This is a genomic window from Mariniflexile sp. (assembly GCF_052728615.1).
On record NZ_JBFVFE010000022.1, the window covers coordinates 1 to 57,671 of the forward strand.

At 35.0% G+C, this 57,671-nt stretch carries 50 protein-coding genes and 3 pseudogenes (1 of these 53 running past the window's edge); 32 read left to right on the forward strand and 21 right to left on the reverse strand.

What is annotated here, in order from left to right; genetic code table 11:
* Window positions 1–224: 224 nt before the first annotated feature.
* The 18 genes and pseudogenes from ACU1LP_RS09885 (at window position 225) to ACU1LP_RS09970 (ending at window position 16,429) form a co-directional block, all read left to right on the forward strand.
* Window positions 225–599 (forward strand): hypothetical protein, encoded by a 375-nt coding sequence (locus tag ACU1LP_RS09885; protein ID WP_445736182.1) that lies wholly within the window; start codon window positions 225–227, stop codon window positions 597–599.
* 1,074 nt (window positions 600–1,673) lie between these two features.
* Window positions 1,674–2,126 carry a T9SS type A sorting domain-containing protein gene (locus tag ACU1LP_RS09890; RefSeq protein WP_445736183.1) on the forward strand — a complete coding sequence of 151 codons (453 nt, stop codon included), beginning with the start codon at window positions 1,674–1,676 and terminating at the stop codon, window positions 2,124–2,126.
* Window positions 2,127–2,131: 5 nt separating this feature from the next.
* Window positions 2,132–5,305 (forward strand): FG-GAP-like repeat-containing protein, encoded by a 3,174-nt coding sequence (locus tag ACU1LP_RS09895; protein WP_445736184.1) that lies wholly within the window; start codon window positions 2,132–2,134, stop codon window positions 5,303–5,305.
* Between the two features lie 98 nt (window positions 5,306–5,403).
* Window positions 5,404–8,688 (forward strand): RHS repeat domain-containing protein, encoded by a 3,285-nt coding sequence (locus ACU1LP_RS09900; protein WP_445734283.1) that lies wholly within the window; start codon window positions 5,404–5,406, stop codon window positions 8,686–8,688.
* Between the two features lie 649 nt (window positions 8,689–9,337).
* A pseudogene (locus ACU1LP_RS09905) lies at window positions 9,338–9,545 on the forward strand (RHS repeat-associated core domain-containing protein); the annotation flags it as partial.
* Window positions 9,546–10,355: 810 nt separating this feature from the next.
* Entirely contained in the window at window positions 10,356–10,715 is a 360-nt protein-coding gene (locus tag ACU1LP_RS09910; RefSeq protein WP_445734284.1) for a hypothetical protein, read from the forward strand.
* A 37-nt stretch (window positions 10,716–10,752) separates the two neighbouring features.
* Window positions 10,753–11,196, forward strand: a complete 444-nt coding sequence (locus tag ACU1LP_RS09915; RefSeq protein ID WP_445734285.1) for a hypothetical protein — start codon at window positions 10,753–10,755, stop codon at window positions 11,194–11,196.
* 143 nt (window positions 11,197–11,339) lie between these two features.
* Window positions 11,340–11,576, forward strand: a pseudogene (locus ACU1LP_RS09920) (RHS repeat-associated core domain-containing protein); the annotation flags it as partial.
* A gap of 787 nt (window positions 11,577–12,363) precedes the next feature.
* Entirely contained in the window at window positions 12,364–12,870 is a 507-nt protein-coding gene (locus tag ACU1LP_RS09925) for a hypothetical protein (RefSeq protein ID WP_445734768.1), read from the forward strand.
* Window positions 12,871–12,930: 60 nt separating this feature from the next.
* Window positions 12,931–13,092, forward strand: a complete 162-nt coding sequence (locus tag ACU1LP_RS09930) for a hypothetical protein (RefSeq protein WP_445734767.1) — start codon at window positions 12,931–12,933, stop codon at window positions 13,090–13,092.
* Between the two features lie 102 nt (window positions 13,093–13,194).
* A complete protein-coding gene (locus tag ACU1LP_RS09935) occupies window positions 13,195–13,437 on the forward strand; it encodes a hypothetical protein (RefSeq protein WP_445734766.1) in 243 nt (80 codons plus the stop codon).
* 14 nt (window positions 13,438–13,451) lie between these two features.
* On the forward strand, window positions 13,452–13,652 hold the full coding sequence (locus ACU1LP_RS09940) for a hypothetical protein (RefSeq protein WP_445734765.1): 201 nt from the start codon (window positions 13,452–13,454) through the stop codon (window positions 13,650–13,652).
* Between the two features lie 99 nt (window positions 13,653–13,751).
* Window positions 13,752–14,258: a TNT domain-containing protein gene (locus ACU1LP_RS09945; RefSeq protein WP_445734764.1), complete on the forward strand. Its 507-nt coding sequence runs from the start codon at window positions 13,752–13,754 to the stop codon at window positions 14,256–14,258.
* A gap of 2 nt (window positions 14,259–14,260) precedes the next feature.
* Window positions 14,261–14,569: a hypothetical protein gene (locus ACU1LP_RS09950; protein ID WP_445734763.1), complete on the forward strand. Its 309-nt coding sequence runs from the start codon at window positions 14,261–14,263 to the stop codon at window positions 14,567–14,569.
* Between the two features lie 18 nt (window positions 14,570–14,587).
* A pseudogene (locus ACU1LP_RS09955) lies at window positions 14,588–14,785 on the forward strand (TNT domain-containing protein); the annotation flags it as partial.
* A 4-nt stretch (window positions 14,786–14,789) separates the two neighbouring features.
* Window positions 14,790–15,047 carry a hypothetical protein gene (locus ACU1LP_RS09960; RefSeq protein WP_445734762.1) on the forward strand — a complete coding sequence of 86 codons (258 nt, stop codon included), beginning with the start codon at window positions 14,790–14,792 and terminating at the stop codon, window positions 15,045–15,047.
* Between the two features lie 238 nt (window positions 15,048–15,285).
* Complete coding sequence (locus tag ACU1LP_RS09965; protein WP_445735078.1) at window positions 15,286–15,756, forward strand: hypothetical protein; 471 nt, start codon at window positions 15,286–15,288, stop codon at window positions 15,754–15,756.
* A gap of 196 nt (window positions 15,757–15,952) precedes the next feature.
* Window positions 15,953–16,429: a hypothetical protein gene (locus tag ACU1LP_RS09970; protein ID WP_445735079.1), complete on the forward strand. Its 477-nt coding sequence runs from the start codon at window positions 15,953–15,955 to the stop codon at window positions 16,427–16,429.
* Between the two features lie 400 nt (window positions 16,430–16,829).
* Here the strand turns inward: ACU1LP_RS09970 and dgt are convergent, their stop codons facing one another.
* A complete protein-coding gene (gene dgt / locus ACU1LP_RS09975; RefSeq protein WP_445736185.1) occupies window positions 16,830–18,170 on the reverse strand; it encodes a dGTP triphosphohydrolase in 1,341 nt (446 codons plus the stop codon).
* Window positions 18,171–18,795: 625 nt separating this feature from the next.
* Between dgt and ACU1LP_RS09980 the strand changes: the two genes are divergently transcribed.
* From ACU1LP_RS09980 to ACU1LP_RS09990, 3 genes are all read left to right on the forward strand, one after another.
* The gene (locus ACU1LP_RS09980; RefSeq protein WP_445736186.1) at window positions 18,796–19,182 is read left to right on the forward strand and encodes a carboxypeptidase-like regulatory domain-containing protein; all 387 of its coding nucleotides are present in this window, start codon (window positions 18,796–18,798) and stop codon (window positions 19,180–19,182) included.
* Window positions 19,183–19,679: 497 nt separating this feature from the next.
* On the forward strand, window positions 19,680–22,490 hold the full coding sequence (locus tag ACU1LP_RS09985; protein WP_445736187.1) for a TonB-dependent receptor domain-containing protein: 2,811 nt from the start codon (window positions 19,680–19,682) through the stop codon (window positions 22,488–22,490).
* 46 nt (window positions 22,491–22,536) lie between these two features.
* Window positions 22,537–23,760: a multidrug transporter gene (locus ACU1LP_RS09990; RefSeq protein WP_445736188.1), complete on the forward strand. Its 1,224-nt coding sequence runs from the start codon at window positions 22,537–22,539 to the stop codon at window positions 23,758–23,760.
* A gap of 69 nt (window positions 23,761–23,829) precedes the next feature.
* On the opposite strand, the gene ACU1LP_RS09995 is transcribed toward ACU1LP_RS09990, so the two are convergent.
* Window positions 23,830–24,180: a toxin-antitoxin system YwqK family antitoxin gene (locus ACU1LP_RS09995; RefSeq protein ID WP_445736189.1), complete on the reverse strand. Its 351-nt coding sequence runs from the start codon at window positions 24,178–24,180 to the stop codon at window positions 23,830–23,832.
* A gap of 572 nt (window positions 24,181–24,752) precedes the next feature.
* Between ACU1LP_RS09995 and ACU1LP_RS10000 the strand changes: the two genes are divergently transcribed.
* The 5 genes from ACU1LP_RS10000 to ppnP all read left to right on the forward strand — a co-directional run bounded on the left by ACU1LP_RS10000 (window position 24,753) and on the right by ppnP (window position 30,948).
* Window positions 24,753–25,955, forward strand: coding sequence for a porin (locus tag ACU1LP_RS10000; RefSeq protein WP_445735027.1), 1,203 nt, complete (start codon window positions 24,753–24,755; stop codon window positions 25,953–25,955).
* 69 nt (window positions 25,956–26,024) lie between these two features.
* Window positions 26,025–28,352, forward strand: a complete 2,328-nt coding sequence (locus ACU1LP_RS10005) for an inorganic phosphate transporter (protein WP_445736190.1) — start codon at window positions 26,025–26,027, stop codon at window positions 28,350–28,352.
* Window positions 28,353–28,526: 174 nt separating this feature from the next.
* On the forward strand, window positions 28,527–28,688 hold the full coding sequence (locus ACU1LP_RS10010; RefSeq protein ID WP_445736191.1) for a hypothetical protein: 162 nt from the start codon (window positions 28,527–28,529) through the stop codon (window positions 28,686–28,688).
* 4 nt (window positions 28,689–28,692) lie between these two features.
* Window positions 28,693–30,480, forward strand: coding sequence for an SWIM zinc finger family protein (locus tag ACU1LP_RS10015; protein ID WP_445733758.1), 1,788 nt, complete (start codon window positions 28,693–28,695; stop codon window positions 30,478–30,480).
* A gap of 186 nt (window positions 30,481–30,666) precedes the next feature.
* A complete protein-coding gene (gene ppnP, locus ACU1LP_RS10020) occupies window positions 30,667–30,948 on the forward strand; it encodes a pyrimidine/purine nucleoside phosphorylase (RefSeq protein ID WP_445733757.1) in 282 nt (93 codons plus the stop codon).
* Window positions 30,949–31,350: 402 nt separating this feature from the next.
* Here ppnP and ACU1LP_RS10025 read toward each other — a convergent pair whose 3' ends face one another.
* The 3 genes from ACU1LP_RS10025 to ACU1LP_RS10035 all read right to left on the reverse strand — a co-directional run bounded on the left by ACU1LP_RS10025 (window position 31,351) and on the right by ACU1LP_RS10035 (window position 35,963).
* Window positions 31,351–33,837 (reverse strand): ribonucleoside-diphosphate reductase subunit alpha, encoded by a 2,487-nt coding sequence (locus tag ACU1LP_RS10025; RefSeq protein WP_445736192.1) that lies wholly within the window; start codon window positions 33,835–33,837, stop codon window positions 31,351–31,353.
* Between the two features lie 293 nt (window positions 33,838–34,130).
* Window positions 34,131–35,111: a ribonucleotide-diphosphate reductase subunit beta gene (locus tag ACU1LP_RS10030; RefSeq protein WP_445733755.1), complete on the reverse strand. Its 981-nt coding sequence runs from the start codon at window positions 35,109–35,111 to the stop codon at window positions 34,131–34,133.
* A 288-nt stretch (window positions 35,112–35,399) separates the two neighbouring features.
* The gene (locus tag ACU1LP_RS10035) at window positions 35,400–35,963 is read right to left on the reverse strand and encodes a DUF3109 family protein (RefSeq protein ID WP_445733754.1); all 564 of its coding nucleotides are present in this window, start codon (window positions 35,961–35,963) and stop codon (window positions 35,400–35,402) included.
* A 109-nt stretch (window positions 35,964–36,072) separates the two neighbouring features.
* Between ACU1LP_RS10035 and ACU1LP_RS10040 the strand changes: the two genes are divergently transcribed.
* Genes ACU1LP_RS10040 through ACU1LP_RS10050 form a run of 3 tightly spaced genes read left to right on the forward strand, consistent with a single transcriptional unit; the run spans window position 36,073 to window position 37,482 of the window.
* Window positions 36,073–36,660 (forward strand): MarC family protein, encoded by a 588-nt coding sequence (locus tag ACU1LP_RS10040; protein WP_445733753.1) that lies wholly within the window; start codon window positions 36,073–36,075, stop codon window positions 36,658–36,660.
* Between the two features lie 13 nt (window positions 36,661–36,673).
* A complete protein-coding gene (locus ACU1LP_RS10045; protein WP_445733752.1) occupies window positions 36,674–36,877 on the forward strand; it encodes a hypothetical protein in 204 nt (67 codons plus the stop codon).
* Window positions 36,877–37,482 carry an FAD-dependent oxidoreductase gene (locus tag ACU1LP_RS10050; protein WP_445733751.1) on the forward strand — a complete coding sequence of 202 codons (606 nt, stop codon included), beginning with the start codon at window positions 36,877–36,879 and terminating at the stop codon, window positions 37,480–37,482. The genes ACU1LP_RS10045 and ACU1LP_RS10050 overlap by 1 nt, the downstream gene beginning before the upstream one ends.
* A 439-nt stretch (window positions 37,483–37,921) precedes the next feature.
* Here the strand turns inward: ACU1LP_RS10050 and ACU1LP_RS10055 are convergent, their stop codons facing one another.
* From ACU1LP_RS10055 to ACU1LP_RS10065, 3 genes are all read right to left on the reverse strand, one after another.
* Window positions 37,922–39,511 (reverse strand): S41 family peptidase, encoded by a 1,590-nt coding sequence (locus ACU1LP_RS10055; RefSeq protein ID WP_445733750.1) that lies wholly within the window; start codon window positions 39,509–39,511, stop codon window positions 37,922–37,924.
* A complete protein-coding gene (locus ACU1LP_RS10060; RefSeq protein ID WP_445733749.1) occupies window positions 39,511–39,945 on the reverse strand; it encodes a deoxycytidylate deaminase in 435 nt (144 codons plus the stop codon). Before ACU1LP_RS10060 ends, ACU1LP_RS10055 begins: the two co-directional genes overlap by 1 nt.
* Before the next feature lie 378 nt (window positions 39,946–40,323).
* Entirely contained in the window at window positions 40,324–40,797 is a 474-nt protein-coding gene (locus ACU1LP_RS10065) for a regulatory protein RecX (RefSeq protein ID WP_445736193.1), read from the reverse strand.
* Between the two features lie 100 nt (window positions 40,798–40,897).
* Here ACU1LP_RS10065 and ACU1LP_RS10070 point away from each other — a divergent pair, with 100 nt between their 5' ends.
* Window positions 40,898–43,366, forward strand: a complete 2,469-nt coding sequence (locus ACU1LP_RS10070; RefSeq protein ID WP_445736194.1) for a T9SS type A sorting domain-containing protein — start codon at window positions 40,898–40,900, stop codon at window positions 43,364–43,366.
* Window positions 43,367–44,499: 1,133 nt separating this feature from the next.
* Here the strand turns inward: ACU1LP_RS10070 and ACU1LP_RS10075 are convergent.
* The 8 genes from ACU1LP_RS10075 to ACU1LP_RS10110 form a co-directional block, all read right to left on the reverse strand.
* Complete coding sequence (locus ACU1LP_RS10075) at window positions 44,500–45,714, reverse strand: aminotransferase class V-fold PLP-dependent enzyme (protein WP_445733685.1); 1,215 nt, start codon at window positions 45,712–45,714, stop codon at window positions 44,500–44,502.
* A gap of 41 nt (window positions 45,715–45,755) precedes the next feature.
* Window positions 45,756–46,313, reverse strand: a complete 558-nt coding sequence (gene fic / locus ACU1LP_RS10080) for a protein adenylyltransferase Fic (RefSeq protein ID WP_445733684.1) — start codon at window positions 46,311–46,313, stop codon at window positions 45,756–45,758.
* A 469-nt stretch (window positions 46,314–46,782) separates the two neighbouring features.
* Window positions 46,783–47,022 (reverse strand): hypothetical protein, encoded by a 240-nt coding sequence (locus ACU1LP_RS10085; RefSeq protein ID WP_445733683.1) that lies wholly within the window; start codon window positions 47,020–47,022, stop codon window positions 46,783–46,785.
* A 186-nt stretch (window positions 47,023–47,208) separates the two neighbouring features.
* Window positions 47,209–48,522: a Fe-S cluster assembly protein SufD gene (sufD, locus tag ACU1LP_RS10090; RefSeq protein ID WP_445733682.1), complete on the reverse strand. Its 1,314-nt coding sequence runs from the start codon at window positions 48,520–48,522 to the stop codon at window positions 47,209–47,211.
* 138 nt (window positions 48,523–48,660) lie between these two features.
* Complete coding sequence (gene sufC, locus ACU1LP_RS10095) at window positions 48,661–49,413, reverse strand: Fe-S cluster assembly ATPase SufC (protein ID WP_445733681.1); 753 nt, start codon at window positions 49,411–49,413, stop codon at window positions 48,661–48,663.
* A gap of 65 nt (window positions 49,414–49,478) precedes the next feature.
* A complete protein-coding gene (sufB, locus tag ACU1LP_RS10100) occupies window positions 49,479–50,924 on the reverse strand; it encodes a Fe-S cluster assembly protein SufB (RefSeq protein ID WP_445733680.1) in 1,446 nt (481 codons plus the stop codon).
* Window positions 50,925–50,967: 43 nt separating this feature from the next.
* A complete protein-coding gene (locus ACU1LP_RS10105) occupies window positions 50,968–51,360 on the reverse strand; it encodes a four helix bundle protein (protein ID WP_445733679.1) in 393 nt (130 codons plus the stop codon).
* Window positions 51,361–51,395: 35 nt separating this feature from the next.
* Window positions 51,396–51,725, reverse strand: coding sequence for a HesB/IscA family protein (locus ACU1LP_RS10110; protein WP_445733678.1), 330 nt, complete (start codon window positions 51,723–51,725; stop codon window positions 51,396–51,398).
* An 841-nt stretch (window positions 51,726–52,566) separates the two neighbouring features.
* Between ACU1LP_RS10110 and thiL the strand changes: the two genes are divergently transcribed.
* Complete coding sequence (thiL, locus tag ACU1LP_RS10115) at window positions 52,567–53,607, forward strand: thiamine-phosphate kinase (RefSeq protein ID WP_445733677.1); 1,041 nt, start codon at window positions 52,567–52,569, stop codon at window positions 53,605–53,607.
* Here the strand turns inward: thiL and ACU1LP_RS10120 are convergent.
* From ACU1LP_RS10120 to ACU1LP_RS10135, 4 genes are all read right to left on the reverse strand, one after another.
* Window positions 53,597–53,845, reverse strand: coding sequence for a hypothetical protein (locus tag ACU1LP_RS10120; protein ID WP_445733676.1), 249 nt, complete (start codon window positions 53,843–53,845; stop codon window positions 53,597–53,599). The genes thiL and ACU1LP_RS10120 overlap by 11 nt on opposite strands.
* 78 nt (window positions 53,846–53,923) lie before the next feature.
* Window positions 53,924–54,190 (reverse strand): hypothetical protein, encoded by a 267-nt coding sequence (locus tag ACU1LP_RS10125; RefSeq protein WP_445733675.1) that lies wholly within the window; start codon window positions 54,188–54,190, stop codon window positions 53,924–53,926.
* Between the two features lie 59 nt (window positions 54,191–54,249).
* Window positions 54,250–55,029, reverse strand: coding sequence for an alpha/beta fold hydrolase (locus tag ACU1LP_RS10130; RefSeq protein WP_445733674.1), 780 nt, complete (start codon window positions 55,027–55,029; stop codon window positions 54,250–54,252).
* A gap of 159 nt (window positions 55,030–55,188) precedes the next feature.
* On the reverse strand, window positions 55,189–55,845 hold the full coding sequence (locus tag ACU1LP_RS10135) for a hypothetical protein (protein WP_445733673.1): 657 nt from the start codon (window positions 55,843–55,845) through the stop codon (window positions 55,189–55,191).
* Between the two features lie 282 nt (window positions 55,846–56,127).
* On the opposite strand from ACU1LP_RS10135, the gene ACU1LP_RS10140 reads away from it, so the two are divergent.
* The gene (locus ACU1LP_RS10140; protein WP_445733672.1) at window positions 56,128–57,450 is read left to right on the forward strand and encodes an aspartate kinase; all 1,323 of its coding nucleotides are present in this window, start codon (window positions 56,128–56,130) and stop codon (window positions 57,448–57,450) included.
* Window positions 57,451–57,509: 59 nt separating this feature from the next.
* On the opposite strand, the gene ACU1LP_RS10145 is transcribed toward ACU1LP_RS10140, so the two are convergent.
* A protein-coding gene (locus ACU1LP_RS10145; RefSeq protein WP_445733178.1) for an aminopeptidase P N-terminal domain-containing protein crosses the window boundary here: on the reverse strand, window positions 57,510–57,671 show its final stretch. It continues 1,131 nt past the right edge of the window; 162 of the gene's 1,293 nt are visible here — the last part of the coding sequence; the start codon falls outside the window, past its right edge — the gene reads right to left on this strand; its stop codon occupies window positions 57,510–57,512.

The following is a 57,671-nucleotide window of genomic DNA, read 5'->3' on the forward strand; positions in this document are numbered from 1 at the left end:
ATCCACTATATGCTCTGCAATGCGCACCATATCATGCGCTTCAAGACCAGAAACGAGTTCTCGGACAGGGAGGCGGACAGAGCCTTTGACCGATGCGAACGGTTCTTTGAAGAAGCCAAAACCTTGGGTGACGAACAACTGGAAAATCTCAAACAGGTCCATTGCCAACTTATTGGGCCAAAACAAACCTCAAAAGCAACAAGCCCATGAAAAACAAGAAAAACATGAAAAACAAGAAAGACAGACTAAAGGCATTGGAAGAAATCATCAATGAACTATCGAGCAGGAAAGGTTTGTTAAGACCAGAAGGGTACGCAAGTAACAATGTGCCCGTGCAAAAGTTTGAGTTCCCCATAGGCAACAATGAAGAGCTTCTGTTCAACGTTTCCTGTTTGATGAAGGTCTGCGCACTTGCCTTGGACGGAGAGGCCTCCCACAGCTCAGCCACTATCTCCAATTCAGGTACAAAAGAAAATATTGTTGTAGCGTTGGAGTTCATCATAAACCTACTGCCAAGACAGCAAATGGTCTGTTTGGATGAAATATCTGGAATCCTTTCTAACTTAGAGAGCAAGAATTCTAAACTTAAAATCCCATAGAAATGAAACTTAAAGAACTCAAAATCTTCACTGGGAAAATACTTTTGGGCTTTCATCCCCATAAATACCAAAATGACATGCAAACATGAAAAAAGGATTGCTGATGAAAAGAAAAACAAACGTTTTTAAAGGGATGGATTTTGGGCTGACTTTTTAAAAGCGGTTTTTTCTATCAGTTCCAAATTGAGCGCGGAGAATCCATCGCTTTAAAAATGCACCAAGCTCGCCCAAAGCGAGCGCGGTAGTTTAAGAACTTTTTTTGATTGAAATCTTCAACAAACAAATGGCAACAAACACTGCCAAGTTTTAGGATTTCCGTGATTTTTTACTAACAATCCCTAGGTTTTACGGGGGCTACGAAGCTTTTTTACTAAAAATCATGGAAAAACTAATTCCCATAAACAATTAAGTTTTTGAAATACACACAGTTGTAAATAAGTAACATCGCGCAGCGTGTTACCCTCTTGCTATTCAACCCTTTTGTTGTGATCGCAGATAAGCAGAAAGTTAAAATAATATTAAAAACTAATTTTACTCATCTTTGGGCAGCAATTTCTTCGCCATTTGTTTGTTGAAGAGTTTTATTAAAAGGCTTCACACTGACCAAGTTTTTTATACTGACCACACTTTTTCGCCAATAAAATTAATTTATTTCATACCGATAAAAGTAAGTGGTGAGTTCAATTAAAGTAAATTTTTGGTTAAACTTTATGTTTTTTTTTAAATTTTATGAAATTACGGTTTTTCCGTAATTTTATGTTGATTTTCTTTTATACATTTGTGATATAATAGCACAAATTAAGACTTCAAATCTAATAAATAAAAGTGCTGTTAAAATTCTCTTTTTGCGTTAAATTCAGTTTTTTTTAAGTCATAAGTTAGTACTTATATCACAAATCCAAAATATCGGTAAGTGTATAATAACTACCTACTAACGAGCCACATAAAGAACTTTGTTCCTAAAGGCTATGGGTAAATAGCATTAAGTTAAAAATTTCTTAAATTAATTTTAAACAAAATTAATTTTGTAAACTAAATATAATTATATTTGTTAAATTTTTTTACATAATAGATATGAAAAAGCTTATAATTTGGGTAATACTCGGGTCTTCCATTTTGGTTAAGGCCCAAGACAGGATTAAATTTGAATATGATTCGGCGGGCAATCAAATACAGCGCCAATTATGTATCAATTGTAGCAGTTCTAAATCTGCAAATAAAGATATTAAGGAAATTGTAGCATTGGAGGAAGCCGATATGGAAAAATTTGCTAGCGAAGACACATTTAGCTATTATCCAAATCCTGTAAAAGAGGAGCTCTATCTACAGTGGACCAACATCGAAGGCAATAAGATTACCGCCGTACATGTTTTTGATTTGAGTGGGCGTCTATTAAAGTCAATTTCCAATTTAAAAAACCAAAACAATCAAAATATTGCTTTTCAAAGTTATCCTAGCGGCGTTTACGAGGTCGTTCTGGTGTATGAGAATCAAAATAAAAAAACGATTAAAATTATTAAAAAATAGTTACCATGAAACAATTTTACTTCTGCCTTCTTCTTTTATGCTCTTCGTTTTTTTTAAATGCACAGGAAATGGGAGGCACTCCTGTTGAGGGTCTGATCCCTATTAAAAAAATAGGAAGCACCAATGGTACGCCCATCAAAAACACCTTGGAAACAAGTAGTCCCACCAACATGCGCTCTAATTTATCAACAACGCCAACAGGAAATTCTCCCGAGGTAGGCATAACCGAAGGTCAACTATCGGTCTCATTAACAGGAGCAGCTTCCTACACCATACCTATTATGGCGCCACCGGGAATAAATGGTGTTGTGCCACAAGTTGGTTTGACCTATAACAGTCAAGGAAGTAATGGAATGGCTGGATATGGCTGGAATATTACAGGTGTGTCCTCTATAAGTAGGATACCTTCCACCGCATTTCATGATAACAATATAGACGGTGTGGATTTTGATAATTTAGATCGATTTGCATTGGATGGACAACGGTTAATCATTAAAAATGGGTCAACCTATGGTTCCAATGGTGCTACTTATGAAACAGAAAATTATTCGACAGTAAAGATCACCTCTTATGGTGTTCATCCATCTGGATCTAATTATGGTCCTTCGTATTTTGTGGCAGAATATCCTGACGGATCAAAGGCCTTTTATGGTTATAATACAGATTCAAGAAGTATCCTTGAATATGCTATTTCCTATTGGGAAAACCCTCAAGGAGTAAGGATAAGTTATAACTATAATAATACGAACAATAGCTTAAGTATTTCCACAATATCTTATGGATCCACCTATGGTTTAAGTCCAATAAACAGAATACAGTTTAATTATGTTGTAAATCCCAGACCAGAGCAAATATATGTAGGTGGACAAAGTATTATACAAGATAAAATATTGGATAACATTGTTGTTTCAGCATATTATTTGGGATTAAGAAGTTATTGGTTAAGCTATAATACCAATTCCTTGGGATATAAACGTTTAAGTAGTATTACGGAAAAATCGGGCGATGGCACGAAAAGTTTCAACCCTACCGTGTTTAGTTATGATAGTACCTCAGAATCTATCTCTTATGCCGACTTCACTACTAGTTTAAGTATAGGGAACATCAATTCCTTAAATGCAGGGACTGTTTCGGGAGATTTTGAGGGTAACGAAAATATGGAGTTTATAATTTACCCTACTACCGGTACAAATAGCAAAAAAAAGTATTGGTTATTTACAGATACAGGTACAGGAAATAGCACCAATTTTGGTTATGTGCACAATGTAGGCCAATTTGAAACTATTTTTCCTGTATCTTGGTTAACATGGAACAATAAATTATGGGATAAGCAGGGATGGGCAGTTGCAAAAAAAACAAATACCAATTACACTTTTACAGTATATAGTGCTGGGACGGTTACTCCTATATATTATCAGTACGATCGAGTGGTTAATTTTCCTATACAACCATCTGGAAGTAGCTGTTACGCCAATCAAATTATTCCTAAAAAGATACTCTCAGGCGATTTTAATGGTGATGGGCTTACAGATGTGATTGCTATTGATAATGGATGTAGTTCAAAAAAAGTTTATTTTGTTGATTTAAAAAGAGATAACACCACCAATTTTTTAACATATTCTGGTGACCTGTTGGCCATTTTAACTTCAACCTCCAAAGTAGAAGTTGCCGATGTAAATGGCGATGGCAAGTCCGATTTTATGGTTTTTGAAAATGGAAAAGTGACTTCCTATACTTTAAGCAATACCAATCAATTGATTTTAGTGGGAAATTTTACAGATACATATATTTCTGTGGCTACTACTAAAACCATTTTACTTGGAGATTATAATGGTGATGGTAAAACGGATTTTATGATACCCAATGGATATGGATCTACGGAGTGGTATAAATACCTGTCTACAGGAACTAGTTTTTATAGGTCCACCATGAATACGGGTATTACTTTTTTACAAAATACGTCCACAATAACACATAATTATTTTGCTTCTGATTATGATAAAGATGGAAAATCAAATTTAATCAGAACAGAAACTACCCGAAATTCAGCCAATACTTTAGGTAGTATAATGGTTAAATGTTACCGAAATGTAAATGGATTGTTTTATCCTAACGAATCAGTATTCAATACGAGCCCTTATCTATCCGATATTTATCTTAATTCACTCCCTATTTACTTGCCTACGGGTAAAGGTATCCAAAGTAAAGATAAACCCTACAATCCAACCTTAGAAATCGCCTTTTTAAGCAATAATAAAATTTTCTACTTTAATTCCAATAAGGATAATTCCAAAGACCAATTATTACGTGCTATTACCACAGGCAATGGTGTAACAGAATCCATCACGTACAAACCCTTGAATTCCGACATTGATTATGATGATGATTTCAATGGTCCCATTTATAGTAGTTCTTATTCCGAGAGTTATCCCAATACAGATATCAAAACGGCATCGAGCTTGAATGTTGTTTCTAAGCTGGAAAAGCAAAGTGCTACAGATTATTCAAAACAAATGTATTCTTACTTTGGTGCGGTTTCCAATGTTGAAGGACTGGGTTTTTTAGGTTTTAAAGCTACTGCCCGTACCAATTGGTTCGATGATAATAAACCCATAATAACCACGGTATCTAAATATGATACTAACCTACGGGGAGCCAATACAGAAAGTTACACCGTATTGGGCGAATATTATGCCAGCGATTATGCAGCTCCAAATAATTTTATTAGTAAAACAGTAAATAATTATTCAAGCGTACTATTTCTTACTAAGGTTTTTAGGCTAAACTTAAATTCTACTCAAGAATTCAATGGTTTAAACAATACCAGTACGGAGACCTCAGGGATTTTATATGATGGTTATAATAATCCAACACAATCAACAACGGTTATAAAAGAAGGTGCGACCGTCCAGCAAACAACTGTAGGTAACATCACTTATGCACCCGCAACGAGTTCGCCTTATGTAGTAGGTCGGCCCATAAACAAACAGCAAAGTGTTGCCATTTCTGGGGATACTATGACCACTGAAGAGCAATACAGTTATAATACTGGGGGCTTATTAACTCAAATAAAGAAAAAAGGGCATAACACCAGCTTTCTTACCGAAGACAATCAATATGATATGTTTGGTAATATTACAAAAAAACAATTTCGGCGTTTAACGTACCACCAAGGGTAACCAATTATCAATATGATACTTCTGGTCGATTTTTAACTAAAAGTACCGATATTGAAGGTCTTGCAACCAATTTTTCATACAATACCAGTAACGGTTTATTGCTTTCCGAAACCAATCCGTATGGGTTAACAACCAATTATACTTATGATGCTTGGTTTAAAAAAACCAATACCACCGATTATTTAGGTAAAAGCACCCAAACTTCCTATACTCGCAATGGCGTCAATACAACCGTTACCTCCACAGGCGATGATGGGGGTGCTACGATAACAGAATTTGATGATTTGGGTCGAAGAATAAATATTGGTGTTAAAGACTTAAATGGAAACTATTCGTATGTATCTTACCTTTATGATATTTACAACAGAAATTACAAAGTAAGTGAACCATATAGCAGTACTCCCAGCCAATGGAACGAAACCCATTATGACAACTATGGTCGAACTGTTCAAAATAATGCCTTTACGGGCAAAACGACCAACATTACCTATGCTGGATTAACCACTACCGTAAATGATGGCACATTGACCAAAACTATTACAAATAATGCCATAGGCAATATGGTTAGTATGACCGATAGCCCTGGTGGCACTATTAATTATACGTATTTTGCCAATGGTAATCTTAAAACCTCCAATTATGATGGCATGGTTACAACAATTGAACAGGACGGTTGGGGTAGAAAAATTAAATTAACCGATCCATCAGCAGGAATTTATACCTATACTTACAATGAAATTGGTCAGCCTCAAACTGAAACAACCCCTAACGGCACTACCACTTATTCCCTTAGCTATTATGGTAAAATATACAGTAAAAAAATTGTTGGTACAAATACCAACAGCCAAACTAACTATGTATATGATGGCACTACTAAATTGCTAAACTCCAGCACTTTTATAGATGTTCTGGAAAATAATGCAGTTACTACCACAACCTACACGTATGATTCGAGTAAAAGATTAATGGGGAGTATTGAAACCACGCCCTATGCCACCTTTACCAAACAGTTTACTTATGATGGGTTTGGAAGACTGGACACCGAAACTTCCATAGCCAGTGCCGTTGGTAAAACAAGTTCGAAAACAATAAAGCATACGTACAAAAACGGTTATGCTTGGCAAATGATCGATACTGGCACCCAACAGGTGCTATGGCAAGCAAATACCATAAATGCCAGAGGGCAATTAACAAGTGCCAATTATGGAAATGGTTTGGCTTTAAACCAAAACTATGACCAATTTGGGTATATAGAACGTTCAAGGGTTTCTGTTTCTACTACTAATATAGATTTGCTTAATCTCTACACAACGTTTGAACCTTTAAAGGGTAATTTAACCTCCAGAACAAATACTTTGTTCAATTGGACAGAAAATTTCCAGTATGATACTTTGGACAGGTTGAGCCATTATACAAATGCACAGGGCAATCAAGTAGAACAACTTTACGAGAACGATGGGCGTATTAAGGAAAACGCGCTTGGGCAGTATAATTATAACAATAGTGCTAAAAAATATCAGAATACTTCCATAGACCCAAATCCAGCTTCAAAAACCTACTATGAAAATAGAGCCGGATTATTTAATGATAGTATGGAACAACAATCTGGCTGGATAGTTTATAATCCTACGTTGGTCAGTTATGATACAAATACAGCAAAGACAGGAACCACTTCCTTAAAAATGAACAATACGACAAGTGGTGAAATATATGTACATGCCGAAAATTGGATAAAAATAGATAATGCCGTTCCTACCGAATATACGTATTCTGCATGGGTAAAAAGCGATGGAAGCAATCCAGCTGCCGAGATTGTCTTGTTTATGAAAACCGAGAATGAAACAGGTTATTTTACAAATGTTGACAGTAAAATAGTCGCTACCTCCGCTAACTGGGTAAAAATTGAAAAAACCTTTTTAGTGCCTGCCAACATTAAAAAACTGAACATCCGTTTGGATAACAATGGTGCAGGTGTTATATGGTTTGATGATGTACGCATCCGTAAAACAAGCGATGCCATCCCACTAGAAAGAGCCTTGAACATTACCTATAAAACGTGGAAAAGTCCTTATGAAATTACGGAGACGGGCGTAGATAAAATAAGTTTTACTTACAACGACTCAGGTAATAGAAGCAGTATGTTTTATGGTGGCTTGCAAACCGATAAAACGCAAAGGCAATACCGTAAACACTATTCTGCTGATGGCACTATGGAAATTAAGCACAATACATTAACAGGTGAAGTAGAGTTTGTTACTTATATAGGGGGAGATGGTTACAGTGCGCCCGTTGTGTTAAAAAGTGATGGCACTACACAAGAATACCTATATTTGCACAGAGATTATTTAAGTAGTATTGTAGCCATAACCAACCAAGCAGGGCAAGTAGTAGAAAAACGCTTGTTTGATGCGTGGGGAGAGGTCATTAAGGTGGTAGATGGTCAAGGTACTATTTTATCAGGTTTTGCGGTTCTGGATAGAGGTTACACAGGGCACGAGCATTTACAGAGCGTAGCGATCATACACATGAACGGGCGTTTGTACGATGCCAAATTGCACCGCTTCCTGCAACCCGATAATTATGTGCAAGACCCTACCAATACGCAGAATTTTAATAGGTATGGATACGTTCTTAACAATCCGCTTAAGTATACGGATTTTAGTGGGGAATTAAAGATAAAGTTAACTTGGAGTGATGTCTTTGCAGCAGCATCAATTGTGGCAGGTACAGCTTTAGTAATTTTTGGTGGACCAGCTGGTGTAGCCTTAGGATCGAAATTAATTTATGCTGGAGCCTCACATTTCCTTTTTACTACGGTGTCAGTATTAACTCAAGGTAAGTCTTGGTTAGAGGCATCAAATTATATAGGTTTTCAATCACCAACAGTAACTTTCGACACAGATTGGGGTTATGGTAAGGACAAACAAAACGGAGTTTATAAAGACAGACCTGTAGTGGAGCCTAAGAGTGATGTTAATGGAGGAGGACAATCAAGTAGTTGTCATAATTGTAATGCAAAACCATATACTTGGCAACGTTTTAATTCTGACATGGATAATTTGTCTTATTATACTAATTTTTATGGAGCAGGAATAAGTATGGGTACAATTCTTGTAAAATCTCCTAATCCTTATTTAAAAACTTCTGGAGTTGTTTTAGGAGGCTCATCAGTTGCTACTGGATATTTATCAAATACTTCTTTGAGTTTGATGGCTGCAGACTCTTTCTTTTTTGGTATAGGATTTACAGGTTATGGGACAGCACCATCAATAGCTTGGGGTCTTTTAAGGTCTATTCCTGAGACAGAAAGACCTAGATATTCAATTAGAGCTAGAGTGAGACAAGAAGACTTAGAAAGAATTAGAAATCAAAGTAAGCAGTAGTAATCATGATGAGTTTAAAATCAATAATTTATAAATATTACATAATATTTTCCTTTTACTACAGAATTAATAGAAAATATTATAAGACAGGTCACCTAAATTGGACTACCGCAAATTGTATAATAATTTTTAGTGGTTTTTTTGTAACTCTAATTTTTACATTAATATACATATTTAATCTTTCGTTGTCCTCAGATTTACTTATGAGTATCGCCTTGTCAATTTTGGGATTAGTATCCGTATTTGTTTTTAATTTCAATTTTTTTAAAAAAGATTTAATTGAATCTTTAAAACAAGAAGAGGAATACATAATAACTTTAGCAATGAAAATAGTTCATTTTTTATCGATTGCTTTGTCATTTTTTCTTACCAAACTATTGTATTTGTTGTGTACAGGTCAAAATATTATTTGGTAATAGCCCCCCGCTAGCGCTCGTTCAATGTCATTTAGTTAAGGAAATTAGGCAATCTCTAATAAAATAAAATAAAATATCAAGTAAAAAGATGCTGAAACAAGTTCAGCATAACAATATACTGGAAAATTTGTCATCCCGAACTTGTTTCGGGATCTAAAAAAGAACCTTAACTTAATGACATTGAGCGCCCCCGTTAGCGCTCGTTTGTAACGAGTGCCGTTAAAGGTTTTGCGGTTCTGGATAGAGTTTACACAGGGCACGAGCATTTACAGAGCGTAGCGCTCATACACATGAACGGGCGTTTGTACGATGCCAAACTGCACCGCTTTTTGCAACCCGATAATTATGTGCAGGACCCAAGTAATACGCAGAATTTTAATAGGTATGGATACGTTCTTAACAATCCGTTGAAGTATACCGATTTTAGTGGGGAGAAATTCACTTGGAGTGATTTACTTGGAGGGCTTTCAATTGTAGCTGGTACAGCCTTGGTTATTTTTGGTGGTCCAGCAGGTGTTGCCCTTGGAACAAAATTAATTGCCGCAGGGGTTACACATTTTGGTGTTGCTACAGCTAGATATCTTAATAATGGTGGCTCTTGGGCTGATGCCTCAAACTATGCGGGTTTTAGCTCTCCTGAAATTAATTTTGATCCTGGATGGGGTGATAGTAAATATAAACAAAATGGTGTTGCTTATGATGAGCCTGTTGTGAAGCCTAAGAGTGATGATATTTGGGGTGATGTTTGGAATAGTGATACCCGTAGAGAGATAACAGGGGATATGATTCAATTCTCTGTAAGCTGGGATGCTTTGATATTTGTGGGAATAGGAAGTAATATTGAGTTTAATTGGCTTTTGACAGGTGATGATGCTTCTTTTTTTCCGTATATAGGTGCTTCTGCTCAAGTTTCGGGTTCTGATGGACTAAATGTGTCTCCATTAAATTTTGGTTTTGGCAAAGCATTTCATTCAGGACCTGTAAAAAGTGTACATGCAAGTTCATTACCTGGGTGGAGTTATGGAGGCTCTGTTGGAGGTAAAATAATAGTAGGAGCAGATTTTGGATACAATTATTCTCCTGATAAAACATATGGCAACTATGGATGGCATCAATTTGATGTTTCTATTGGTGCAGGTTTAGAGTTAAGCCCTATGACAGGAGCTAATGTAAAATTTTATGGGGAATACAATTTTTTCCAGTTGCATACGGGCACTGGTAGGCTTTATGACTAATTTTAAATTAAAAAAAATGTCTAGAAATCAAATATTATTGAGAATAATACCCTTAGTAGTTATACTTTTTTTATTTATTTATAATTCAAAAAGAAGTTTTTACAATAATGGTGTGCGTTTTTATGAAAATGAAATAAATTCTATTATTATTAAAATTGAAAGAACCCGAGGCACTAAAGTCTATTACGGAAAAGAAGATTACTTTTATTTAGAGGACTATAAAGGCGTTCCGTTAAGAAATAATGATTCAATTAAAAAGTTAGGTCAACAAATTAGGGTTTATAGAAAAAGTGCTGATGGTTCCGACTATAAATTCATTGGTACGGGATTACCAGTAAAACCCAAAAAAAATTATTTTACTTATTTTTTTTCATAACATAAAAGGTTATATTTTTAAAATTTAAATAACTAATATGAAAAATTTATCATATCTATTAATAGCAATATTATTTCTTCTTTTAGGTTGTCATTTTAGTACTAAATATGAAAATAGAGATTCAGACAGACAAGATGCCGAAAGAATAACATCTGAACTTTTTGGTCATTTGCAGCATTTAAATTTTGAAAAAGCTTCAAACTTATTTGGAGAAGAGTTTTTTAAAGTCACATCTAAGGAAGAATTGATAAAAATATTTAAAATAACAGACTTAAAACTCGGTAAATTTAAAAATGGAAATTTATATAAATGGGATACTTTAGTATCTGAGGGTTCTATTAATAATGGAAATTATAGTCTTTATTATAACGTAGAATTTGAAAACGGAACTGCTGATTTAAAAATCAGTCTTTTAAAAAATAAGAATAATAGTTTAAAAATAATAGGCTATACATTAAAGTCAAATGCATTTTTAGAATAATAGATGTTTAATTAAACCATTAGTGTAGGTTATATGAGAGCCCCGCTAGCGCTCGTTTGTAACGAGTGCCGTAACTGTTGAACACTTTAGGAAAGCACTCGTTACAAACGAGAGCCAACATGGGGAGAGAGGTCATTAAAGTGGTAGATGGTCAAGGTACTATTTTATCAGGTTTTGCGGTACTGGATAGAGGTTACACAGGACACGAGCATTTACAGAGCGTAGCGCTTATACACATGAACGGGCGTTTGTATGATGCCAAACTGCACCGCTTCTTACAACCGGACAATTATGTTCAGGACCCTACGAATACGCAGAATTTTAATAGGTATGGGTATGTGCTGAACAATCCTTTAAAGTATACGGATTTTAGTGGGGAGACCTATAATGGAGATGGCTTAACATCAGGTGAACAGACGGGTATAGGAGCTGCAATAGCTACTGTTTTGAGCAGTATTAATTGGAAAGGGATTAGGTTTAATGATATTGATGACTGGACAACAAAACACATATTTAGATCAATACAAAGTGTAGGAGATTGGATTGGAGGGTGGTTTAAAAAGCGAAGTTCGGGTGACAAACCAATTGGGACTAATTTTTATAATTTTTTTAATAATTCTATGCAGCAAGGTACTGTTTTTACTACTAACGTATTTGGTATAGCAATAACAAATAGTGCTACTTTTGGTATAGTACAACCTAACAGAGCCTTTGAAGGCACAGATTTTGAACTAGCAGAAAGACTTGGAAGGTTTACAGGCGATATGTTAAGTTTTGGGGGAGGCGTTAGCTTAGACGTTGGCGCAGCTGGTTTAGAATTAGTTACAGTTGGTGGTGGTACAGTACCAGCAGTTGCTGTTGCATCATACGGTACATCATTAGGTGTTGGTTCTGCTTATGCGGGAGCTAAAGAGTTTGGTGGGATTGTTGATTATTTTGCAAGATCTAGTAGTTATGCCGCTAAAAGTGTAAATCAGTTAAACAAGGCGGTCCAAACAGGCAGAGTACCGAAAGGAATTAAACGTTTTGATAAGGGCAGGGGTACAAAGAATTTGCCCCAAGATGAAGTACATTTTGATAATGGCTCTTCTTTGTATCGAGATGGTACATGGAGGCATGATAAAGGACATAAATTAACGATTGACCAAATTAAATTTTTAATAGAAAATGGCTGGAATATACCTTGATAATAATTTAATAAAGAAAAGTATTCAAAGTTGGTCGAATACTATTATTCCTCATATTGGAAATTGGGAAGGAAATAATTTGCATATTGATGAGATTGATAGCTTAGAAAAAATAGAAAGATCGGAATGGATAGATGTTTCGTTTATGATTCTTAATATTTTAGTGAATAAATTTATGCCAATTAACTCGCTAATTTTATTTCTACATATTGATCTAAAATATTCCTTGAAGAAAATGTCTTTAGATAAGATGGCACTCAACTGGTTGAATGAAAATGTGAGTGAATACACTCCTCCAAGTTTACATTTTACATCTTTAGATTATTATAAAGAATTTTATGAGAAAGAATTGGTTGTATTTAAACCTGATGATAAAATTTTAGAACTCTTTCATTCTAGACCGAATTTGGAATTTTTTTATAGAACATATTTTGATGAAGAGGAAGAAATGTATTCAAGGGAGATATATGTTTTTGTAAAGAAATAAAACATAATAAGCCGATGGTAATCAAATATGGCCATTCGGACCTAAAAATAAAAATAAACGATGAAAGAGGTAAAGCACCCATACCAAGAATACGAACAGTCCGATTTATGGAAGTTAATTGATACGGCTATTGATGATTTAATAAAAAATCAAGACATAGAGTTGACAACAAGGAAAGAATATGTGACTGGATATTTGTGCAAAATAATAAAAGGAGCTTAGAGGTTAGTGATTAACTACATTTTACCCCGCTAGCTCCCCCGATCGTACTAATATTGCTACTGCTATTATTTACTAGTGCCGGTAATAATATAACCTTATCCGATGCACAATGTTGGGAGACTTTGCGCAGCGGATATTTCATTTGGAAAAGAAAATGGATTTAAATATTATAAACCGAGATGCACTAATCCTGTAAATTGGATGAAAAATCAATCACAATGGATATATAGACAAATAAAAGACCCAACTGTAAGAATTATAGATATTGGCGCAAAATCAATTGAAGCTACGAGTAAGTATTATTTAAAGGAATTAGAAATGCTAAAAAAAAATATTGGATATTAAAAATACACAAAATTATGAGTAATAATGGTTTAGATAGTTGTATCCTAAAATTATTAAAAACAAATAGTAGAGGGGTTTCGATAGAAGTTATTATAGATTATTTAGATTACATAAATAAAGTTAGGTATTCAGAAGATGATATAATAAAGATTTTAAATGAACTGATTAAAAAGAATAAAGTTTTAAAAACGAAAAATTTATTTCTTTTAAAATAATTTTTCAGTAGTTATTTACCCCCCGCTAGCGCTCGTTTGTAACGAGTGCCGTAACTGTTGAGCACTTTAGGTAAGCACTCGTTGCAAACGAGCGCCAACATGGGAGCAGTAGGTGGTGGTTATTCTGGACTTCAAGCAGCTAAAGCCAGCGGTTCAGGTATTTGGTTTGGCACAGAAGCTAAGCCTTCTGCAACCGTTATTGCAGGAAACGTAAATAAAGCTATTGAAAAAGCTCAAGTTGATTATGATAAATCTACTCAGGTACAAGCTGAACCAACTACGCAGACTAATACAGTTGCAAAATATTATCCTGAAAATGATGGAGCTGTTAGTGGAACTTTAGAAACTAAATATCTTTATGAAGGAGATATGTTTGATAGAATTGGTACTTTAACGGAAAGGTCTAATTATGTTTCGCCTATAGATACTCCAAAATCTTTAAGGTTTTTACCTTCTAATAATGATGGAGTTTATAGTGCATATCAAGTATTGAAACCTTTTCCAGTTTTAAGTTCACAAATCGCACCATTTGGTGGCATCCAATATCAAACTCCATTGCCTTTAACAACGTTGATTAGTAAAGGAATAATCATAAGAACAAAATAATTATGAAAATAGCTGAATTAAATTTGAAACTGCAAAAACTAGGTATTCCAAAAAGTATCTATAATTTAAGAGGTGATATATCCAATCCAGGTACGGTATTATATAAAAACTATAACAAGTGGGAGGTTATACATGTAGGAGACAAAGGAGAGCAAAAAATTGTTAAAGAATTTAATAAAGAAGAAGATGCTTGTAAGTTTATATTGGATGGATTTGTGAAATATAGTAAAATTTCGAATCCTAATTTTAAACCTGAAAGCTCAAAAACAGATAGAAATGATGACGATTTACCAGATGTAATATTTTTGTGATTTTTAGTATCATCAGCAGGAACTCCTTTTGAAATGAGGTCTCTTCCAGCATCATCTGATTTAAGTATAAAAATTAACTTTGAAGTTATTAAACCTTTTCCGGTAATGAAATCTTATATTACACCTGCACATTATTTTCCTGGAGGAGGTATCCAATATAAACTTCCTGTCAGTCCGTTCTATTTAGAGTCACATGGATATATTAAATTTCGCTAATACTATGGATATTAAATCATTTAAAGAAAAAATTATTAAAAATAAAATACCTGACAGTTGGTATTCCATAAACAATGGAGTTAAGTTTAATGCTTGCATTTTAATAGAACATAGCTCTTATTGGGAATCTTTTTATTTTGATGAAAAAGGAGAAAGTCATAATCTTCGATTATTTAGTAATGAAGTAGAAGCTTTGGATTATTTATGGACAGAAATAGAGAATATGATTAAATTATACCATTGGGATCCTCATTCCCATTAGTTACCAGTACAATGTCGGTAAATTATCATGTAATTGTCATCTCAACTCATAGGATTCATCATTTATCGGAATGACAAAGCAAGAAACTAATCGCTTAGCTTAATTATATTAATCGCTCGTAACAAACTAGCACCAATTGGGTAAAATGGAAATTATTAGGACGATAGATTACCATTAGTAAAAATTATTGGGCCGCATCATAAATAATGCCTACACATTAATACAAAAAATATAAAATATGAAACATACATTTCAACTCCAAGATTTTCCAAACTCCAATTTTGAAATTGAAACATCAATTTTGACAGGAAAATCTAAATTACTAAAGGATAATGTACAAGTTGAACAATCCAAGGAAAAAGGGAAACCATTTCTTATACCTAATGAAACGGGTGAACTTATCAAAGCATTTCCTAAACAATCATTTCCGGATACGGTTCCAACATTAGAAATTAATGGTGTCAAAAATCATATAGTTTTAAAGCTCAAATGGTTTCAATATGTTTTAGGTGGACTTCCAATTTTATTATTATTTATAGGAGGAGCAATTGGTGGTGCAATTGGCGCCCTTGGTTCGGTTGCAAATTTTAACATTTTTAGACAAGAAGGTTCTGAACCTTTGAAATATCTGAAGGTTGCTGGAGTTATATTGGCAACTTATACACTTTACTTTGTATTGGCAACAATCATTTCGACATTAGTAAAGTAGAAATAATTGGATAATTAAAAACAAACAATAAGTTAACACCATATAACTGGAATTAAGGCGATTTGACTATGCCAGAATCCATGCTGAATTCTAAGGTTAGTATTAAAAAAGAAGAATAGGTGCATATTTAACCCGTACCTGACGATTATAGGAGAGACGTTATAAATAATTTTGACCCAAATAAACTTTTTAGAGAATGAAAAAAACAGCTTTGACCCTAACTTTAGCTTTTGCAACTATAACTTTATGTATAGCCCAACAAATCGAAATAAAAAAAGTGTTTGGTGGATATAAATATTCCCAGGATGGAGAAAATTTGAGAATGGGTAAATTGGTTAAAATAATGAAATCAAATCCACAAGCATTTGAACTAATTAAAAAAGCACAATCTAATAATACTATCGCTTATATTATTGGTCTTACAGGTGGAGGCCTAATTGGTTGGCAAACTGGAACTAACTCAGCAGGTGGCAATGCGAATTGGACTTTGGCGGGAGTAGGAGCTGGTCTTATTGCAGTAGGAATTCCAATTTCGTTGGGTGTTGATAAAAAAAAGAAACAAGCTGTAGAGTTATATAATTCGTCTCTGAATTCCACAACATATAATGAATTTAAGCCAGAATTTAAAATTATAACGAACGGAAAAGGAATTGGACTAACAATGACCTTTTAAAAAATAACTTATAAGAAAGTGCTAAGCTAAAAATATTGTTTTTACTTCAGTTTTGCTGATATAAAAAACATTAATTTGAATAATATTTTTTAAGTTTAATTGTATATTTATAAACTCAAAAGACAAATAAATTTTGCCTTTAAATAGTTCTTTTTGATTTTAGTGTACCATTAGGTGAGTCATACTAAATTAAAAGTGTTTAAAATAATGAATATCAGGTGTTTGTGAATTTTTAAAAAATCCTGCCACACGCAACGGCTCATACACATAAACGTTAAACGAAAAAACTCAATTTCGTGTTTCAAACTCCGCGTTAGCGATTGCAGTGGAAAGCCCGGAGTGAGGCACGAACGAGGACTTGCAACGGAAAGCGCGACCCATAGGGTAACGCCCAAACCATTTAAAAACCCATTCCTTTTATCTTTTTATACTCCAATATCGCTTTGCTATCGGAAAGCAATGACACGTAATAACATACATTTGATAAACGGTTGTACAAGCTGGAATCATCCACCTTAATGGTATTTGGCAAGGCTTTTAAAATGAGCTTGTCGTAATTTGAGGCGGTGTTGTTAAAACAGTTGTTTACCGCATTGGTGTAGGTGCTTAACAAAGTGTTGATAACGCCATAGCCTACAATTTCCTTATCGACAACTTCGGGAGATTGATAGATGTTTTCAACGCTTATTTTTATGATGTCGTTTATTTGGGCTTCGTATTTGCTTTTATCCAACAGGGCGCAGTCAAAATGGCCATTTAAAATAGCATCTTCGTTTTTCATGAAAATCTCTACCGCTTCGTCTATAAGCGTACCAAAGGCAAGGGCCCTTAAATAACTTACGCGGTCTTCTTTTGTTGAAAGTGCGTAATAATTTTTGGTCTTTATTTTATCCCGCACCAAATTGATTAAATATTCGAGGGCAAACTCCTCTTGGATAAGCCCAAGGTTGATACCATCCTCAAAATCGATGATGGTATAGCAAATATCGTCGGCAGCTTCCACTAAAAACGCCAAGGGATGTCGTGAAAAACTGATATCTTTTTCACTTCGTTTCAATAATCCCAACTCGTTAGCCACATCTGCAAATGCTTCTTTTTCGGATTGAAAGAAACCATATTTTTTATCGGCAATATGAGTAGTTGGCTTTTTTGGGAGTGATTCTTTGGGGTATTTTGTAAAAGCGCCAAGGGTGGCGTAGCTTAATCGCAATCCGCCATCGCGCCCAGCCCTACTTTCGGTTAAAATTTTAAAGCCGTTGGCGTTTCCTTCAAAATCGCATAAATCTTGATATTCTTTTTCTGTGAGTTGATTTTTATAGGGACTGCCTTTTCCGGTTTTAAAAAATTCGCCAATGGCTTTTTCACCCGAATGTCCGAATGGTGGGTTTCCAATATCGTGCGCCAAAGCCGCAGCGGCAACAATAGCACCAAAATCGTTGGGCAGATATCCATGCACGCTTTGTAAATGCGGATATTTTTCCAATAATTTTTTCCCAACCAAGCGTCCTAAAGAACGCCCCACCACGCTCACTTCCAAGCTGTGTGTTAAGCGGGTGTGTACAAAATCGGTTTCCGATAAGGGTATTACCTGGGTTTTATCTTGCAGACTTCTAAATTCTGACGAGAAAATAACACGATCGTAATCGACTTCAAAGCCCAAACGGGTTTCGTCTTGTTCTTTTCGTATGCGTTTGTTGGTATCGCCTAAGCGTTTTAAGGATAGTAGTTGTTCCCAGTTCATATTGTTTTTTTAAGCACAGGCAAGATAATAAAGAATTTCTTTAAACTTAACATATTCTTTTAAACCTGAGCTGCACATAAAAAACAATGATATACGTCTTTGCGAGGCAACAGATAAAAAAAATTATCAAACGGTATTGATGACAATTAAATTGAATTTGAAACAGAAAATTTGAAGACATGGATTGTCCCCTAGAGGGGACTTTAGGGGTATTTTTAAAATTTGAGTGATATTTAAATATTTGAAAGTCAAATATATAAAATACTTGTCAATGGTAGGCGGTACGTCCCGATAACTATCGGGAGAAGCAATCTGTTTATTGATAAGCAGATTGCCACATTTTACTTAAAAAAAAAGTAAAATTCGCAATGACAGTGTTTTTATGTGGAACTGAGGTTTTAGATTGAATATAAAATCTTTATTTAAATTCCCGCTTTGCGAAAATGACAATTTTAATGGAAACCTCGTTAAAAAGCGAGAAGTGTTTTTCAACTTAATTCAATCAAAATAAAATTGAAAATCCGGTAACATTCCCGTAACATTTTAATGACTGTTGTTTAATATTTAGGTAACATTACAGTAGTGCGAAAGTTATTTATTTGCAATAGAAAATGACATCATACAAATGAAATACGCATTTACTTTATTCATACTTGCTTTTACCTCTTTAGGTTTTTCACAAAACACCGGAATGGTTGTTGGAAAAATAATGGACAACGAACTACAAAACAGGCCGTTGGTGTTTTCAGATGTAGCCATTAAAGGAACTTCTATAAAAAGCAATACGGATGTAACGGGTTTGTTTGTTATTGAAAATTTAAAGGATGGCGATTATACGTTGGTTTACAGTTTTGTTGGTTATGAAACGCAGGAATTGAACGTGAAAGTTGTTTCTGGACAACCCACCGAAGTTAAATTAGGCTTGAGCGCCACTACTGTTTCGTTGCTTGAACTTGCCTCTATTACCAGTGTTGCCCAAAAAGATGATAAAACGGCTTCTGTATTAAACTAATATGCACGAGGAAATTATCCATTTCCTTTAAAGAGCATCCAACCATTTTCAGATTTAAACGCTTTCATTTTTCAAATTTCATTTGATAAAAAAATAGTTTCATGTTTTTGTAATATGAATCGCTTTAAAATTGATACCTATCAGGTTTTGAAAACATAAGTGTTAGGAAGTTGAAAATTTATGATAAACCGTTCCCCTCCTTGGAGGGGCTAGGGGTGGGTTTTATATTTTTTCATTTTTTTATCTCATTTACAAAATGGTTATATTAATTTACCCACCCCTAACCCCTCCCAAGAGGGGAGTTAAATGATGTTTGGTTTTTTTAAACTGAAATTTCTTCTATAAAACCCAATGTTAAATTAATGTTTACAAATCCAAAATATCATGGTTTTTAGATAACATTTAGGTAACCCTTTAATTACTGTTCCTTAATCTCTTCATAACATCCTATTTACACAATGTGACTTTCTTTGCAACAAGAAAATTGAATTGAATAAATGAAAAATATTATACTATTATTTATGCTTTTTACCGCTTCATTCTCTCTGGCACAGAATACAGGTTCAATTATAGGAAAGCTAACAGATAAAGAATATAATAATGAACCTTTAGCATTTGCTAACGTTTTAGTAAAAGGAACCACTAAAGGCACCACCTCTGATATTGATGGTTTATACAGTCTTGAAAACATTCAAGCAGGAAATTACATACTTCAATTTAGTTTTGTTGGTTATGAAACTCAAGAAATTCCAGTAAAAGTAGTTGCTGGAAAAGTTACTGAAGTCAATGTGCCAATGGGTGCCAGTGCTGCTTCTTTAGATGAGATTGTAATTACAACAACTACAAGAAGAGAAAGTGAAACGGCTCTATTATTGGAGCAAAAGAGAGCGGTTGAGATGAAACAAAGTATTGGTGCAGAAGAATTATCTAGAAAAGGTGTTGGTGATGCTGCAGGTGCGGTTGCTAAAATTTCAGGCGTATCAAAACAAGAAGGTTCTAATAACGTTTATGTACGTGGTTTGGGTGATAGATACTTAAATACTACCATGAATGGACTGTCTTTACCATCAAACAATATCAATAATAAGAATATCGATTTGAATCTGTTTTCATCTGATGTTATTGAAAATATATCTGTAAGCAAAGCGTATTCTGCTAGGTTTTATGGTGATTTTTCTGCTGGAAATATAGATATAACATCAAAAGATTATACAGGCAATGGTTTTTTGGATATCGCTTTAAGTTCTGGAGCCAATACAAGAGCCGTTGGTAAAGATTTTTTAAGAAATGAAGGAACGGGTTACTTAGGTGATTACGCTAGGTATAATCATCATCCATTTGCTGTGATACTTTCCCATAGTCCAGATCCTGTTGAAGGGGAAACACCTATAAATATAGGCGTAAGTCTTTCAGGCGGAAAATCTTTTACATTTAAGGATGATTCGCGTTTAAGTTTGTTTTTAACAGCTTCTTTTGATAACAGTTTTGAGTATAGAGATGGTATTGTTACAGATTATACTGCAAATTTAAATAAGTTATTCCCAGATTCTGAGGTTTATAACTATGCCACAACATCAACAGCCATGGCCAGTGCCATATATAAAATAAATAATGAAAATAAATTAAAGTATTCTTCTTTATTCATAAATAGTTCTAATGACCAAGTTGGATTTTATGGTGTAGATGGTAAAGGTATCTTATTTAATTTCTCAGACCAACCTAGTGGTTATTTTCAAAGTAACTACCAATTTAACCAAGACATTGTATTAGTTAACCAATTAACCGGAGAGCATAGTTCTGGTAAACTTAAATTAGATTGGGGAATAGGCCATAACAGAGTATTTGCGCACGAGCCAGATAGAAAACGTTTTTCTTATTTAAATTATGATAATTTATTGGATAATGACCCATCTACGAATCCAACATTTGCCCAAAACAATGTTTTTAATAATCAGCGTTATTTTCAAAATATTGAAGATGAAGAATTAAATAGCAGATTGTCTTTGGCTTATAAAGCTTCAGAAAGTTTTAAAGTTATAGTAGGCCATGATGGTAAAAGCAGACAAAGATTGTTTGATAACTCCAGATATGGTTATAAAAACATAGATACTAATCTATATACTATTACAGATGTTCGTAATTTAAATGATTTATTCAATTTGGAAGGTTTTGAAAATGGGCTATATGAAACACATGTTTTTAATGCTATTAGTCCTGAAAACGGTATAACGCAAACCAATTTTCCTGGCAAACTAGAAAACACTTATAAAGGTATGCTTGATATCTATGCAGGTTATGTGTCCCTAGAAATAAATGCAGGCAAAAAATGGTTGTTTATTCCTGGTGTTAGGTTAGAAAACTATAACCAACGTATTGAATATAATGCCATCAACTTACGTCCAGACGATCCAGGGTTTGCAGCCACAAAAGAAACATTTGTACTACCTAGTTTTAATGTAAAATACAGTTTAAACGAAAATCAAAATTTACGTTTCGCTGTTAGTAAAACTATATCATTCCCCGAATTTAAAGAAATTGCACCTTTTGTGTACGAAGGAATAAGCTATAGAATTGGTGGAAATCAAGATTTATTGGGAACAAATACTGGTGTAAATTTAACAAATAAATCATATTCTGACATCTATAATTTAGATTTGAAATACGAGTGGTTTCTATCTAAAGGAGAAATACTTTCCATGGGTGCTTTTGCAAAACAAATAAACGACCCTATCAATTTAGTATTAGCCGCTGATGCTACTGGAACGCAACGTTATTTTAGAACAGGCGAAAAAGCTGAAATATTAGGTGTTGAATTAGAGGTTAGAAAAGACTTATTGGTAGATGAAAATAAAGACACCTTACTTGCTGCTGGTTTAAATTTCACTTACATGCACACAGAGCAAGATCTTTACAGTACTATTGAAGGGTCTTATGGCACCTCTTTTAACAGAGCGACTGACCAATTAGAAGGGGCATCACCTTTTATAATTAATGCAGATTTAAGTTTTAAACCAATAATTAGCGAAAAATTTAGTCCTGCTGCCAACTTAGTTTTTAATTATTCCTCAGATAGAATTTTCTCTTTAGGATCTGGCGATGTAGGCAATATTGTTGAAAAAGCAGTCCCAAAACTAGATTTTGTATTAAAAAATAAAATAGGAAAAAACTCAGAAGTAAACCTAAGTGCTAAAAACTTACTAAACCCTAGTATTGAAACTATTAGAGAAGATACCCCAATTGGTAATGTTACCTTATCTAGTTACAAAAGAGGGATCACTTTAGGGCTACAATTCAAACACACATTTTAATTCAAATTACATAAACAAAAGAAACTTAAATTTAAAAACCATGAGAATGAAAAATAATTTTTTAACAAGTTTGCTAGCAGTTGCGATATTAATGGCATCGTGTGCAACAGATGATACAGCAGATATCATTATTAATGTAACCAATAATAATGGGACTTCAACATCAACGGGAGCTACTGTAAGGTTATCAGGAACTTATACTACAAGTTTAACTTTAGATATCAATAATACTTATATTTTGGCTGGTTCTTTAGTTATGGCTTCTGGTACAACATTGACCATACCAGCAGGTATGACAATAAAAGCAGATGCCTCTGGATCGGATGTTTATATAGCCATCGCTCAAGGAGCTAAAATAGTTGCTATTGGTACAGCTACAAGCCCAATAATATTTACATCAGGCGCGTCATCTCCAAAAGCAGGAGATTGGGGTGGTTTAATTCTTTTAGGAAAAGCACCAACAAATGCTGTTACTGGTACTGCAACCGCTACGTCTGAAATAGGTGGTTTGCCTTACGGCGGAAACATTTCTAACGACGATTCAGGTTCTCTAAAATATGTGAGAATTGAGTATTCTGGAGCTTCAGCAGATGCGGCATCTGAAAACAATGGATTGTCACTTTACGGTGTTGGTAGTGGTACATCCATAGAATATATACAAGTAGTTGGTGGTAAAGATGATGGTGTTGAGTTTTTTGGCGGTACTGTAAACGCTAGTTATTTATCTGTAATAAATGCAGAAGATGATTCTATTGATTGGACCGAGGGGTATTCAGGTACATTAACAAATGTTTATATAAAGCACATCCAAAACCCAACAGTCACTTTTTGTTCTGATAAAGCTTTTGAATGTGATGGTTTTAATCCCTCATTTGGAAACAATTCTTCACCAATTTATTATTCCAATCCTAAAGTTAATAATGTCACTATAATCGGTGCAAGTACAGGTTCTGGTACTTTATTTCAAGATGGTGCCGTAATTACTGCTGGTACTTATGAGGCTGTTCGATTAAGGGTAGGCACACAAGGTACATTTACCAACATTAAAATGACAGGATTTGGTGAAGGTTTTGATTTAGATAATGACATCACTGGAGATGGCGTTATTGCTGATAAATTACAAGTAAATGGTATTCTATTTACCGATGTAACAACAAAAATGAAAAATGATACCGGTAAAATGTTTACCATTGCAGATTTTATTACAGCTGATGGCACTGCAACCGGTACTGATTATGCCACTTGGGGAGCAGGATGGACAGTACAATAAAAACAAAATATTTCACAAACAAAAAAGCATCCCAATTGGGATGCTTTTTTAGTTTAAGGCTATTTTAGTTTAAAAATCTTGCTCACTTTTAGTGTCCGTTTCTTTTAAACCAGCTATAGCATTGTTGCTATAATCTACTTCTTTTATGGTTTCATTGGTATAATAAAACCATTTGCCGACTTTCTTACCATTATCATAATTTCCAGAAACTGTTTTTTTGCCTGCTGTATCAAAACTTAACCATTCACCTTGCAATTTACCATCTGTAGTGTAAGTTCCTGTTTGACTTACAGCCCCATTGTCATGATAATAAACTACTTCAATTAAATTAGTATCGGTATTAAGTTTTAAATCTCTCTTTTGTTGTGCAAAAGAAACCACAGTAATTAAAAAGGCAAAAAACAAAATAAATTTCTTCATAATTATGGGGGTTTTAACATTATATATCAAAGATAGTAATTTGATAACCTTAAAACAACACTAAGGTAACATTAAATTAACATTGAAGCATCAAGTATTTGTAATACAGCAACATACCAATGTTAAATTTAACATTGAAATTTAAGTGCATGACAAAAATGAAAATGAAAAGTTCAAAACATTAAAAATAAGCCACTTAATAATTCCTCCCCTTTTTCCAAGGGGATAGCTTGTACCGTGTTTTCGGTATGCCGAATGGCGGAAGGGGTCAATGATATTGCTTTTTAAATTATAGGAGATATTTTTGTCATGTACTGAACATTGAAATATTAATGATTCCTTAATCTTTAGGTTACAATTTAATTAATTTAAACCTTGATATTTGTGTTTGTCTTAAGGCATAAAATTAGTATTTCATATAATCTATTAGTTTTTGTCGACTACATTATTGTGATTTCTAATGAGACTGCCGTGGCCACGGCAGTCTTTTTTGCTATAATATTTAACAATTAGGAAACATTGGCTTAACATTGGTTTTGGTTCTTTGCAGTGACAAAAACTAATACTGCATAATGAAATTTAAAATGATGGTGGCAATGCTCCTATTTGCCTTAACAACTGTAAAAGCACAAGAATACAACGCGCCAAAATTCGGCAAAGGCTTATTTAATCTTGTTGGAAAAGACAGTTCCTGGACCATGAAAATAGGCTTAAGAGCCCAATTTCTGGCAACATCTACTTGGGAAGACGGTGCTTCTAATGAAACTAGCTTTTTAATTAGACGTTCGCGTTTAAAGTTTGATGGGTATGCTTACAGTCCAAAATTAAAATACAAAATTGAGTTGGGCTTATCCAATAGCGACCTATCGGGAGCTTCCCAATTTACAAGCAATGCCCCTAGATATATTTTAGATGCGGTGTTAATGTGGAATTTTGCGCCAAACTTGGAATTTTGGTTCGGACAAACAAAACTTCCAGGTAATAGAGAGCGGGTGGTGTCTTCATCAAATCTACAAATGGTAGATCGATCTTTATTGAACAGCGTATTTACCATCGATAGAGACATGGGCATGCAATTAAGGCATCATTTTGATCTTACCAATAAATTTGTTGTTAAAGAAATAGTTTCTTTGGCGCAAGGCGAAGGCAGAAATGTAACCACGGGCAATCTAGGCGGCTACCAATATACCACACGATTGGAATTATTCCCTTTTGGAGATTTTGAAGATCATGGCGATTATTCAGGTGGTGATTTAAGTAGAGAAGAAACCCCCAAACTGTCATTGGCAGCTGCTTACGATTTCAATAACAATGCCGTTAAAAATAGAAGCAACCAAGGCTCTTATATGGCCAATGATAGCGGTTTTTATGAAACTAACACCAGTACCCTTTTTGTAGATGCCATGTTTAAATATAACGGATTCTCATTTATGGCTGAATATGCTGATAGAAGTGCAGAAGATCCTTATGCAAAAAACGCTGATGGTTCTCCTTTGTTAAAAGACGGCAACCAGGTGGTTGTTGAAGTAGGCGAGGGCTTTAATTTACAAACCGGATATCTATTTAAATCCAATTGGGAAGTTTCCGGTCGTTATACCAGCATCATGTTAGATAAAAACATAACCGGTAAAAATCCTGAAAACCAATATACCCTTGGTGTTTCAAAATATATTGTTGGCCATCATTTAAAAATCCAATCAGATATAAGTCATTTACAAATTAAAAACGACAACGATGAGTTGATGTTTAGATTGCAGTGTGAATTGAGCTTCTAAAATATAACAATTACGTAACTTAGCTTTATAGAATACATAAGATATTTGCAAACTTATTTTATTTAAATTATGGAAAACATATACCTCTATATGATTATCGCTCTAGCCATATTAGCAATCGCCGATTTGGTAGTGGGAGTAAGTAATGACGCAGTAAACTTCTTAAATTCTGCCATTGGCTCTAGAGCCATTTCATTTAAAACCATCATGATTGTTGCCAGTTTTGGAATCGCTATCGGCGCTTTATTTTCCAGTGGCATGATGGAAGTTGCCCGTAATGGCATTTTCAACCCTGGTGAATTTATGTTCAGTGAAATCATGATCATTTTCATGGCGGTCATGATAACTGATATCCTGTTATTGGATTTTTTCAACACTTTTGGTATGCCTACTTCTACAACGGTTTCCATAGTATTTGAATTGCTTGGTGCATCTGTTGCCATTGCTTTAATCAAAATAGGCCATAACAACGGAAGTTTTAGCGATGTGGTCAATTATATAAACACCTCAAAAGCCACCGAAATTGTTTCCAGTATATTGCTCTCTGTACTGCTGTCTTTTACACTTGGTGCTTTTGTTCAATGGGTTTCAAGACTGTTGCTTTCTTATAATTTTGAAAAGAAAGCAAAATGGGTAGGGGCTTTGTTTGGAGGCATTGCCATTACATCCATTGTCTATTTCATATTTATGAAAGGGATAGGGGGCACTAACTTTGCAAAACAATCCTATGAAATTACAGGCGGCGAAACCATCAAGGATTTTTTACAGCACCAAGCGCTCGCCATTTTGGCCATTAGCTTAGTAATTTGGTTTTTAATATCCTATGCCCTAATGCATTTTTTAAAAACCAATATTTATAAATTAGTAATCCTTATTGGTACGTTTTCGTTGGCATTGGCATTTGCCGGAAATGATTTGGTAAACTTTATTGGGCCATCTATAGGCGCCTACCAATCTTATTTGGATTTTATGAATCCTGAAATTAACACTTTAGGATTAGCGGCCAACGAATTTTCCATGCATAGTTTGGGAGCTAAAGCATCAACCCCTACGCTGTTATTGCTTGTTGCTGGATTGGTAATGGTTTTAACGCTTTGGTTTTCTGCAAAAGCCAAAAACGTGGTAAAAACATCCATAGATTTATCTAGTCAGGAAGATACAAAAGAACGCTTTCAGCCTAACTTTCTTTCCCGTGGATTTGTACGGTTCGCCATGTTATCATCTCAAATGACCGCTTATGTATTGCCAAATTCTTGGCAAGCTAAAATTGACAAACAATTTGAAAAACCGGTAATCATATTAAAAAAAGATAAAACGTACCAACTCCCTGCTTTTGATTTGGTTAGAGCTGCTGTAAACTTAATGGTTGCTGCCGTATTGATTTCTGTTGCTACTTCCATGAAATTGCCATTATCTACAACCTACGTAACCTTTATGGTTGCCATGGGAACCTCATTGGCAGATAGAGCATGGGGCGCAGAAAGTGCAGTGTATCGAGTTGCAGGGGTGTTAAATGTTATTGGCGGTTGGTTTTTTACCGCCTTCAGCGCCTTTTTTACGGCCGCTTTGGTAGCTTACTTATTAAACTTGAACGTAAATATCATGTTCCCTTTATTATTGGTAACAGCTTTTGCCTTAATCATAAAAAGCTCTATTTCCTATAACAAAAAATCAAAAGAAGTTAAGGCGGAAGATAGTTTAACGAAAGCCGAAAGCAGCTCCATCCAAGGTGTTATTCACGAAAGTGCAACAAACATCACAAATGTTGTGAAGCGTGGCAATAAAATTTATACCAATGCTATAAATGGGTTAGCAAAACAAGATTTAACACTATTGAAGAAGAATAAAAAACAAATTGTTAAGCTATCGGATGAAGTTGATGAATTACGGGATAATATTTTCTATTTCATTAAAAATTTAGATGAATCCAGTTTGGGAGCCAGTAACTTTTATATCCATATTTTAGGATATCTCCAAGATATGACCCAATCTTTGGAATATATTACCAAAGTGAGCTATAAACACGTTCATAACAACCATAAGAAATTAAAATTCAATCAAATTAAAGAATTAAAAGAGGTTGATGAACGCTTTGAAACCTTTTTTACCAATACACAAAATGCTTTTAATTCCAGGTCTTTTGAACAAATTGGGATTATTTTAGGAAGGAAACAAGAAATTTTAGGGTTGGTAACTTCTAAGATCCAAAAGCAAGTGGAGCGTACCCGTAACGAAGAATCGAGCCCTAAAAACACCACCTTATATTTTAGTTTGTTGCTAGAGACCAAGGATTTATTAAATGCTACCATGAATCTTTTAGAGGAGTATTATAATGCGCATGATGGTTCCGTTAAACCAGCAACTGTTATTCAGCCAAATATCGATTCTGAAGAATAGAAGAATAACGGAAACGTTTATAATCATTACAAAAGCCATCTCGATTAGAGGTGGCTTTTGTGTTTTTATAAATACGTTTTATATGAATCATCTCAACCTTACTTATTGAACTCATTTAAAAAAATAGTGTAAATTTGAATTGAAAAATGAAACTTGAAATGGGTTCAATAAAACATGCACCAAAGCCCTTTGTACATAGTATTACCGTTAGCAATAGCACAGCATTTAGCAGCCTATTGTTTGGATAGCAAATGGATGGATGCCACTACATTGTTCCTATCGTTTTTTTATACGCCAAGCCTTATGGTTTTAGCGGGCAAAAACTTAAAAAAGTAAATTTATGAGTATTTCAACTAGTGAAAACAACAACAATTCCTTTCCGCCATTTACAAGAAACGACATTGAAAATATGGCCACCGATAGCAGCTTTGAAAAAGGCGAAGATATATTTGTTGCCCAAGGTGTTCAAGAGCTTGTAAAAACAAAAAACCGTTTCGATGCAGTGGTTTACGGCTCGCAAAAATATGCTGTTTATTTAATTAACGAGGCCGGAGAATTGCATTTTAACTGTAATTGCCCTTATGGCCATGAAGGGATTTGCAAACATCTTATTGCGTTTGCACTTACAATAATAGATGGAAATTACAAAGAGGCTGGGCAGGACATAACGCCTACACTTTCTGAAAACGAGTTTAAAAGCAGATATTCAAAAATTCCGTCTAAAAAGAAACTCCTGTTTTTAAAACAATTATTGGATAGAGACCATGATCTACGACAACAGTTCATGGCATTTTCTGATGATAAAACGGAAAAACCGGACACTATTATTGGCGAAAAAATAGAAGATGTAAAATTTGGAATTAACGCCAAATTATCGAATATAGATCTTGACAATTTGTGTTACGATTATGATAATTACAATCACGATTATGGGTATAGGGATTATTGGGAAGTTGAATACGATGCCGCTATTGATGAAATTAAACGGGAAATGGATCCTTATATCAGTTCTATCACTGATTATATCAAAAAAGGAAATTTATTGGATGCGATTCGCATACTTTTAGGATTATACGAAGGTGTGCAAAACCTGCCGGATTTAGATAACGATAATTGTATTTTTGATGGTGAATACAACAATGAAGTACAAGCAATTCTCAATGTGTATATGTGTGATATTTCTAAAGCAATCAGTAATATTGTAGCATCGGATAAAGCAGTGTTGGAAATTATAACACTCATTTTTGAACGAATCTCATTTTATAACAATCAGAATCTATCCGAAGGAAAAGAGGAAATAAATTACAGTATCAAAGAATTTGAATTGCTGTTCCAAACGTTGGTCATTAACAATGGAATCGCCCATTTTTTGTACCAAAAAATACAAGAAAATAAGTTAGAATCATTGGCAGCAGCCTATATTTTGTTAAACATTGCAAAAGTAGCTGACAATGAAAAATTATGGAAAGAAACTGCTGAAACCTATGCGGGTTTAGATGCTAAAATAGCAAAGCAATTGTTAGAAAAATATGATTCAAAAAATGCGGTTTCAGATTTTAATCGAATCGCTAAAATGGCTTTTAACAATTGGGCAGATGAATTTGATAAATACTTAGTTGATCATTTAGACAAAGAAAAGCAAGAAGATTTATTTGTAAAAGCATTAAAAAATTATGTTTCAAAAAAACAGAATATCACACATTATCGTATTTTAAAATCCTATTTAACAAAAGAGGAAACGCTTGCTTATGTTGATAAATTTAAAGAAAGTTACCATGCGGTTTTTTATGTGCAACTTTTGGAAATAGAAAAGCGATTTGAAGAAATACGAACTTGTGTTATCAAAAACATAGACTCCTATGATATAGAAAACTTAATAAAGCCTATTTTAAATATTTATCCGGAAGATTGTTTTAATATCATTGTTAAAATCAATAATAAAGCGATGAACGGTTACGGCAAAAATAGAGGGACCTATCAAACCATGGTCAAAACTTTAACATTATTAAAAAACATCACTTCCAAAAAGAATGAAGCAGATGTGTTTTTTAGTAGCTTGTATAACCATAAACCCAATTTACCAGCATTAAAAGATGAAATGAGAAAGGCAAAATTAATGGACTTTTAATGAGTAAAAATGGGCTATATTTACATCTTTCAATATAGCCTCGGCACTCGTTGCAAACGAGCGCTAGCCTAATGGGCATTATTTTTCAGTCAATTTTTGGTATTACAGATATATTAAAAAATATATGGAAACCTGTTTATTAAAATTTTAGTTTTTTACTTTTGCCTAAAATAAAAACAACAGACAATGATTTCAGTAAACGAGTATTTTAATAGTAATGTAAAATCTTTAGGCTACACAACAGCAACAGGAAATTCTACTTTGGGCGTTATGAATCCTGGCACCTATGAATTTGGAACTTCTAAGCACGAAACCATGCGTGTTATAGAAGGCGAAATGACTGTTTTGCTACCAGAAAGCACCGAGTGGGTAACTTATAAAGCTGGAGAAGCTTATGAGATAGACGCCAATAAAAAATTTCAAGTGAAAGTATCTGTACAAACTTCTTATTTGTGCCAGTATAAATAAGTTGCAAAACATTTGGGGAAAAATGGAAAATATATTTAAAAAATTAAAACTAATTGATTCCTTGGTGTTTGAATGTGATATTGAACCAAAAGAATTTCTGAAAACGTTCGAACTTTGTATTCTTTACAAAGTTTTTTTATAAGACCGATATTTTTGTCGTTAATTTTCATATTTCAAAAATAATGAAATTTTCTTTCAAACTATCCCATTAAAACTCCTTTTTCCCAAATTTACTATCAATAAATTGCGATTTACAACGGTCTTTTTAATAGAAAAAATGCAAAAAAAAGACTGTCTTTTCAGACAACCTCTTTTTGTAATACTTAATGGGATAAATTATTTTAGACCTACAAGGTTTTCGAAACCTTGCAGGTCAATCAACATGGATAAATTAAGTAGAATCTAAGACCCACACATCAAGCAATCATCGCCTTGTCCTGCTTTAGATTGTGCAATAAGCACTTTCATTTCTTCGGCGCTCATAGGCTCAGTTTCTGGAGCGGGAGCTTGTTGTAACTTAGCAAACTTAACAGCGTTTTTTTCTGCGATGTGCATTTTCTGATCTGGGGCCACATCTTGGTTTACCACTAATACTTCCTCTGCAATAGTATCTTCTTTTTTTGTAGTTGCCAAAGTAAATTTAATAGCATCCACCGCACTTTTGGTTCTTAAATAATACATCCCAGTTTTTAAACCACTTTTCCAAGCGTAAAAGTGCATCGAGGTTAATTTTGCCATGGTAGCACCTTCTAAAAACAGATTTAATGATTGCGATTGATCAATAAAATACCCACGTTGGCGCGACATATCAATAATATCTTTCATACTTAGCTCCCAAACGGTTTTGTACAAGTCCTTGATATCTTGAGGGATAATATCTACTCCTTGCACCGAACCGTTTGCTCGCATAATTTCTTGCTTCAAGCCTTCATTCCATAAGCCTAACTCCACTAAATCTTCCAATAAGTGTTTGTTTACCACAATAAATTCCCCAGATAACACACGACGTGTGTAAATGTTGGACGTATAGGGTTCAAAACACTCATTGTTTCCTAAAATCTGGGAGGTTGAAGCTGTTGGCATTGGGGCTACCAAAAGCGAATTACGAACGCCGTGTTTTAAAACTTGTTTACGTAGTTTGTCCCATTCCCACATACCACTTAACTCTTCATCTTTCAAGCCCCAAAGGTTGTGTTGGAACTCCCCTTTACTTATTGGAGACCTTTTGTAGGATTGATATGGCCCATCTGCTTTTGCTTCTTCCATACTAGCGGTAACAGCGGCAAAATAAAGGGTCTCAAAAATATCTTGGTTTAATTGTTTTGCTTCGTCACTCGTAAAAGGCATCCGCAATTGGATAAACGTATCTGCCAATCCTTGAACGCCCAATCCAATAGGACGGTGGCGCATGTTGGAGTTTTTAGCTTCTGGTACTGGATAGTAATTTCTATCTATAACACGGTTTAAGTTTTTGGTAACGCGTTTAGTAATACGGAACAATTCTTTATGGTCGAATTCACCATTTTTAACAAACATGGGTAATGCAATAGATGCTAAATTACATACAGCAACTTCATCTGGAGAAGTGTACTCCATAATTTCCGTACATAAGTTAGACGAACGTATGGTTCCTAAATTTTGTTGGTTCGATTTACGGTTAGCCGCATCTTTATACAACATGTAAGGCGTTCCCGTTTCAATTTGGGACTCTAATATTTTCTCCCAAAGTTCACGCGCTTTAATCGTTTTACGTCCTTTTCCTGCTGCTTCGTACTTTAAATACAAGGCTTGAAAAGCGTCGCTATGCACTTCATCCAATCCTGGGCATTCGTTAGGACACATCAAGGTCCACGCCCCATCTTCTTCCACACGTTTCATAAATAAATCTGAAATCCACATCGCATAAAATAAATCACGAGCACGCATTTCTTCCTTACCATGGTTTTTCTTTAAATCCAGAAAATCGAAAATATCCGCATGCCACGTTTCAATATAAATAGCAAAACTACCTTTACGTTTTCCGCCACCTTGATCTACATAACGCGCCGTATCGTTAAACACTTGGAGCATGGGTACAATACCATTACTGGTGCCGTTTGTACCTGCAATATAGCTTCCTGTAGCACGGATATTATGTATAGCCAAACCTATACCACCAGCAGATTGCGATATTTTGGCAGTTTGTTTTAAGGTGTCGTAAATACCATCAATACTATCGTCTTTCATCGTTAATAAAAAACAAGACGACATTTGTGGTTTTGGAGTACCTGCGTTAAATAATGTTGGTGTAGCGTGTGTAAAATATTTTTTAGACATGAGCTCGTAAGTCTCAATAACCGATTCCAAATCGTCTAAATGAATCCCTACTGCCACACGCATGAGCATGTGTTGTGGGCGTTCCGCTATCTCGCCATTAAGTTTCAATAAGTACGAACGCTCCAATGTTTTAAATCCGAAATAATCATAACCAAAATCGCGATTGTAAATAATCGTAGAATCTAAAACATCTTTGTTTTTCATGATAACCTCGTAAACCTCATCGGCCAATAGCGGTGCATCCTTTCCTGTTCTTGGGTTTACGTAGGTGTACAAATCGTGCATAACCTCGCTAAAGGTTTTCTTTGTGTTTTTATGTAAGTTAGAAACCGAGATACGCGCCGCCAAACGTGCATAATCAGGGTGTGCCGTTGTCATGGTTGCAGCAATTTCTGCAGCAAGATTATCAAGTTCACTCGTGGTAACACCATCATATAACCCTTCGATAACACGCATGGTTACTTTTAATGGATCTACCAATTCGTTTAAACCATAACAAAGTTTACGCACTCTTGCTGTGATTTTGTCGAACATGATCTGTTCTTTTCTGCCGTCTCTTTTTACTACATACATAATTTTTACACGTTTTTAAATTTTCCTGATACACCTTCAGAAAAATGGTTAGTTATTTATTCCAGATATTGATTCTAATAACTAATTAGACTAATACCTAGTGATATATTTTATTTTTAGTATTGACCCCTCCGCCTATCGGCATACCGAAACAAATTCGGCACAGGCTCTCCCCTTGAAAAAAGGGGAGGAATTTCTTCCGCTTCGTCATTTCGGATTTATTTCTGCATAAGTTTTCCGCTTAAAAAAGGGAAGGACTTAATTCAAGGATTTTTTATAATGATTGCCCTTAATCAGAAATCAGCATCAAAAGTAAATTTGTCTTTTTCTTCTTCTTTATTAAGAACGCCAGCTTTTTGGTATTCAGACACCCGTTTCTCGAAGAAATTGGTTTTTCCTTGTAAAGAAATCATGTCCATAAAATCGAATGGATTTGCTGTGTTGTATTCTTTGTCGCAACCTAACTCGAACAATAATCTATCGGTTACAAACTCCAAATACTGCGACATCAATTTAGCATTCATACCAATTAAACTCGCTGGTAATGATTCTGTTATAAACTCACGTTCAATATCCAAGGCATCTATCAGTATGTCTCTAATTCTATCTTTAGGCACTTTATTTACCAAATGCTCATTGTGCAAGTGAACCGCAAAATCGCAATGCACACCTTCATCACGAGAAATTAACTCGTTTGAAAAGGTTAAACCTGGCATCAACCCTCTTTTCTTTAACCAGAAAATAGAACAAAACGCGCCTGAAAAGAAAATACCTTCAACGGCTGCAAAAGCAATTAAACGCTCTGCAAAACTTGGTGACTCAATCCATTTTAAAGCCCAATCCGCTTTTTTCTTAATAGCTGGAAAATTTTCTAAAGCATTAAATAACAAGTCTTTTTCTTTCTCGTCCTTAACATACGTATCAATTAAAAGCGAATAGGTTTCACTATGGATGTTTTCCATCATAATTTGAAATCCGTAAAAGAATTTCGCCTCACTATATTGTACTTCGCTTACAAAGTTTTCGGCTAAATTTTCATTGACAATGCCATCACTGGCAGCAAAAAACGCTAAAATGTGTTTAATGAAATAACGTTCGTCATCATTTAATTTATTTTTCCAGTCGGCAAGATCTTGATGCAAATCAATTTCTTCCGCGGTCCAAAAACTTGCCTCCGATTTTTTATACCATTCCCAAATATCATGATGTTCGATGGGGAAAATAACAAAACGATTTTTGTTTTCTTGTAAAATGGGTTCAATAGCTTGAGACATGGATGTTTTTGGTTTTAAAAAAGTTTGACGAAAAATTTTGTCGATTTGGGAACAACAAAGATTGGAAAATGATGTTAAAAATGAAAGGTATAGTTATAAACATTGTCAAGAAGTTTTTAACAATTAGAAAAAACACTTGACATTGGAAGTTTACAAATTAAAAATGTTAAATAATTGATAATCATTAATTTAACATTTTTAAAAATTTAAAAAGTTTACAGAAAAAATATAGATTTTGAGTTTTAAATCCCTTGTTTTAAAGGTGTTTTAGCGGGTTTCCTTAAGTTATTACAACTTGTTGGCAATGGTTTCCAATTCGCTGTACCAGTCTTCCCCAAATTTCCTGATCAAGGCTTCTTTCACAAATTTGTACACAGGAATTTGTAATGCTGCACCCAAAGTACAGGCATCATCGCAAATGTCCCATTTATGGTAATTCACTGCCGAAAACTCACTGTATTCCTGAACCCGCACGGGGTACAAATGACAAGATACCGGTTTTTTCCAAGTAATGGCACCTTGGTTATAGGCCTCTTCAATGGCGCACAAGGCTACTTTCTTTTTATCAAAAATAACATAGGCACAATCGGCATCATTGATTAAAGGGGTTTCAAGATCGCCATCTTCAGATGTTACATAAACACCTTGGGCCTCAATAGCAGCAATCCCTTCTTTGCGCAAAAACGGTTTCACTTTAGGGTAAATGGTTTTCAATATTTCAGCTTCTTCAGGGTCTAAAGGCGCACCGGCATCGCCATCAATACAGCAAGCCCCTTTACATGCCGATAGATTGCACATAAAATCCTTTTCTATAATAGCTTCTGAAACGATGGTTTTCCCTAATTGAAACATATATCTTGATTATTTCGTAGTGGGCAAAAATAGCTAAACTTTAGGGTTATATGATATAGATTTTCGCTTTAATCCGTTACTTTTGCAACAAAAAACAAAAAGCCTCATAATGCACCTTAATTTTAAAGAAATATTTACCGCTTTTATGGTATTGTTTGCCGTAGTTGATATTATTGGTAATATTCCCATCATCATAGATTTACGAAAAAAAGTAGGCCATATCAACAGTAGGAAAGCCTCTATTATTTCAGGTATCATTATGATTTCGTTTTTGTTTTTAGGAAATAGCATTTTAAATCTTATTGGTATTGACGTAAACTCGTTTGCGGTTGCGGGTTCGTTTATTTTGTTTTTTATTGCCTTGGAAATGATCTTGGGCATTACACTTTACAAGCATGAAGAACATACGGCAGACACCGCTTCGGTATTTCCATTGGCATTTCCACTTATTGCGGGTCCTGGCAGTTTAACAACACTACTATCTTTAAGAGCGGAATTTGAAACCAAAAGCATTATAATAGCCATTATATTAAATGTAATTGTTATTTTTATTGTATTGAAAACATCAAAAACCATAGAACGCTTTTTAGGGCCAAACGGCATCAGTATTGTTAGAAAGGTATTTGGTGTGGTATTGTTAGCTATTGCTGTTAAACTGTTTGCCCATAATATTAAAGCGTTGTTTGAACTCACTTAAATCTTTTACTGAAATGAAAATTTTAACCATAATAATCAGTGTCATTGCCTTAGGTCTTGCCATTTTTAATTTTACAAAAGTAAATTTTGATGCGCCTTTTGAAGGCGAAAGCATGATAGCTTTAATTACTATTCTAGCATCACTTTGTGTTATACTTATGATGTTTATTTTAAGGGTTTCCAAACGTATTGAACAAAAAGTAAAAGAACGCCGGTAATGTTTGATGCCTTAATTATTGGTGGAGGTGCCGCTGGTTTACAATGTGCTTTGGTATTGGGTTCAGCCCACGAAAAACCTTTTGCCAATAATAAACATATCGGTATTATAGTCCACCAAAAAACATCACATTTACAAACCGCCTTATTTAATAATGTACTGGGTTTAACTCCGGGAACTACTGGGGAATCTATTTTAAATAACGGTAAAATTCAATTAAAAACCTTATACCCACATGTTGAACAGATTGAGAATGAAAAGGTTTTAGCACTTTCTAAATCTGATGGTATTTTCAATATCAAAACCAACAAAAACACGCATCAAGCACGAATTTTGGTGGTAGCGGTGGGTTATACCAATTTAATGACCATAAAAGGTTTGGAAAAACATATAGAACCGCACCCAAGGGCAGCCATTGAAAAAGACCGCATTTGGTTAAAAAACACCAATCATCTCATTGAAGAAAACCTTTATGTTGCTGGTACTTTAGCGGGTTGGCGCAGTCAGTTTTCCATAGCTTCGGGAAGTGGCGCACAAGTTGCTACCGATATTTTAACGCTTTGGAATGATGGGAAACATGTGAAGGTGCATGATAAGGTTGAATAGGGGTTGGAAGAATTGGGATGCAAAATTTTGTTTCGCAAAGGCGCGAAGGCGTAAAGTTGTGCGATGATAAATACTTGTTCTAATTATTGGTAATGTACCCACTAATAAAACTCTCCTCCTTTTTTCAAGGAGGAGTGGATTTGGTTTCCCAGAAAGAAACCAAAGACGAGGTGGTTATATTTGAGTTTTACTTTTGTTGCTTATTCTGGACTTAATATGGATTCGTTGAGGTTTTAATGAGATTCATAAAAAAATTTCGCAAAGGCGAGGAAGCGCAAAGTTAAAAAATGTCAGTTCAAGTTATTTTTGTGTAGAAAAAAAGATTTATCAAGAATCGCTTTTTATAAGAACTACAACCAAAGTTGCCGTTGAATTTTAAAACTTAAAATTAAAATGAGTTCCAATTCATGGGATTCCCTCCTTCGAGGGAATGAAAAAATTACTTCCCCTTACTCAACGCAATAACCTCCTCAACCATAATATCGTGCTGGTTTAAAACCTCTTCCAAAGCGCCGTTTCCGTAAAGTTGGTCGGCTAAAGTGGCTTTTATATATTGCTTCACTTCATCGTGGTATGCCACAAATGTTATTTTAGATTCCGATCTTCTGTTCAAATAATCCTGAAATGCGTAAACCATGGCTTCACTTACTTCAAAAGCATCTACAAACTCCTGTCTTGAAATACCATCATAAAGCTTGCGGTCTTCATCCAACATTTCGAAAACAAAATATCCAATAAATCCACGACGCAGTAAATAGGTTAATGTTTCATTTTGCATGCCTTTATCAATGGGCACAAATACATCGGGGATAATGCCACCACCACCATATACAATTTTGCCTTTGGGCGTTCGGTATTTTAAGGAATCGGCAACCTTCATTTTATCAGGATCAATAAGTTCGCCGCTATCCATTCTTTCGGAATACTCGTCAAAATAATCTTTATGTCCTTTTTTGTAGGGGCGTTGAATGGATCGCCCTGTTGGGGTGTAGTACCTTGAAACCGTTAAGCGCACCGCACTTCCATCGCCCAAATCCATTTCGCGTTGCACCAAGCCTTTTCCGTAGGAGCGTCGCCCCACAATAGTTCCTTTATCGTTATCCTGTAAAGCACCTGCAACAATTTCGCTGGCCGAAGCCGAATTTTCGTTTATAAGAACAAACAGTTTGCCGTTTTCAAAATCGCCTTTACTGGTCGCATAGCTTTTTTCCACATTACCGCGCTTATTTTTAATAATCAAAATCAATTTGTCATCCTCTAAAAACTCATCTACAATTTGTTCCGCAATACCTAAAAAACCGCCTGGGTTGTCGCGCAAATCGAGCGCAATTTCGGTAGCACCCAAATCTAAAAGTTTGTCTAAACCTGTTTTGAATTCCCTATACGTACTTTCCGCAAACCGATTTATTTTAATATATCCCAATTTATCGGTCAACATATAAGCGGCATCCACACTTTTTAAGGGAATAGTGGAACGTTTTACAGTAAAATTGAGAAGCTTTGGCTCGCCTTTTCTAAATACTTTTAAATGGACTTTACTGCTTAAAGGGCCTTTTAGTTTTTTTAACAAATCGGTATCGTTAAGCCTATTACCAAAAAGCGTATCACCATCTGCCATAATAATGCGGTCGCCACCTTTAATACCAGCTTTGGCGCTGGGGCCACCTTCTAAAGCCCTAATGACCGCAATGGAATCCCGGTACGGATAAAAACTGACCCCAATGCCCACAAAATCGCCCTTCATGTTTTCGGCAACACTTTGCATTTCTTCTTTCGGGATGTAAACCGAATGGGGATCCAGATTTTCTAAAATACCGTTTACCGTAACATCTACAATGCTATCGGTATTTATATCGTCCACATAATCGTAATCAATGTAATCAATAAGCCTGTTAAGCTTATCTTTTTTGCTGTTTTTAGTAAATAATCTATCAGGCGAATCGCTAAAATTCAACTTCCCGCCAATAAAAATGCCCGCTGCAATGGCAACGCCTAAAATCAGGGGCAAATATTTCTTTTTATAGGGCATTATGCTTTTAAATCTTCAATTAATTTTAACTTGATTCCTGCTTTTTCCAAGAATTTCAATCCCGAATCGTCTTTGTAAGCCTCATGGTACACCACCTTTACAATACCTGCTTGATGGATTAACTTACTGCATTCCTTACAAGGCGACATGGTAATATAAAGGGTTGCACCTTTGCACGATTGGGTAGATGCCGCCACTTTTAAAATGGCATTCGCTTCGGCATGCAACACGTACCATTTGGTGTAGCCTTCATCATCTTCACAAAAATTTTCAAACCCCGATGGCGTGCCGTTGTATCCGTCCGAAATAATCATTCTATCCTTCACGATGAGCGCACCTACTTGCCTGCGCTTGCAATATGACAATTTCCCCCACTCTTGGGCAATCCGTAAATAGGCTTTATCGTATTTAAGCTGTTTTTTTTTATCTGGCATTAATTTTTTTTATAATTAGGGCGTTCCCCCTCATTTCATGTTTAAGTTTCAACCAACAAACTTATAGCAATTCGGGGTCGGGCTTTCCGCTATATCTTTTTAAAACGTCCTTGCAAGGACGAAGTACGAAGCAATCTGTTTAATTTTTCTTTAGCCAAACTAGTTACCCTTCCCGTTTTAAAAAGGATGTCGCTGCAATCCCTAACGCAAAACAATATAACGAATATACTTGGTTCGTATTTTAATTACAACGCAAGTTCGTTAAAGTTTTATGAAAGTTTGTAAAATAACACTACGTTTTGTTTGAAAACACCTTTGGCGTTTGCAACCACAAATCTACAGCAACCCAAATAACAGCGCACTTCCATAAACCATTGTTTATTTTATAAGTTCGTTCGCCTTATCGTACACCAAATGCGGTTCCCAACCACGGTATAAAAAGTAGTCCACAAACTTCTTTTTCTTTTTGTACTTATTGGGCTCTTTAAGTAAATTCGCTCTTTTTTCGGCTAAATCATTAAAATAGTCGATATACTCCACATCCGAAATCGTTGCAAGTGCCTGATTTATATTAACTTTGCCTATGTCCTTTTGCTTCATTTCAAAAGTCAATCGGCGTCGGCCCCAAGCCTTTATTCTGAACTTACCACTTACAAATGTTTTGGCAAAACGTTCTTCGTTTAGAAAATTATGCTGTAACAGATGTACCACAATTACATCTATCGCTTCGGGTATCATTCGCATATCCCTAAGCTTCTGCACAACTTCTTTATGGCAACGTTCTTGGTACGCACAATAATGCTCCAGTTTTTTGGTAGCTTCTTGTAGTGTATATGTTTTTTTGGTTTGCATGGCATGCCAAAAATAGCAATAGAAACAGTAACTAGATGTAAAAAAATATAAAAAACCAAATCTGCTTTAAAACGTAGGTATGGCATTAAAACCTAAAGGCATGGAAAAAAAATACTCTTATAAAATTACGCTCCTTTTTATTACGCTTTTTTGTGCTTTTAATTTTGGGTTTGGGCAAAGTATATTTAGTAATCCTATAACAGGAACAAATCCTAACACGAATAATCCTTATATAACTGGTCAAACTTTTAATCCTAATATTACAGTGTCTGGAATAGGTAGAGGCTCTGGAATTACTGGAACCAATGCAAATGATAGATATAATGCACAAAATTGGAACATACCCTCCTTTGACAATACCGATTACTTCGATTTTACTTTAACCCCAAATGCTGGTTATAAAATTGATTTTCTGAACTTTCAATATACATATAGAAGATCAGCCGGTGGCCCAACAAACATTGCAATAAGAAGTAGTATTGATACATTTAGTAATAATATAGTTTCATTTACGTCTGGAGCTCCTACGACAGATATTCCAGCATCCCTTGATTTATCTGCCCTCGCATATCAAAATATTACGTCTACTATAACTTTTAGAATTTATGGTTGGGGAGCAAGTGCTGGTACCGGAACTTTTAGTATTAATGATTTTACTTTTAATGGTTTTGTTTCCCCACTACCTCCATGTTTAACTTCAGTAACTTGGAATGGAACAACTTGGAGTGGCACACCTAGTTTAACAACTGCTGCTACTTTGCTTGTTGATTATGACACTGCTAATTTCGGCAGTTTTAGTGTTTGTCGTTTAACAGTTAATTATGGTGCTTCTTTAAATATTGCAGATTACACATTTGTTGAGGTTGAAAATGAATTAACTGTTGATTCTGGAAGCACTATAAATGTACAACCCTACGGTTCTTTTGTACAAAACAACGATGGTTCCATAAACAGTATTTCTGGTGATATTTTTGTGGACAAAATAACAGCTCCTATGGATGCGTGGTATGAATACACCTATTGGAGTTCGCCAGTTGTGGGAGCTACTATAGAGGTTGCTTTAGATCGTTCTCCAACGGATAGACGTTTTAAATATAATGGACAAAACTTTTTAGATAGATGCGCAGAAACATCCAACAACAATATTTTAGTATGTGATGATGGTTTTGGAAACACCCTTCAAGACGACATTGATGATGATAACAACGATTGGCAATGGATTGCTGGTAACACCATAATGCAACCAGGCATTGGTTATGCAACAACGCTTACAGATTTTGCATATAATACCGCTCCAGCAGAACCTAATGGTAAAACATTTAGATTTACTTTTGAAGGCCCTTTTAATAATGGGAAATATGAAGTTCCTATTTACAGAAATGATTTTGAAACAAATGATTATAATTGGAATTTTATAGGAAACCCATATCCTTCAGCAATTAGTGCCGATTTGTTTTTAGCGGCAAATAGTGGCATTGGTAGGGATGTAGAAGGTACTGCGTATGATGGAACTGATTATATAGATGGTGCCATCTTTTTATGGTCTCAAAAATCACCACCATTAAGTACAGCCAATGGTAATCAAGCCTTAAATTTTACTAATGACGATTATGCTATTATTAATGCGGTAGACCAAATTGCTGGAGGCGATGGGTTAAAACCCACTAGATATATTCCTTCCGGTCAAGGTTTTTTTGTGTCCATGTCTAATGGAGCTATATCCGTTTCAACGACTATCAATGCTGACAATCAAAGTATTGCACAAGGAACTGTTCTGTTCAATAACTCAATGCGAGTTTTAAACAATGGAACAGATAACAATAATGGACAGTTCTTTAAAAATGTCAATTCAAAAAAGAAAACAGCACCTGTAGCCAATAAACTATGGCTCAATTTAACCTCTGATAACGGGGTGTTCAATCAAATTCTGGTAGGCTATGTAAATGGTGCCACCAATGGAGATGATGGCATTGGTTATGATACTAACAAATATCCATCAAAAGGAGCAGCCCTATATTCAACCATAGAAGGTTCCAGCAAAAAATTTGCTATTCAAGGTAAAGCAGCAAACAGCATCCATCCAGATGAAATCATTAAACTTGGTTTTAAAACAACTATAAATGTGGCAACCTTGTACACCTTATCCATTGATCAATTACAAGGCGACTTTTTAACAGGCAACACCGTCTATTTAATAGACCACTTACTTAATAAAGTGCATGATTTGTCGGCTACCAATTACACGTTTACATCTGCTGTGGGCGAGTTTAACGACCGTTTTGAAATCGGGTTTAATGCACAAGCGTTATCTACCAATGATACGCTTTTAATCACTAACAGTCTTAAAATTGTAGAGCTTCAAGACGATTATGTGCAATTTAGTACCACGAATCAATTAAGCATTAAAGCGGTTTATATTTACGATTTATTGGGCAGACAACTGTACAGTTTTAAAGGCGAAAGCAAAACGGAAGTTTATAGGCTTTCCCATTTAAAAAACAGTATTTATCTAGCTAAAGTAGAATTATCCAACGGTACCATAGTAACTAAAAAAACGGTAAAAAAGTAACGTCTTTACGAGCTTTTTCATTAGAAAAAAAGCGAAGCAATCTTTTAAATTGAAACCAAATTAAAAAAAGCTCAATGTTTTACAGATTGCTTCTCCCGATAGTTATCGGGACGTTCCTCCTTCGCAATAACGGAAAACGATAAACAGATTGCTTTCTTTAAAAATATAGAGAGACTGTTTATTTAATCTTTAACTTTCCATATTATTATTTATAGTGTAATCCCTTGTTTTTTAAACATATAACAACAGGTTTCTATAAAATTTACTCTCTTTTACCAAATAGGACATGCCTCAAATTCAAAATCAAGCGTCTAGAGTCCTACAAACACCACTTTTCCCTTAATCGGTCATTCAACAAAAATATATACCATTAGGCAAGTTTTTTAGAATTAAACCCAAACATCCATGTATATTTGTTAAGTATTTGATAATCAGTTTTTTGAAATACATAAAATATAGATAAACTGTAAAGCATTGCAAAAAACATGGGTAAATAGAGACGCCATGTAAAAAACGTCGATAAAAGAGTATTAATTAAAATAATAACAATATGAAAGATTTTACACGAAAGTTCAAATTATTTATGAAAGAGTTAAAAGAGCAAGCAGTTGCTGCATCTTACGCAATACATAGATAATAAATTGAAAAAGGTTTCACCGCACCTAAAGCAGTGAAAAAGTAACATGCTTACTTGAAAATATTAAGGCGTCCTCTTTTAAAGTGGTCGCCTTTTTTTATGAACACATCTTGACTTTTTGTTTTTAACCGAAAATGAGTTGATCCCGAAGCGGGAGTTCAGATGGGACTATTTTTGAAATACATAGCATCGCTACGCATAAGAAAATGGACGAAATATGGGCGAATTTCAGCCATTCCTGCCTGCAGGTGTAATTCGCACGTCATCATTGGTATTTGCGACCAATTTTCGGTCATGCTCATTCCATGTGTGTATGTTATTTAGTTAGTGTCTGATAAAAATGCTGGATTAGAAGCGTAAACCATACATATTTAGTGTTTACGGTTTGTTCGTTATCAAGACCTCACAGGATTTTAACACAGTATCTGTGAGGTCTTGGTTATCCTTAAAGTTACGAGTAATTTATTTTGTTATGTACTTAGTTTAAACGCCAAGATTAAGACAACATCATTTTTGCCTTTTTAACACCAGCAACCAAAACGTCTATTTCTGCTTTTGTATTGTAAAAAGCAAAAGAGGCTCGAACCGTTCCTGGAATTTTATAATAATCCATAATAGGTTGCGCACAATGGTGACCGGTACGTACTGCAATACCCAATTTATCCAGAATAGTACCAACATCATACGGATGAATATCTTTTAAATTAAATGAAATAACCGAAGTTTTATGTTTTGAAGTACCATAAATTTTCAAGTCTTCTATTTCTAAAAGCTTTTCTGTGGCGTATTCCAAAAGTCCGTTTTCATATTTGGCAATCGCCTCGAAACCAATAGCGTTCATATAATCGATGGCTGCACCAAAAGCGATACCGCCACAGATGTTTGGGGTGCCTGCTTCAAACTTATGGGGCAAATCGGCATAGGTGGTTTTCTCGAAAGTCACTTCGGCAATCATTTCTCCACCACCTTGGTAAGGAGGGAGTTTTTTTAACCAGCTTTCTTTGCCGTAAAGCATGCCTTCGCCTGTGGGCCCGCACATTTTGTGGGCTGAAGCGACGTAAAAATCGACATCCAATGCTTGAACATTGGGTTTAATATGTGGGCAAGATTGTGCGCCATCAACTAAAACGGCGGCACCCACTTGGTGTGCTTTATCTATAATATGTTCAATTGGGTTTATGGTTCCCAACGCATTTGAAATATGATTTACAAACACTAATTTTGTATTTTTTGATAACAATTTATCAAATTCCGCCATTACCAATTCGCCTTCTTGGTTCATGGGAATGACTTTTAAAATAGCTTCGGTGCGTTCGCATAACATTTGCCAAGGCACAATATTGCTATGGTGCTCTAAAGCTGAAACAATGATTTCATCGCCTTTTTTTAATAGGGATGAAAAACCGTTCGCCACTAAATTAATGCCATGGGTTGTACCCGAAGTAAATATAATTTCGTGTGCAAATTTGGCGCTGAAATGGGTTTGTATTTTGTTTCGCGCTTGTTCGTATTTGTCGGTAGCTTCCTGACTTAAAGTATGCACACCACGATGGATGTTGGCGTTGTAATTTGAATAATAATCTACAATTACATCGATAACCTGTTGTGGGGTTTGTGAGGTGGCGGCATTATCAAAATACACCAAAGGTTTGCCATTTACTTTGCGAGAAAGTATGGGGAAGTCTTTTCGGATGGTTTCTACGTTGAACATGTTATAATTTTAGCTTTTTTTTGATGTTGTCTGCTGTTGCATTATTCATCATCGTCTTCTTTCTCGTATCCTTCATAATAATAGGATTGCTCTATGCCCTTAAAAATAATGTCTCGGTTGTTTATGTCATCGGTTAAATTGGCTGAAAGCAATACTCTTAGTTCCAAATCGTTAACGGGGCTTCTTTCCATGGCCTGCAAGTATCCTGTTTTATCTACGAACTGCCAGTTTACCATTTTTTTTAATTTTGTTTTCAATAGCATATCCAGCCATATCCGCATCGTTCTTCCGTTGCCCTCCATAAAAGGGTGGGCAATATTCATTTCTACATATTTGGCAATGATTTCCTCAAAAGTATTTTCGGGCATTTCTTCAATTTTCGCCAAAACTTCGTTTAGGTACAAAGCGTTTGCAAACCTAAAACCGCCTTTTGATATGTTTTTTATGCGTATATGTCCTGAAAAATCATACAATTTGTTAAACAGATAGCTATGTATTTGTTGCAAACCTTTGGTGGTGCCAATTTCAATTTTGTTAATAGCGCCTGTTTCAAACAAGCGATACGCATTTTCCAAACTTTTTTTGTCTATGTTTTTCATCTAAAAAAAATATAGCGGATAGTAGGCATTATCTAAATACGTCCATGGTTTGCCATTTACTTTGCGAGAAAGTATGGGGAAGTCTTTTCGGATGGTTTCTACGTTGAACATGTTATAATTTTAGCTTTTCGGGGTTCTGTCTGCTGCCCCAAACGGTAAGAATAAATAATTTTTCACTTGATACTTCATGTATTTATATTATTTATTTTTTATCGGTTACATGGTTCTTCCACATAATCATTCTCTTAATATCAAGAGTTAGTTATGGAAGTTTCATAAAAAATGAAATGGTCTTTAACAGTTTTTAATCAAATGTTTTTGTTTGAAGTTGGTCTTCCTATTGCTGGGTATTTTGAAATTATTTTAACGGACGCCCCAAAAAAGAATATTGAGTTTAATACTATATGATTTCTTTGATTCCAATAGTCAAAAATATCTTTTCTGTCTTGTTGTACTTTGGCAGACCAAATTATTTCTTTAACCATTTTTGAATGTCTTCGCTTGCTTCTTTATCTGTTAAATACCTTCCATTTTTAATATCTTCTCTACCTTTGGCGATGGCATTTTGTTCCTCTTCATTAAGTTGATACACATCATTTTCAGAACTTTCTTCTAAACTTAACAGTAGATTAATTTCTTCCAACAGCGCATTGCTTTTTGTTGTTTGAATTTTATCTATCAATTTCTTTTTTAATATTGCAATATCCATTTTCGCCAATTTTAACACTAAGATAATCTTTTTTTGTTGAATGCTAATGCATTCTAAAATGCCCTAGCCCCGATAGTAGCGGCATCCTTTTTTGCCATTAAAAGCAAAAAAGATATAGCGGATAGCGGGAAATGGCTTCAAATAAAAATTTTAGTCATTATCATGGGATTCTTGCCTGCGCAGGAATTATAAATCAAACCCCAAATTAACACCCAATTTGTTGGCGATAATTTTAGTAATGCGCTGTTTTATTTCCGGGATTTTAACCGAACTTAACACGTTATTACTAAAAGCGTACATTAAAAGTGCCTTGGCCTCTTTTTCTGGAATACCGCGCGAACGCATGTAAAACATGGCACTTTCGTCTAACTGCCCAATGGTGCAACCGTGGGAACATTTTACATCGTCGGCAAAAATTTCCAGTTGCGGTTTGGTGTTTATGGTGGCCTTATCGCTTATTAATATGTTGTTATTTGCTTGAAAGGCGTTGGTTTTTTGTGCTTCTTTGTTAACGATGATTTTACCGTTAAAAACGCCTGTTGAGTTTTCGCCAAAAATGCCTTTGTAATCTTGATGGCTTTCGCAATTTGGCTCGATATGGTGAACCAACGTGTTGTGGTCCACATGTTGATTATTACCAATAATGGTAATACCCTTGAGCGTAGATTCAATACGCTCGCCCGTTTGAAAGAAATTCAAATTGTTGCGCACTAATTTACCGCCAAACGCAAAAGTATGTACCGAAGCAACGCTTTCTTGCTTTTGTTTTATAAAGGTGTTATCTATAAGCGTGGCGTTTAAATGGTCGTTTTGGATTTTGTAATAATCGACAATGGCGCGTTTGTTGGTAAATACCTCGGTAACGCTATTTGTTAAAACAGGGTTATCGGTTAAACTTTGGTGGCGTTCGATGATCTGCACATGCGAGTTCTCATCCACCACAATTAAATTTCGGGGTTGCAACATGGTTGCCGCTTCGTTACCCGTTGAAAAAAACAGGATTTGAATGGGCTTTTGTACCAATTTGTTTTTTGGGATATGAATATAGGCGCCTTCGCTAGAAAACGCTGTGTTTAATGAAGGCAAGCTATCTTTTGTGGCTGTTTTATTAAAGTAGTTTTCAATGATCAATCGGTATTTGGGTTTTGTCAATGCCGAAGACATTAAGCAAATATCCATACCATCATGTGTGGTTTGCGATAGGTGCGACGAATATTTCCCGTCGATAAACACAATTTTATAAGTATCAATATCGTGAATGAAATATTTTTTTACTTCATTATATTCGATGCTATTTTCCTGATTGGGAAAAACACTGTAATCTTCCTTTAAAACACTGTTTAAAGAGGTGTATTTCCAAGCCTCTTCCTTTTTGGTGGGGAAGCCTTTTTCCTCAAATATTTTGATAGCTTCGTTTCTAACGTTATGAATATACGTGTCTGTATCGACTTCGTTCTCGAATGCTAAGAAGGATGCTGTTAATTTTTCTTTTAAATCCATGTTTTTTAGTTTTCAGTCACAGTCTCAGTTTTCAGTAAGTGAATAGTGAGAAATAAACTGTTTTACTTTTTTTTAACTTTTGAGTATTCAGATTTGAGTAAGCAACTGCAAACTGCGACTGAATACAGCAAACTGGCACTATGCGCCTACCTCTTCCTTAATCCAGTCGTATCCTTTTTCTTCAAGTTCGTGGGCCAATTCTTTACCGCCTGATTTTACAATGCGCCCATTGTGCAAAACATGTACAAAATCGGGGATAATATGATCCAGCAAACGTTGGTAATGGGTAATTACGATAACTGCGTTGTCTTTACTTTTTAGCTTGTTAACACCATTAGCAACAATACGAAGTGCATCGATATCCAATCCAGAATCGGTTTCGTCAAGAATGGCCAATTTAGGCTCTAGCATCGCCATTTGGAAAATCTCGTTACGTTTCTTTTCGCCACCCGAAAACCCTTCATTTATAGAACGGGATAAAAATTTTCTGTCAATTTCCAATAGTTCCGATTTTTCACGGATTAATTTCAACATGTCTTTGGCGGGCATATCTTCCAAACCTTTTGCTTTGCGGGTTTCGTTGATGGCCGTTTTCATAAAGTTTGTTACTGAAACCCCAGGAATTTCAACAGGATATTGAAATGACAGGAAAATGCCTTTGTGCGCGCGTTCTTCGGCAGCTAATCCGTCGATGTCTTCATTATCAAATAAAATATTTCCTTTGGTAACTTCATATTCTTCTTTTCCAGCAATAACTGAAGCCAAGGTGCTTTTTCCAGAACCATTGGGGCCCATAATGGCATGGACTTCTCCTGCCTTTACTTCTAAATTTATGCCTCTTAAAATGGCTTTATCTTCAACACTTGCGTGTAAATTTTCAATTTTTAACATTTTTTTAATTCAAGGTTTAAAGTTCAAGATTCAAAGTTGGGAATCTTTCTTTTTTTAATTTTATTTTATCCTACACTTCCTTCTAAACTAATTTCCAATAGTTTTTGTGCTTCTACCGCAAACTCCATAGGAAGTTTATTTAATACCTCTTTACTAAACCCGTTTACAATAAGGGCGATGGCTTTTTCGGTATCAATGCCACGTTGGTTGCAATAGAAAATTTGGTCTTCGCCAATTTTGCTGGTGGTGGCCTCGTGTTCTATTTTTGCCGTTTTATTTTTTGCTTCTATATAAGGAAATGTGTGCGCACCACAGTCATTGCCCATTAGTAAACTATCGCATTGTGAAAAGTTACGGGCGTTATCGGCATTAGGACTGATTTTAACCAATCCACGGTAGCTGTTTTGTGATTTTCCAGCAGAAATTCCTTTTGAAATGATGGTCGATTTGGTGTTTTTGCCCAAATGGATCATTTTCGTCCCCGTATCGGCTTGCTGAAAATTATTAGTAACTGCTATGGAGTAAAATTCACCAACCGAATTATCGCCTTTTAGTACGCAAGACGGGTATTTCCAAGTAATGGCACTACCGGTTTCAACCTGTGTCCAAGAGATTTTAGCGTTCTTTTCGCATAAACCACGTTTGGTAACAAAATTATAAACACCACCTTTGCCTTCTGCATTTCCTGGGTACCAGTTTTGAACGGTTGAATATTTTATTTCGGCATCGTCTAAAGCAATGAGCTCTACAACAGCTGCGTGTAATTGATTTTCATCACGACTTGGTGCCGTGCAACCTTCCAGGTAACTTACATAACTGCCTTCATCGGCAATGACAAGAGTTCTTTCAAACTGCCCCGTTCCTGCTTGATTGATTCTGAAATACGTTGAAAGTTCCATGGGGCAACGCACCCCTTTTGGAATGTAACAAAAGCTGCCATCACTAAAAACAGCGGAATTTAATGCAGCATAAAAGTTGTCTTTTTGAGGCACTACCGTACCAATGTATTTTTTTACTAAATCGGGATGTTCTCTTAAAGCTTCAGAAATAGAGCAGAATATAATGCCTTTTTCACCCAACGTTTTTTTGAATGTTGTGGCCACCGAAACCGAATCAACCACTACATCCATAGCAACGTTGGAGAGTTTTTTTTGTTCGTCTATGGAAATACCAAGCTTTGCGAATGTTGCCAGCAACTCAGGGTCCACTTCATCCAAACTATCATATTTAGGTTTGCTATTGGGCGCCGAATAGTATGAAATGGCTTGAAAATCCGGTTTTGTATAATGTACATTTGCCCATTCAGGCTCGGTCATTTTTTCCCAAGCACGAAAGGCTTCCAATCGCCATTCGGTCATCCATTCCGGTTCTTCCTTTTTAAGTGAAATAGCACGAACAATATCTTCATTTAAACCAATAGGAAACGTGTCGGAAGCTATATCCGTATAAAATCCGTATTCGTATTCCTTGGTTTTAAGCTCTTCCCTTAAATCGTCTTCTGTATACTTCATAATTCAAAGTTCTTTATTCAAAATTCAAAGTTGTAAGTATCGTTTAATTATTATACTTACTTCCTTTGAAATCACTTTTTTGTAAATAACCCATAAAAGATCCAATCATCTTGCTTAACGTTAGTGTTTGTTCTTTAAGCTTTTCAAATTCTTCTTTTGTTGCATAATTTCTATCAAACACTCTATACGACTGTGATCGTGTTTCGCCACATGAAGCTTTAGCTATTGATAAAAACTGTATAAATTCTTTATTTCCATTACGTTCAAATCCTTCGGCTACATTATCCATAACAGAACCAGATGAACCGTCTATTTGACTGTATAATTTGTAATCTGTTCTTAAATCGGTTTTCAAAGCCAAATTATTAATATCATCGCATAATACTCTTGATAGTTTCCAAATTTTTAAACCTTCAAACTGTTTTATCGACGCCACAACCTTGAATTTAGAATTTTGAATCTTGAATCATTTTATAGCGAAAATGATTCGCCACAACCACAAGTTCTATTTGCGTTCGGATTATTGAACACAAAACCGGTGCCGTTCAAGCCTCCGGAATATTCCAAAGTAGTGCCAACCAAGTACAGGAAACTTTTTTTGTCAACTATAATTTTCACATCATTATCAACAAAAACTTTATCGCCTTCTTGGTTTTCTTTATCAAACTTTAAGTCGTAAGATAACCCAGAACAACCGCCACTTTTAACGCCTACACGCACAAAGTCGGTAATAGGGTTAAAACCGTCATCCTGCATAAGTTCGATAACTTTTTTCTTAGCTGTTTCAGAAACTTTTATCATAGTTGGCCCATCCTAACCATCCCAAAGGGAAGGAACTCAAAACTGGGGAAATTTTGAATATTCGATTATTAATTTTTTTCTCGTTTAATAAGAAAGTCTCATCAAAATTTAGACTATTTTTATTAAGACGGTTTCTAAATAAGATACAAATATACAATATAAGTCATGGAATTCCATACAACCTAACATTATATTAGCATATAGTTTTATAGGTTTTTCTTATTGATTGAAAAAGATAATACTTTCTTACCGATTTACGGTTTTAACTTCGATAATTTGAGTTTTTATTACAGAACTCATTTAAAGTTTTTCAATTGGCTAAAAAATCATCCTTTTGCACCCATTTTTTACCTTTTTGTAGTTCCGTAGCGATGCTATGCAATGAACTCATCTTGACTTTTTCTATTTTCTAAAAAAAGGATAAGTACATGACAAAAATTGAAAAATAAATGTTATATAACTAATTGTCATCAGTTTAATAATCTCATGTGTTCCAGACCTGTCAGGTTTTAAAAACCTGACAGGTCTCAATTTCAGTGGGATTAGTACCATTTACAGAAGGTCAATCTAATTTTTTGTCATGTACTTAAAAAAAAAGGCTAAAATTCGTTCATATTGCGTTACCTTTTTTATGCGTAGCGGTGCTATGCCTTTCAAAAAGTGCCTCATCTGGACAGATTTTATCTCGTTTTCGGTTAAAAACAAAAAGTCAAGATGAGTTCCATTAAAAAAAGCCTTCAACTGGTCATAAAATGATTAATTTTCGCTTCAATCCAAAAAGTTTAAATAAGTTCACTTAAAGGGTACGCGTTTATATAAATAAGCTTCCTATTTTTGCAATATGATAGAAGATAAAAACCAACAGCGTACTCAATTAAGTGATTTGGGGGAATTTGGACTTATTGACCATTTATCCAAAAATTTCAAGATCAACCATAAATCGACCCTTAAAGGTATTGGTGATGATGCGGCAGTTTTAGAGTTTAACAATAAGAAAATAGTGGTCAGTACCGATTTATTGGTGGAAGGTGTGCACTTCGATTTAAGTTATGTGCCCTTAAAACACTTGGGATATAAAGCGGTTATAGTTAATTTATCGGATGTGTATGCTATGAACGCTGTTCCCACCCAAATTACTGTTTCCATTGCGGTGTCGAATCGATTTCCTTTGGAAGCCCTTGAAGAATTATATGCAGGCGTTGAAACTGCTGCCAATTTATATAATATAGATGTGGTGGGTGGCGATACCACTTCTTCTACAACAGGACTGCTAATTTCGGTTACGGCTATTGGCGAAGTTGAGCAAGAAGTTTACCGGTCTGGTGCCAAACCCAGCGATTTATTAGTCGTTTCTGGCGATTTGGGAGGGGCCTATATGGGGCTTCAGGTATTAGAACGTGAAAAAGCAGTGCATAAAGTAAACCCGAACAGTCAACCAGATTTAGCACCGTACACTTATATTATAGAGCGCCAATTAAAACCAGAAGCTAGAAAAGATATTATTAAATTATTGAAAGATTTGGATGTGACACCGACTTCCATGATCGATATAAGTGATGGTTTGTCATCAGAAATCATGCATTTATGTAAACATAGTGATGTAGGGTGCGATTTATATGAAGATAAAATACCGTTAGATCCCCAAGTAATTTCTACCTGTGAGGAATTTAATATGGATAGCACCACAGTGGCTTTAAATGGCGGTGAAGATTATGAGCTTTTGTTCACCATTTCCCAAGCCGATTTCCCAAAAATAAAAGCGAATCCTAATTTTAGTGTGATTGGTTTTATGAAAGAAGCGACCGATGGGATGCATTTGGTAACCAGAGGTGAATCAAGAATACCAATTAAGGCACAAGGATGGAAAAATTTTAATGCCTAAACACTAAAAGTTTACCTATATTGAACTGCTTATTGGATTTAGTGATGCGCTTATTATGGACGCGTTCCAAAACATCGTTTATTTCCTTGAATTTTGGGGTTAATTCAATCAAGTTTCCGTTTCCGCCGGTAGTGAGCTGTTTTTTGCAGTTATTGCACGCATATTCCTTGACATGATAGGTAACATGTCGTGTTACTTTATAATCATGACCAAAGATCAGGCAATGAAAGTTTTTCATTTAATGTCTTGTAATTATTAATTAATTCTTTAGAGACTATTAAACTATAAAAAACATTTCAGAGTTATTAACAATTTGTTAATAAATCGACGAAAGGATTGCTTTTTCCTTTGAACGTTCCATCCTTGTGTGGTGTATATGCTCTAAGATGGCATTTATTTCCTTGAATTTAGGGGTTAATTCTATTAAGCTTCCATTGCTGTTTGTGGTTAACTGCCGTTTGCAATGGCAGCAGGTGTACTCTTTTACATGGTAGGTAACTTTTTTAGTTACTTGATAATCATGCCCAAAAAGAGTGCAGTACATTTTAGGGATTGCAGTAGGTTTTTTGTTGGTGGTTTTCATGGATAATGGCTTTTAAGTTTATAAATATAGATAAAAAAAATAAATAAAACGATAAAAAGCTATATAAAATCGATGAAATACATTATTTGTAATAAAAATTCTTTGTTGTTTTCAATATGGCTCATGTGCCCATCTTGAAATTCCACTACTTTAATATCCCGTTTTTTAGTTTGGCCAATTAATGAATTGTAATCGAGTGCGGGGTCTCTTTTACTAATGATCATCATTTTTTTGAAACCTGAATATTCAAGAACCTGTTCCCTGTTTTTTCTAATTTTCATGCCCTCAAGCGCGGCAATGACACCTTGCAAAGGAGTTTCTAAAGCGCTGTTAATAACTTCTTTGACCCTATCGGCGAAAACAATCCTGTTTTTTGGTCTGAATAAATTGTTTATCGCAATTCTAACAAAGGTTTTATAATTCTGTTTTACTGCAATAATCGCTCGGTCCCTATTTTGTTTTTTCTCATCGGTATCAGCCAGTGCGGTAGAATTCATTAAACACAGACCTTTTAATGCACTTGGGTTATTTTCCGCGAAAGCGAGCGCCACATAACCACCCATGGAGTGCCCAATAAAAATAGCGTGCTTTATTTTTAAATGATTAAGCACCGCTTCAACGGTTTCTGCCATAAGTTCCATGGTATGAACATAGCCTAAGCATGGTGTTTTTCCGTGTCCCAGTAAATCGATGCAAATCACTCTGTTTTTATTGGATAACTGAGGAATGAATGCATCCCACATGGTAGAATTCTCTAAAAAACCATGCAGCAAAACCACAGGGTTTCCTTTGCCTTGGTCGGTGTAAAAAATGTTGATGTCCTTAAAAAGTAGTGTCATTTTTAATTAGAATAGTGTTATGTCAATTACATCTTTGCTTTTTTTCTTTGTGTAGCTTTGTGTTTTCTCTGTGTATCTTAGTGTCATAGTTATTTCACAGAATCACACAAAAAAATACTAAGGGTACACAAAGTTATTTTGAAAACAAATCTAAATACTCTAGGCTTTTACCTTTTTGATAGCTGTAAATGCCTTGTCAACAAATTCATCTTCAACTAAAATAGTAAACTCGTTAGTGGTTGAAATGACTTCATAAAGCACAATGCCCTCCCAAGCCAAACGCTTAAAAAATTGATAATATAACCCCGCAATTTTAGAATTGTCCTGTGGCAGATTAACACTAATGGCAGAAAGGCCGTCTTGTATGGCAATAAAGCTTTCGCTTTTTAAATTCTCTTTTATAAAGTCGTTTAAACTGCTTGAAATGATAATATTGCTTTCGTGAATGCCTCTGGTAAACGTGTAAAATAATTTAGACTCCTGATTGATGCGTTCTAATATTTTGGCATGATTATCAATAATGGTGTCCGAGTTTTTTATCGTGAAATCGGTTAGGTTTGAGCGCACGGTTATATCACCCAAATTCTGCATAAACTTTTTCATTTTTACAGAATTGGACAATGCGGGTGGCGGATTGTACCGCCTTAAAGCCATCATGATAGCTCCAGGTTTCACGTCTTTTTTTAGCATTTTGCTTATGGGCTCAGTAAGCTCAATGGCCAAAGCACTGAAATTTATGATGTTTCTGGAAAGTGCTTCTTCTAGGTATGGTTGTGTGATCAATAGGTCTTCAACACAGTTTGATACAGTTTTCATGTGTTTTATTTATTGTTTTTTATCGATAGCTATCGGGAGTCACATGGTTCTTCCTTATAATCATTGCTTTGGGTATCAAAAACTCGTTATGGAAGTTTTATGTTAACTATTTAACAATATGTGCAAAAATAAACATATTTTTTAATAAATATCTTTTTTAAGCAAAGGAGTTATACTTTCGTGCTTTGAATTGAGGATAATGAATCTGGTTTGGAAATTTTATGTGTTTAAGAAAATGGAATCAAACCGATTTTATAGGGATAAAAGCAATAAGCATAACTTATGAAAGTATTAAAATTTGGTGGAACTTCGGTTGGATCGGTTGAAAATATATGGAATGTTAAGAATATAATAAACGACGGCGAAAAAAAGGTGGTTGTTTTGTCGGCTATGTCTGGCACAACAAACCAGTTGGTGGCTATAGCAAAACACATTGCCGATGATGAAACTAATGAAGCTACCGAAAAAATAAATAAGCTTCATGAAACGTATTTTAAGGTCATAGATAATTTGTTTCAGGACGCTGCATTGAATAAGGATGTAAAAACATACGTTTCCAGCATTTTTAATGTGTTGGTGGAGTCCACTTATAAGCCTTTTTCAATGGATTTGGAAAATGAAATTGTTGCACAGGGCGAGTTGCTTTCCACCTATATGGTGAACAGTTATTTGAAACAAGAAGGTATCAGTTCAGCTTTATTGCCTGCGTTGGATTTTATGAAGATTGATGCCGATAAAGATCCGGATATCAATTATATAAAAACGCATTTTAAAGCAACTTTTGAGAAGGCTGAGGATTCAGAAATTTATATTACACAAGGTTTTATTTGTTTAGATGATAAAGGAAGTATTTCGAATCTTCAACGTGGTGGAAGCGATTACACAGCAACAATTATTGGGGCTGCTATAAATGCTGAAGAAGTACAAATTTGGACAGACATTGATGGGATGCATAACAACGACCCAAGATATGTTGAAAACACCAGGCCAATTTCAAATCTATCATTTGATGAGGCAGCGGAATTAGCATACTTCGGGGCAAAAATATTGCATCCGCAAACGGTAACACCTGTAAGAGCGCTCAATATTCCGGTACGATTAAAAAACACGATGAACCCAGAAGCTTTTGGAACGTTAATAAATAACGATCATTCTGAAAATGGGGTTAAAGCCATGGCCGCTAAAGATGGTATCACTGCCATTAAAATAAAATCAGGCAGGATGCTGCAAGCACATGGATTCTTGAAAAAAGTATTCGAGATTTTTGAAGCCTACGAAACGTCCATCGATATGATTACAACATCTGAAGTAGCTGTTTCATTAACTATTGATGACGATAGAAACTTGGATAAAATTTTAGCTGAATTAGAAAAATTCGCAACTATTGAAGTGGATAAAAACCAAAGTATTATTTGTTTGGTGGGCCATTCGGTTGTGAATCATTCCGAAACATATAAGTTATTCCAAATATTACAGGATGTAAAAATTAGAATGATTTCCTATGGAGGAAGCAACAACAATATTTCACTGTTGGTGGACACCAAAAATAAGATTAATACGCTGCAAAAACTAAACGATTATTTATTTGAATTAGTCACTCTGTAAATTGCAAAATTTTAGTAATGCTAGCAAAAAGGGTCGTTGAAAAACGGCCCTTTATTATTTCATGAATTCATAATCTCTTCAATTTCTTCAGCTTCAATAGGAATATTACGCATTAAATTAAATGGCTCGCCCGATTTTTGGATAACCACATCATCCTCCAATCGAATACCAAAACCTTCCTCTGGGATATAAATACCAGGCTCAACGGTAAACACCATATT

Coding starts and splice junctions, on each gene's coding strand:
- ppnP (WP_445733757.1), top strand. CDS start 30,667: ATGATTTCAGTAAACGAGTATTTTAATAGTAATGTAAAATCTTTAGGC.
- ACU1LP_RS10075 (WP_445733685.1), bottom strand. CDS start 45,714: ATGTTCAACGTAGAAACCATCCGAAAAGACTTCCCCATACTTTCTCGC.
- ACU1LP_RS10140 (WP_445733672.1), top strand. CDS start 56,128: ATGAAAGTATTAAAATTTGGTGGAACTTCGGTTGGATCGGTTGAAAAT.
- ACU1LP_RS09910 (WP_445734284.1), top strand. CDS start 10,356: ATGTCTAGAAATCAAATATTATTGAGAATAATACCCTTAGTAGTTATA.
- ACU1LP_RS10035 (WP_445733754.1), bottom strand. CDS start 35,963: ATGTTTCAATTAGGGAAAACCATCGTTTCAGAAGCTATTATAGAAAAG.
- ACU1LP_RS09960 (WP_445734762.1), top strand. CDS start 14,790: ATGGATATTAAATCATTTAAAGAAAAAATTATTAAAAATAAAATACCT.
- ACU1LP_RS09980 (WP_445736186.1), top strand. CDS start 18,796: ATGAAATACGCATTTACTTTATTCATACTTGCTTTTACCTCTTTAGGT.
- ACU1LP_RS09890 (WP_445736183.1), top strand. CDS start 1,674: ATGAAAAAGCTTATAATTTGGGTAATACTCGGGTCTTCCATTTTGGTT.
- ACU1LP_RS09895 (WP_445736184.1), top strand. CDS start 2,132: ATGAAACAATTTTACTTCTGCCTTCTTCTTTTATGCTCTTCGTTTTTT.
- ACU1LP_RS10045 (WP_445733752.1), top strand. CDS start 36,674: ATGAAAATTTTAACCATAATAATCAGTGTCATTGCCTTAGGTCTTGCC.
- ACU1LP_RS10055 (WP_445733750.1), bottom strand. CDS start 39,511: ATGCCCTATAAAAAGAAATATTTGCCCCTGATTTTAGGCGTTGCCATT.
- ACU1LP_RS10010 (WP_445736191.1), top strand. CDS start 28,527: ATGCACCAAAGCCCTTTGTACATAGTATTACCGTTAGCAATAGCACAG.
- ACU1LP_RS09940 (WP_445734765.1), top strand. CDS start 13,452: ATGAGTAATAATGGTTTAGATAGTTGTATCCTAAAATTATTAAAAACA.
- ACU1LP_RS10025 (WP_445736192.1), bottom strand. CDS start 33,837: ATGTATGTAGTAAAAAGAGACGGCAGAAAAGAACAGATCATGTTCGAC.
- ACU1LP_RS10005 (WP_445736190.1), top strand. CDS start 26,025: ATGGAAAACATATACCTCTATATGATTATCGCTCTAGCCATATTAGCA.
- ACU1LP_RS09935 (WP_445734766.1), top strand. CDS start 13,195: ATGCACAATGTTGGGAGACTTTGCGCAGCGGATATTTCATTTGGAAAA.
- dgt (WP_445736185.1), bottom strand. CDS start 18,170: ATGAACTGGGAACAACTACTATCCTTAAAACGCTTAGGCGATACCAAC.
- ACU1LP_RS09925 (WP_445734768.1), top strand. CDS start 12,364: ATGGCTGGAATATACCTTGATAATAATTTAATAAAGAAAAGTATTCAA.
- ACU1LP_RS10135 (WP_445733673.1), bottom strand. CDS start 55,845: ATGAAAACTGTATCAAACTGTGTTGAAGACCTATTGATCACACAACCA.
- ACU1LP_RS09990 (WP_445736188.1), top strand. CDS start 22,537: ATGAAAAATAATTTTTTAACAAGTTTGCTAGCAGTTGCGATATTAATG.
- sufC (WP_445733681.1), bottom strand. CDS start 49,413: ATGTTAAAAATTGAAAATTTACACGCAAGTGTTGAAGATAAAGCCATT.
- ACU1LP_RS09965 (WP_445735078.1), top strand. CDS start 15,286: ATGAAACATACATTTCAACTCCAAGATTTTCCAAACTCCAATTTTGAA.
- ACU1LP_RS09995 (WP_445736189.1), bottom strand. CDS start 24,180: ATGAAGAAATTTATTTTGTTTTTTGCCTTTTTAATTACTGTGGTTTCT.
- sufD (WP_445733682.1), bottom strand. CDS start 48,522: ATGGATTTAAAAGAAAAATTAACAGCATCCTTCTTAGCATTCGAGAAC.
- ACU1LP_RS10015 (WP_445733758.1), top strand. CDS start 28,693: ATGAGTATTTCAACTAGTGAAAACAACAACAATTCCTTTCCGCCATTT.
- ACU1LP_RS09945 (WP_445734764.1), top strand. CDS start 13,752: ATGGGAGCAGTAGGTGGTGGTTATTCTGGACTTCAAGCAGCTAAAGCC.
- ACU1LP_RS09985 (WP_445736187.1), top strand. CDS start 19,680: ATGAAAAATATTATACTATTATTTATGCTTTTTACCGCTTCATTCTCT.
- ACU1LP_RS09950 (WP_445734763.1), top strand. CDS start 14,261: ATGAAAATAGCTGAATTAAATTTGAAACTGCAAAAACTAGGTATTCCA.
- ACU1LP_RS10085 (WP_445733683.1), bottom strand. CDS start 47,022: ATGGATATTGCAATATTAAAAAAGAAATTGATAGATAAAATTCAAACA.
- ACU1LP_RS10070 (WP_445736194.1), top strand. CDS start 40,898: ATGGAAAAAAAATACTCTTATAAAATTACGCTCCTTTTTATTACGCTT.
- ACU1LP_RS10060 (WP_445733749.1), bottom strand. CDS start 39,945: ATGCCAGATAAAAAAAAACAGCTTAAATACGATAAAGCCTATTTACGG.
- ACU1LP_RS10040 (WP_445733753.1), top strand. CDS start 36,073: ATGCACCTTAATTTTAAAGAAATATTTACCGCTTTTATGGTATTGTTT.
- sufB (WP_445733680.1), bottom strand. CDS start 50,924: ATGAAGTATACAGAAGACGATTTAAGGGAAGAGCTTAAAACCAAGGAA.
- ACU1LP_RS10110 (WP_445733678.1), bottom strand. CDS start 51,725: ATGATAAAAGTTTCTGAAACAGCTAAGAAAAAAGTTATCGAACTTATG.
- fic (WP_445733684.1), bottom strand. CDS start 46,313: ATGAAAAACATAGACAAAAAAAGTTTGGAAAATGCGTATCGCTTGTTT.
- ACU1LP_RS10065 (WP_445736193.1), bottom strand. CDS start 40,797: ATGCAAACCAAAAAAACATATACACTACAAGAAGCTACCAAAAAACTG.
- ACU1LP_RS10120 (WP_445733676.1), bottom strand. CDS start 53,845: ATGAAAAACTTTCATTGCCTGATCTTTGGTCATGATTATAAAGTAACA.
- ACU1LP_RS09930 (WP_445734767.1), top strand. CDS start 12,931: ATGAAAGAGGTAAAGCACCCATACCAAGAATACGAACAGTCCGATTTA.
- thiL (WP_445733677.1), top strand. CDS start 52,567: ATGATAGAAGATAAAAACCAACAGCGTACTCAATTAAGTGATTTGGGG.
- ACU1LP_RS10125 (WP_445733675.1), bottom strand. CDS start 54,190: ATGAAAACCACCAACAAAAAACCTACTGCAATCCCTAAAATGTACTGC.
- ACU1LP_RS09970 (WP_445735079.1), top strand. CDS start 15,953: ATGAAAAAAACAGCTTTGACCCTAACTTTAGCTTTTGCAACTATAACT.
- ACU1LP_RS10050 (WP_445733751.1), top strand. CDS start 36,877: ATGTTTGATGCCTTAATTATTGGTGGAGGTGCCGCTGGTTTACAATGT.
- ACU1LP_RS10000 (WP_445735027.1), top strand. CDS start 24,753: ATGAAATTTAAAATGATGGTGGCAATGCTCCTATTTGCCTTAACAACT.
- ACU1LP_RS09885 (WP_445736182.1), top strand. CDS start 225: ATGAAAAACAAGAAAGACAGACTAAAGGCATTGGAAGAAATCATCAAT.
- ACU1LP_RS09915 (WP_445734285.1), top strand. CDS start 10,753: ATGAAAAATTTATCATATCTATTAATAGCAATATTATTTCTTCTTTTA.
- ACU1LP_RS10030 (WP_445733755.1), bottom strand. CDS start 35,111: ATGTCTCAAGCTATTGAACCCATTTTACAAGAAAACAAAAATCGTTTT.
- ACU1LP_RS10130 (WP_445733674.1), bottom strand. CDS start 55,029: ATGACACTACTTTTTAAGGACATCAACATTTTTTACACCGACCAAGGC.